This window comes from Photobacterium minamisatsumaniensis (assembly GCF_050336695.1).
GTDB classification, from domain to species: domain Bacteria; phylum Pseudomonadota; class Gammaproteobacteria; order Enterobacterales; family Vibrionaceae; genus Photobacterium; species Photobacterium minamisatsumaniensis.
Map to the genome: position 1 here is coordinate 1 of NZ_JAKJSI010000039.1, position 57,671 is coordinate 57,671.

48 protein-coding genes and 2 tRNA genes are annotated in these 57,671 nt (G+C 46.8%); 35 read left to right on the forward strand and 15 right to left on the reverse strand.

Annotated elements, in window-relative coordinates:
• Window positions 1-88: 88 nt before the first annotated feature.
• The 3 genes from L4D78_RS20135 to orn form a co-directional block, all read right to left on the reverse strand.
• Window positions 89-164: transfer RNA gene (locus tag L4D78_RS20135), tRNA-Gly, on the reverse strand.
• A 24-nt stretch (window positions 165-188) separates the two neighbouring features.
• Window positions 189-265, reverse strand: a tRNA-Met gene (locus tag L4D78_RS20140).
• 130 nt (window positions 266-395) lie between these two features.
• Window positions 396-941 (reverse strand): oligoribonuclease, encoded by a 546-nt coding sequence (gene orn, locus L4D78_RS20145; protein WP_428468595.1) that lies wholly within the window; start codon window positions 939-941, stop codon window positions 396-398.
• A 138-nt stretch (window positions 942-1,079) separates the two neighbouring features.
• On the opposite strand from orn, the gene rsgA reads away from it, so the two are divergent.
• From rsgA to L4D78_RS20170, 5 genes are all read left to right on the forward strand, one after another.
• Complete coding sequence (gene rsgA / locus L4D78_RS20150; RefSeq protein ID WP_428458480.1) at window positions 1,080-2,132, forward strand: small ribosomal subunit biogenesis GTPase RsgA; 1,053 nt, start codon at window positions 1,080-1,082, stop codon at window positions 2,130-2,132.
• 231 nt (window positions 2,133-2,363) lie between these two features.
• Window positions 2,364-3,245, forward strand: a complete 882-nt coding sequence (gene asd / locus L4D78_RS20155; RefSeq protein ID WP_428468596.1) for an archaetidylserine decarboxylase — start codon at window positions 2,364-2,366, stop codon at window positions 3,243-3,245.
• Window positions 3,246-3,380: 135 nt separating this feature from the next.
• Window positions 3,381-4,796 (forward strand): SLC13 family permease, encoded by a 1,416-nt coding sequence (locus L4D78_RS20160; RefSeq protein WP_428468597.1) that lies wholly within the window; start codon window positions 3,381-3,383, stop codon window positions 4,794-4,796.
• 232 nt (window positions 4,797-5,028) lie between these two features.
• Window positions 5,029-6,912, forward strand: coding sequence for a methyl-accepting chemotaxis protein (locus tag L4D78_RS20165; protein ID WP_428468598.1), 1,884 nt, complete (start codon window positions 5,029-5,031; stop codon window positions 6,910-6,912).
• Between the two features lie 311 nt (window positions 6,913-7,223).
• Entirely contained in the window at window positions 7,224-7,949 is a 726-nt protein-coding gene (locus L4D78_RS20170) for a carbonic anhydrase (RefSeq protein ID WP_428468599.1), read from the forward strand.
• A 246-nt stretch (window positions 7,950-8,195) separates the two neighbouring features.
• On the opposite strand, the gene epmA is transcribed toward L4D78_RS20170, so the two are convergent.
• Window positions 8,196-9,167 carry an elongation factor P--(R)-beta-lysine ligase gene (gene epmA / locus L4D78_RS20175; protein ID WP_428468600.1) on the reverse strand — a complete coding sequence of 324 codons (972 nt, stop codon included), beginning with the start codon at window positions 9,165-9,167 and terminating at the stop codon, window positions 8,196-8,198.
• Between the two features lie 540 nt (window positions 9,168-9,707).
• On the opposite strand from epmA, the gene frdA reads away from it, so the two are divergent.
• Genes frdA through frdD form a run of 4 tightly spaced genes read left to right on the forward strand, consistent with a single transcriptional unit; the run spans window position 9,708 to window position 13,021 of the window.
• Complete coding sequence (frdA, locus tag L4D78_RS20180) at window positions 9,708-11,522, forward strand: fumarate reductase (quinol) flavoprotein subunit (protein ID WP_428468601.1); 1,815 nt, start codon at window positions 9,708-9,710, stop codon at window positions 11,520-11,522.
• Complete coding sequence (locus L4D78_RS20185) at window positions 11,522-12,262, forward strand: succinate dehydrogenase/fumarate reductase iron-sulfur subunit (protein WP_428458473.1); 741 nt, start codon at window positions 11,522-11,524, stop codon at window positions 12,260-12,262. Before frdA ends, L4D78_RS20185 begins: the two co-directional genes overlap by 1 nt.
• A gap of 2 nt (window positions 12,263-12,264) precedes the next feature.
• On the forward strand, window positions 12,265-12,648 hold the full coding sequence (gene frdC / locus L4D78_RS20190) for a fumarate reductase subunit FrdC (RefSeq protein ID WP_428468602.1): 384 nt from the start codon (window positions 12,265-12,267) through the stop codon (window positions 12,646-12,648).
• A 10-nt stretch (window positions 12,649-12,658) separates the two neighbouring features.
• A complete protein-coding gene (gene frdD, locus L4D78_RS20195) occupies window positions 12,659-13,021 on the forward strand; it encodes a fumarate reductase subunit FrdD (RefSeq protein ID WP_428468603.1) in 363 nt (120 codons plus the stop codon).
• A gap of 150 nt (window positions 13,022-13,171) precedes the next feature.
• On the opposite strand, the gene efp is transcribed toward frdD, so the two are convergent.
• On the reverse strand, window positions 13,172-13,738 hold the full coding sequence (gene efp / locus L4D78_RS20200; RefSeq protein ID WP_428468604.1) for an elongation factor P: 567 nt from the start codon (window positions 13,736-13,738) through the stop codon (window positions 13,172-13,174).
• A gap of 33 nt (window positions 13,739-13,771) precedes the next feature.
• Between efp and epmB the strand changes: the two genes are divergently transcribed.
• The 3 genes from epmB to L4D78_RS20215 all read left to right on the forward strand — a co-directional run bounded on the left by epmB (window position 13,772) and on the right by L4D78_RS20215 (window position 17,017).
• Window positions 13,772-14,794, forward strand: a complete 1,023-nt coding sequence (epmB, locus tag L4D78_RS20205; protein ID WP_428468605.1) for an EF-P beta-lysylation protein EpmB — start codon at window positions 13,772-13,774, stop codon at window positions 14,792-14,794.
• A gap of 730 nt (window positions 14,795-15,524) precedes the next feature.
• On the forward strand, window positions 15,525-16,430 hold the full coding sequence (gene rimK, locus L4D78_RS20210; RefSeq protein ID WP_428468606.1) for a 30S ribosomal protein S6--L-glutamate ligase: 906 nt from the start codon (window positions 15,525-15,527) through the stop codon (window positions 16,428-16,430).
• A gap of 83 nt (window positions 16,431-16,513) precedes the next feature.
• Window positions 16,514-17,017: an MgtC/SapB family protein gene (locus tag L4D78_RS20215; protein ID WP_428468607.1), complete on the forward strand. Its 504-nt coding sequence runs from the start codon at window positions 16,514-16,516 to the stop codon at window positions 17,015-17,017.
• Between the two features lie 615 nt (window positions 17,018-17,632).
• Here L4D78_RS20215 and groL read toward each other — a convergent pair.
• Together groL and L4D78_RS20225 are read right to left on the reverse strand one after the other, a co-directional pair.
• Entirely contained in the window at window positions 17,633-19,279 is a 1,647-nt protein-coding gene (gene groL / locus L4D78_RS20220; protein ID WP_428468608.1) for a chaperonin GroEL, read from the reverse strand.
• Between the two features lie 41 nt (window positions 19,280-19,320).
• Window positions 19,321-19,611: a co-chaperone GroES gene (locus L4D78_RS20225; RefSeq protein ID WP_428468609.1), complete on the reverse strand. Its 291-nt coding sequence runs from the start codon at window positions 19,609-19,611 to the stop codon at window positions 19,321-19,323.
• A 210-nt stretch (window positions 19,612-19,821) separates the two neighbouring features.
• On the opposite strand from L4D78_RS20225, the gene L4D78_RS20230 reads away from it, so the two are divergent.
• Window positions 19,822-21,189 (forward strand): MATE family efflux transporter, encoded by a 1,368-nt coding sequence (locus L4D78_RS20230; protein WP_428468610.1) that lies wholly within the window; start codon window positions 19,822-19,824, stop codon window positions 21,187-21,189.
• 119 nt (window positions 21,190-21,308) lie between these two features.
• On the opposite strand, the gene L4D78_RS20235 is transcribed toward L4D78_RS20230, so the two are convergent.
• Complete coding sequence (locus tag L4D78_RS20235) at window positions 21,309-21,866, reverse strand: FxsA family protein (RefSeq protein WP_428468611.1); 558 nt, start codon at window positions 21,864-21,866, stop codon at window positions 21,309-21,311.
• Window positions 21,867-22,326: 460 nt separating this feature from the next.
• Between L4D78_RS20235 and aspA the strand changes: the two genes are divergently transcribed.
• The 7 genes from aspA (at window position 22,327) to L4D78_RS20270 (ending at window position 31,808) form a co-directional block, all read left to right on the forward strand.
• A complete protein-coding gene (gene aspA / locus L4D78_RS20240) occupies window positions 22,327-23,787 on the forward strand; it encodes an aspartate ammonia-lyase (protein WP_428468612.1) in 1,461 nt (486 codons plus the stop codon).
• A 111-nt stretch (window positions 23,788-23,898) separates the two neighbouring features.
• Entirely contained in the window at window positions 23,899-25,206 is a 1,308-nt protein-coding gene (locus tag L4D78_RS20245; RefSeq protein WP_428458462.1) for an anaerobic C4-dicarboxylate transporter, read from the forward strand.
• 610 nt (window positions 25,207-25,816) lie between these two features.
• Window positions 25,817-26,728: a LysR family transcriptional regulator gene (locus L4D78_RS20250; RefSeq protein WP_428468613.1), complete on the forward strand. Its 912-nt coding sequence runs from the start codon at window positions 25,817-25,819 to the stop codon at window positions 26,726-26,728.
• 80 nt (window positions 26,729-26,808) lie between these two features.
• Window positions 26,809-28,671, forward strand: coding sequence for a protein-disulfide reductase DsbD (locus tag L4D78_RS20255; protein WP_428468614.1), 1,863 nt, complete (start codon window positions 26,809-26,811; stop codon window positions 28,669-28,671).
• 305 nt (window positions 28,672-28,976) lie between these two features.
• Entirely contained in the window at window positions 28,977-29,612 is a 636-nt protein-coding gene (locus L4D78_RS20260) for a response regulator transcription factor (RefSeq protein ID WP_428468615.1), read from the forward strand.
• 215 nt (window positions 29,613-29,827) lie between these two features.
• Window positions 29,828-30,094, forward strand: coding sequence for a DUF4212 domain-containing protein (locus L4D78_RS20265; protein WP_428458458.1), 267 nt, complete (start codon window positions 29,828-29,830; stop codon window positions 30,092-30,094).
• 10 nt (window positions 30,095-30,104) lie between these two features.
• On the forward strand, window positions 30,105-31,808 hold the full coding sequence (locus tag L4D78_RS20270; protein WP_428468616.1) for a sodium:solute symporter family protein: 1,704 nt from the start codon (window positions 30,105-30,107) through the stop codon (window positions 31,806-31,808).
• A 96-nt stretch (window positions 31,809-31,904) separates the two neighbouring features.
• Here the strand turns inward: L4D78_RS20270 and L4D78_RS20275 are convergent, their stop codons facing one another.
• Window positions 31,905-35,366, reverse strand: a complete 3,462-nt coding sequence (locus tag L4D78_RS20275; RefSeq protein WP_428468617.1) for a PAS domain-containing hybrid sensor histidine kinase/response regulator — start codon at window positions 35,364-35,366, stop codon at window positions 31,905-31,907.
• Window positions 35,367-35,478: 112 nt separating this feature from the next.
• Window positions 35,479-36,645, reverse strand: a complete 1,167-nt coding sequence (locus L4D78_RS20280; RefSeq protein ID WP_428468618.1) for a 3-phenylpropionate MFS transporter — start codon at window positions 36,643-36,645, stop codon at window positions 35,479-35,481.
• 226 nt (window positions 36,646-36,871) lie between these two features.
• Here L4D78_RS20280 and L4D78_RS20285 point away from each other — a divergent pair, with 226 nt between their 5' ends.
• The 12 genes from L4D78_RS20285 to L4D78_RS20340 all read left to right on the forward strand — a co-directional run bounded on the left by L4D78_RS20285 (window position 36,872) and on the right by L4D78_RS20340 (window position 49,485).
• On the forward strand, window positions 36,872-38,677 hold the full coding sequence (locus tag L4D78_RS20285) for a DUF294 nucleotidyltransferase-like domain-containing protein (RefSeq protein WP_428468619.1): 1,806 nt from the start codon (window positions 36,872-36,874) through the stop codon (window positions 38,675-38,677).
• A gap of 47 nt (window positions 38,678-38,724) precedes the next feature.
• Window positions 38,725-39,354, forward strand: a complete 630-nt coding sequence (locus L4D78_RS20290; protein WP_428468620.1) for a 3'-5' exonuclease — start codon at window positions 38,725-38,727, stop codon at window positions 39,352-39,354.
• Window positions 39,355-39,622: 268 nt separating this feature from the next.
• Window positions 39,623-41,572: an acetate--CoA ligase gene (acs, locus tag L4D78_RS20295; protein WP_428468621.1), complete on the forward strand. Its 1,950-nt coding sequence runs from the start codon at window positions 39,623-39,625 to the stop codon at window positions 41,570-41,572.
• A 522-nt stretch (window positions 41,573-42,094) separates the two neighbouring features.
• Window positions 42,095-42,550 (forward strand): type II 3-dehydroquinate dehydratase, encoded by a 456-nt coding sequence (aroQ, locus tag L4D78_RS20300; RefSeq protein ID WP_428458452.1) that lies wholly within the window; start codon window positions 42,095-42,097, stop codon window positions 42,548-42,550.
• 20 nt (window positions 42,551-42,570) lie between these two features.
• Window positions 42,571-43,026 (forward strand): acetyl-CoA carboxylase biotin carboxyl carrier protein, encoded by a 456-nt coding sequence (gene accB / locus L4D78_RS20305; RefSeq protein WP_428468622.1) that lies wholly within the window; start codon window positions 42,571-42,573, stop codon window positions 43,024-43,026.
• A gap of 12 nt (window positions 43,027-43,038) precedes the next feature.
• A complete protein-coding gene (gene accC, locus L4D78_RS20310) occupies window positions 43,039-44,382 on the forward strand; it encodes an acetyl-CoA carboxylase biotin carboxylase subunit (protein WP_428468623.1) in 1,344 nt (447 codons plus the stop codon).
• 194 nt (window positions 44,383-44,576) lie between these two features.
• Window positions 44,577-44,858, forward strand: a complete 282-nt coding sequence (locus L4D78_RS20315) for a YhdT family protein (RefSeq protein WP_428468624.1) — start codon at window positions 44,577-44,579, stop codon at window positions 44,856-44,858.
• Window positions 44,851-46,308, forward strand: coding sequence for a sodium/pantothenate symporter (gene panF / locus L4D78_RS20320; RefSeq protein WP_428468625.1), 1,458 nt, complete (start codon window positions 44,851-44,853; stop codon window positions 46,306-46,308). The genes L4D78_RS20315 and panF overlap by 8 nt, the downstream gene beginning before the upstream one ends.
• 112 nt (window positions 46,309-46,420) lie before the next feature.
• Window positions 46,421-47,305 carry a 50S ribosomal protein L11 methyltransferase gene (prmA, locus tag L4D78_RS20325; protein ID WP_428468643.1) on the forward strand — a complete coding sequence of 295 codons (885 nt, stop codon included), beginning with the start codon at window positions 46,421-46,423 and terminating at the stop codon, window positions 47,303-47,305.
• 164 nt (window positions 47,306-47,469) lie between these two features.
• Window positions 47,470-48,435, forward strand: a complete 966-nt coding sequence (gene dusB, locus L4D78_RS20330; protein ID WP_428468644.1) for a tRNA dihydrouridine synthase DusB — start codon at window positions 47,470-47,472, stop codon at window positions 48,433-48,435.
• A 22-nt stretch (window positions 48,436-48,457) separates the two neighbouring features.
• On the forward strand, window positions 48,458-48,754 hold the full coding sequence (gene fis, locus L4D78_RS20335) for a DNA-binding transcriptional regulator Fis (RefSeq protein WP_005372656.1): 297 nt from the start codon (window positions 48,458-48,460) through the stop codon (window positions 48,752-48,754).
• A gap of 215 nt (window positions 48,755-48,969) precedes the next feature.
• Window positions 48,970-49,485 (forward strand): fasciclin domain-containing protein, encoded by a 516-nt coding sequence (locus tag L4D78_RS20340; RefSeq protein ID WP_428468626.1) that lies wholly within the window; start codon window positions 48,970-48,972, stop codon window positions 49,483-49,485.
• A 60-nt stretch (window positions 49,486-49,545) separates the two neighbouring features.
• On the opposite strand, the gene ppnP is transcribed toward L4D78_RS20340, so the two are convergent.
• Together ppnP and zntR are read right to left on the reverse strand one after the other, a co-directional pair.
• Window positions 49,546-49,827 carry a pyrimidine/purine nucleoside phosphorylase gene (ppnP, locus tag L4D78_RS20345; RefSeq protein ID WP_428468627.1) on the reverse strand — a complete coding sequence of 94 codons (282 nt, stop codon included), beginning with the start codon at window positions 49,825-49,827 and terminating at the stop codon, window positions 49,546-49,548.
• Between the two features lie 206 nt (window positions 49,828-50,033).
• Window positions 50,034-50,498: a Zn(2+)-responsive transcriptional regulator gene (gene zntR, locus L4D78_RS20350; RefSeq protein ID WP_428468628.1), complete on the reverse strand. Its 465-nt coding sequence runs from the start codon at window positions 50,496-50,498 to the stop codon at window positions 50,034-50,036.
• 198 nt (window positions 50,499-50,696) lie between these two features.
• On the opposite strand from zntR, the gene purH reads away from it, so the two are divergent.
• Together purH and purD are read left to right on the forward strand one after the other, a co-directional pair.
• Window positions 50,697-52,289, forward strand: coding sequence for a bifunctional phosphoribosylaminoimidazolecarboxamide formyltransferase/IMP cyclohydrolase (gene purH, locus L4D78_RS20355; RefSeq protein WP_428468629.1), 1,593 nt, complete (start codon window positions 50,697-50,699; stop codon window positions 52,287-52,289).
• Between the two features lie 205 nt (window positions 52,290-52,494).
• Window positions 52,495-53,784, forward strand: a complete 1,290-nt coding sequence (gene purD / locus L4D78_RS20360) for a phosphoribosylamine--glycine ligase (protein WP_428468630.1) — start codon at window positions 52,495-52,497, stop codon at window positions 53,782-53,784.
• Between the two features lie 103 nt (window positions 53,785-53,887).
• Here the strand turns inward: purD and L4D78_RS20365 are convergent, their stop codons facing one another.
• Window positions 53,888-54,586: a DUF1481 domain-containing protein gene (locus L4D78_RS20365; RefSeq protein WP_428468631.1), complete on the reverse strand. Its 699-nt coding sequence runs from the start codon at window positions 54,584-54,586 to the stop codon at window positions 53,888-53,890.
• A gap of 41 nt (window positions 54,587-54,627) precedes the next feature.
• Window positions 54,628-54,900: a nucleoid-associated protein HU-alpha gene (hupA, locus tag L4D78_RS20370; RefSeq protein WP_428458437.1), complete on the reverse strand. Its 273-nt coding sequence runs from the start codon at window positions 54,898-54,900 to the stop codon at window positions 54,628-54,630.
• Window positions 54,901-55,129: 229 nt separating this feature from the next.
• Here hupA and L4D78_RS20375 point away from each other — a divergent pair, with 229 nt between their 5' ends.
• Window positions 55,130-56,185, forward strand: a complete 1,056-nt coding sequence (locus tag L4D78_RS20375) for a CNNM domain-containing protein (RefSeq protein ID WP_428468632.1) — start codon at window positions 55,130-55,132, stop codon at window positions 56,183-56,185.
• A 62-nt stretch (window positions 56,186-56,247) separates the two neighbouring features.
• On the opposite strand, the gene brnQ is transcribed toward L4D78_RS20375, so the two are convergent.
• The gene (gene brnQ / locus L4D78_RS20380) at window positions 56,248-57,564 is read right to left on the reverse strand and encodes a branched-chain amino acid transport system II carrier protein (protein WP_428468633.1); all 1,317 of its coding nucleotides are present in this window, start codon (window positions 57,562-57,564) and stop codon (window positions 56,248-56,250) included.
• Window positions 57,565-57,671: the final 107 nt, after the last annotated feature.

The following is a 57,671-nucleotide window of genomic DNA, read 5'->3' on the forward strand; positions in this document are numbered from 1 at the left end:
CTGCTCCATCCCGCGTCCGATTTATATCTCACCGTTTAAGTACGGTAACAACTATTGTTCTCACAGTCAGTGACTGAAAAAACCAATTTGGAGCGACACATCGGGTTCGAACCGATGACCTCAACCTTGGCAAGGTTGCGCTCTACCAACTGAGCTAGTGTCGCATTCTTGTATCTCAACAAGTAAATTGGTTGCGGGAGCTGGATTTGAACCAACGACCTTCGGGTTATGAGCCCGACGAGCTACCAAGCTGCTCCATCCCGCGTCCGATTTATTGAAAAGCAAAACAAATTAAGAATTGCCGTTCGAGGCTGCGCATTATACGAGGAAAATTGACGGATGCAATAGTTCTCAAAAAAAATATGTTCACTACGTCACAACCGCCTAATATTGCATCAAATATTGAAGATCTGCTCGCGATAAAAGCGCAATTCTTGAATCGAATCACGAATATCATCGAGCGCAAGATGGCTGCCTTTCTTATGAAGCCCATCAAGTACTTCTGGCTTCCAACGACGCGTCAACTCTTTGAGCGTACTTACATCCAAATAGCGGTAGTGAAAGTACTGCTCTAGTTCTGGCATGTGCTTATATAAGAAACGACGATCTTGTCCAATACTGTTCCCGCAGATTGGTGACGCCCCTTTCGGTACCCATTGTTCTAAAAATGTAATGGTCTGGCGTACAGCTTCCGCTTCAGTAACACGGGTTTGACGAACACGCTCCACTAATCCGCTATTTGTGTGGGTAGTCGTGCACCATTCATCCATTTTTTCCAGTTCAGATTCTGGTTGATGAATTGCTAACACTGGACCTTCAGCTAAAATATTAAGCTGTGCATCTGTAACAATTGTTGCTATTTCAATGATTTGATGTGTTTCAGGATCAAGCCCTGTCATTTCCAAATCAATCCAAATAAGATTCTGATCGCTGATCGTCATCGGATATTGCCTATTCTATGAGTAAACCATGTATGATAATACCAAACGCAGCGGTTGTCTGATTGCTTTACTTAAGCATATGCTTACTCCGCTAACGCTGGTATTTTACCGTAAGCCAACTAACTGAACGATATTCTTGTGGCAAAAAAGAAAAAGCTCACCCAAGGTCAGAGTCGTCGCGTACGCTCAAACCAAAATAAACGACTAAATCGCGAAAAAGCCGACGTCCAGTGGGATGAAGCGCTTCTTGAATCAGCCCGTGAGGGTCTGGTAATTACCCGTTTTGGTCAACATGCTGATGTCGAAGACCCTCAAACTGGGGTGATTCACCGCTGTAACCTACGCCGAAGCATCCAGAGCTTAGTCTCTGGTGATCGCGTGGTATGGCGTCCAGGTGTTGAGACATTACATGGAATTTCAGGTGTCGTTGAAGCCGTTCACGAACGTAAATCAGTACTGACTCGTCCTGATTACTATGATGGTGTCAAAGCTGTTGCTGCGAATGTTAACCGAATCATCATCGTTTCTGCGATTTTACCTGAGCTGTCACTCAATATAATCGATCGCTACTTGATTGCAGCCGAGACTGTCGGCATCGAACCTCTTATCGTATTGAATAAAGTTGATTTATTAGAGCCAGATGTTCGCAAACAAGTAGAAAAAACCCTTTCTCTTTACCAGAAAGTCGGCTACGAGCTACGCTATGTAAGCTCTGAAACCGGTGAAGGTATGGAAGAATTAAAAGATGACCTTAAAGACCGAGTAAATATCTTTGCGGGTCAATCTGGTGTGGGTAAATCGAGTATGATTAATACCCTTATGCCAGAGGTGGAAGCCGAAATCGGGGATGTTTCTGCAAACTCAGGCTTAGGGCAACACACCACGACTGCTGCCCGCCTTTACCATTTTGAACATGGTGGTGATCTCATTGATTCACCAGGAGTTCGTGAATTTGGTTTATGGCATCTAGAGCCAGAGCAGGTCACTAAGGCGTTTGTTGAATTCCGAGAATATTTAGGTGGCTGTAAGTTCCGTGACTGTAAGCACGGTAACGATCCGGGTTGTTTGATCCGTGAAGCTGTTGACGCTGGAAAAATCAGCCGTGAACGCTTTAAGAGCTACCATAAAATCATCGACAGCATGTCTGAGAATGTCGCTAACCGCCAATTCTCACGTAATAAGCCTGATTAATTCAGCGCCTCAACTCCCCGATTTATCGGGGGGTTGCCTTATCATAACCCGCAATAGCAGAGCCCTGACTTTCCTCACTAATTCAGGTATTATGCCTGATTCGAGTTGCTTAAATATCAAACTAAATACCGTATAAACGGCAATGTTTGTTGTTATCTAAACAGCGCGTGTTTAGTTTAATATTGAGCAACTAATTCATTGATCGACTAACAGTTTCTGGAAAAAGACACCGTGAACGATAATTTCAAAATTGGCTTGCAGTACTGCGCGCCTAAACAAACTCTGACCCAGCTAGCTGGGAAACTTGCCTCAATGAAAGCGGGCAAACTCACCACCGCTGTTATTCGCTGGTTCATCCGTCGCTATGGCATTGATATGTCACTAGCACATAACCCAGATCCTGCAGCTTATGCAACGTTCAATGACTTTTTTGTTCGCGAGCTCAAAGACGGTGCTCGCCCAATTAACAATGAAGCACATATTATCAGCCACCCTGCAGATGCTTGTGTGAGTCAACTTGGCCCAATCACTGATGGTCAGTTGATCCAAGCAAAAGGCCACACCTATGAAGCCGCTGAGCTATTAGGTGGTGACGCAGAGTTGGCAGCCGAGTTCCAAGACGGCCATTTTGCTACCCTGTACCTATCGCCAAAAGATTATCATCGTGTGCACATGCCATGCGATGGTACGCTACGTAAAATGATCTATGTGCCTGGCGAACTGTTCTCAGTTAACCCGCTAACCGCCCAAAATGTACCGAACTTATTTGCGCGCAATGAACGTGTCGTTTGCATCTTCGATACTGAATTCGGCCCCGTCGCACAAGTGCTGGTTGGTGCAACCATTGTAGGTAGTATTGAAACAGTATGGGCTGGCACAATCACACCACCGCGTAGCCCCCGCGTCCACAGTTGGGATTACCCAGCAGAAGGCGATCAAGCTATCACGCTGAAAAAGGGTGATGAAATGGGTCGCTTCAAATTAGGCTCTACTGTCATCAACTTATTCCCTAAAGACGCAATCCGTTTCGTAGAAGAAATGGAGCCGGGTAAAACGACATTGATGGGCTCTGCCTACGCCGAATTAACGGCTGTAGCACAGCCTGAAGCGTAATGAGTTAACACTTTTTAACAAAAGGGGTGCATAGCACCCCTTTTTTTATGCAAAAAATTGACCATATCGAGGAATTTTTACACACCCCAATAGTATGCTGTTTTACAGTCAATTACCCAAGCAAACCAACATACTATGAAAAAAATACATCTATCTCAGCTAATTAAGCTGTTGATTGCCTTCGGGATCCCGCTTGGGATACTGATGCTGCCAATCGACCTCATTCCTATTGATAACCTAACCCTAATCCAACACCGCCTCTTGGCTATTTTCGCCCTCGCAGCACTACTCTGGGTGCTAGAACCCGTACCCGTATTTGCAACCTCGATCCTGATTATTACCTCACAACTGATTATGATCTCCGACAGCGGTCTGCATACCTTTCGGACACCGCCTGCCGGTCATGAGATGGGAGAAATGCTCAAATACACAGATATCCTCGGCTCCTTTTCATCGCCAATCATCATCCTGTTCATGGGGGGGTTTGCCCTCGCGATTGCCGCCTCCAAGTATGAGCTGGACAACAACTTGGCACGTGTACTGCTCAAACCGTTTGGCACCCAGCCGAAATTTATTATGCTCGGCCTGATGCTGATCACCGCCGTGTTTTCGATGTTCATGTCCAACACCGCCACCACCGTGATGATGCTGGCCCTGCTGGCGCCGATTGTTGCTTCGGTACCCAAAGGCGACATTGGCATCAAGGCATTGGTGCTATGTATCCCTATTGCCGCCAATACGGGGGGAATTGCCACCCCAATAGGCACGCCTCCCAACGCCATCGCGTTGCAATACCTGACTGGTGACAATGCTATCAGCTTCCTTGGCTGGATGATGATAGGTCTACCCTTTGTGATCTTCCAACTCGCTTTTGCGTGGTGGTTGCTGCAAAAAATGTTCCCATCAACCCAAACCCATATGCACCTGAAACTTGAAGGGCAATTCCAAAAGAGTTGGAAGGCTATTGTCGTCTATGTCACCTTCACCCTGACTATCTTGATGTGGATGACCAGCTCGCTCCATGGAATGAATGTCTATGTGGTGTCCATTATTCCGCTGGCCGTCTTCACCCTGACAGGCATCATGGGTAAAGAAGAAATCAAGCTGATTAACTGGGAGGTGTTGTGGCTGGTCGCCGGTGGTATAGCCATTGGACTGGCTCTTGATAAAACAGGGCTTGCCGCCGCGCTCGCGCACGCGATTGATTATGACGCCTTATCGCCCGTCGCTGTTGTGCTGACCCTGTCTATCATCTGTTGGCTAATGGCAAACTTCATGTCCAATACGGCCACCGCCAACCTATTGATACCTATCGCAGCAGCGGTAGCGGCCTCCATGGAAAGTTTAGTCTCGATGGGAGGGCTGCAAGGTGTACTCGTGGTCGTCGCTTTCTCGGCTTCTCTTGGTATGATTTTGCCCGTATCGACCCCGCCAAACTCTTTAGCCTACTCCACCGGACTAATTGAAAGTAAAGACATGGCAAAAACAGGACTTATTTTAGGCTTAGTCGGCCTTGCCGTCGTGTACACAGCAATGCTGATACTAACCTAGCGTTACCCTAACAATGCAATCTAGAAGGCTGCCTAAGCAGCCTTCATCACTTTTTAATCATTGCTATTTCCTGAGAGCATAATTTTGTTATCCACTTCACGGAAATATTCACTAAATACCCCGATTATTACTCACTTTTTTCTTTCTTTTTCCAGCAACACTCATAAAAACATAATAGCCGCAGGCATAACCAACTCACGATACCAACATATTGGTAGCCCAGAGAGATACTATGAAACTCACGATCAAACTAAAAATACAGATCGCCATCGCAGTGATCATTGCTTCCGTTAGTGCCGTTCAAGCATGGATATCGGTCACCCAATTAACCCAGGAAACAACAGCTTCCGTCAGCAATCAAATGCGGGATAACAGCCATGCAACCAGTCGCTATATTGCCGATTGGTTAGCCACTCGCAGTGAAATGATGCTGGCCAATGAACCGTTGATTGCAACACAAGACAATATCGACCGTGAGCTCTTGCTCACCAAACGCGCAGGGAACTTCTTATCGGTATATGCAGGCTTTTCAGATGGCTCGATAGCGTATGGTGATAAAACCGAAGACTGGCCCGCTGGTTATGACCCACGAACTCGCCCTTGGTACCAAGAGGCCACCAACCAAAGCCGCCTGATCATTACTGAACCTTATCAAGATTTTGATGGCAGCATGGTTGTCAGTATCGCAAAGGCATTTCAGGGGCAGCATCGTGGCGTGCTGGCAGCCGACTTAACCATCACGGATATCATTGATCAGGTTCTAAACCTCAAACTTGAACACGATGGCTTTGCCTTTCTCGTCGATGGCAACAACAACATCGTTGCCTATCGCGATGAATCACTCAGTCAGCAACCTCTCACCCAACTCGATCGCGAGCTGACACCCACGTTTATGAAGCAGCTTGAATCCGAACAAACCATGCAGACGATTCAGCTTGAAAGTAAAAACCGTGACATGCTGATCTTCGCGGTGCCTATCTCAGGGACAGATTGGACGCTCGCCGTGATGGAAGATAAAGCACAGGCCTTTGCTTCAATTGGCGAGCAAATAACGTTTATCGCCATCACATCTATTGTGCTGTATTTGATTATTTCGGTGATCGCGACACTGATCATCAACAGCTTACTGCGGCCTTTGGTAAAATTAAGCCAGTCGGTTGAGCAATTAGCACAAGGCAGCGGTGATCTAACTCAACGTATCGAAATAGAGCGAATGGACGAAATTGGTGAACTCGCCGATAACATGAACCGCTTTCTTGGCCAGTTACAAACCATGATAAAAGGTATCGTCGCACAATCTCATACATTGGGGGAACGTGCCGCTTTATCTGCCAAGCAAACAGAGGTTGCCTCACAAAAAGTGGCTGAACAACAAAACGACGTTAACCAGATTGCGACGGCAATCCACGAGATGTCAGCCACATCAGGAGAAGTCGCTAACCATGCAGAGATGACCGCATCGGCAGCTCAAGCATCGACCTCTGCATGTGAAAAGGGCCAAAGTGTTATTGGTCAAAATCGCGATGCGATCACCTCATTAGCAAGCCAAGTGCAAGATGCCGCCAATGTGATCCACGAGCTGGAAAGCAACGCGCAAAATATCAACCAAATTCTATCAACCATTCAGGGGATCGCGGAGCAGACAAACCTACTTGCCCTCAATGCAGCCATTGAAGCGGCTCGAGCTGGCGAGCAAGGCCGCGGCTTTGCCGTGGTTGCTGATGAAGTACGCGTGCTAAGCCAACGCACACACGATTCAACAGAAGAAATCCGTAGCATGATTGAAACGCTACAGAAAAATACTCACCAAGCAGTCGACAGCATGCAAACGAGTACCGAATTGGCCAGTCAAAGTGTTGGCTTTGCCGAAGGTGCCAGTGAAAGCCTAAATCAAATCACCTTAGCCATTACCGAAATTTCTGAAATGGCGACCCACATCGCCAGCGCCGCAGAAGAGCAGCGTGCCGTCAGTGAAGACATCAGCCGTAATACCCAAGCAATAAAAGATGTCTCGGATCACTTGGCGATACAAACCGGAGATCTGAGCCACAGTGCCCATGACATGCAAAGCTCGGCAGAAAAAATGCGCAGTGATGTTTCCCGTTTCAATGTCTAACGATTAGTCCTATCTCGTATCAAGCAGCCGTATCTGCGGCTGCTCTCCTTCCCTTGCTCTCAGCTACTGGTGGTCAGCTAGACAAGCCACTGATTATACCTCCCTCGCAAAACACAGTTCACGACCTACAGTATATTGCGTCATTAGTTGCTATCTAGGGAAAAAAGGCTAATCGCCAACAACTAACCGTGCTCTCACTTCCAATCTAGACATACACTGAAAAGACGCTTTCGTTCGCACTTTAAGCCATAGAACAATTAAGAGTATTGAAGCGAAGAAAAGATCAACAACGACAACAATGAGGTGATCCCATGAAGAAACGAACTGTTCAAACTTTAGTGCTGGCGATGTCGACCTGCTGGGCCGTCGTCAGCCACGCTACAGAATGGAGCTATACCGGAGAACGCGGTGCCGAGCACTGGGGAGACACGTTTGCAACCTGTGGCGAAGGCGTGAATCAAACACCTATTGATGTCAACAAGGCCATCAAGGCTGAGCTGGTGCCATTACACATTGACTATCAGGGGAGCGTTAAAGAAATCATCAATAATGGCCACACTATTCAGGCCAATATCACAGGCGAAAATACATTAACCGTCGATAACGAAGAATTTGCTCTTAAGCAATTCCACTTTCATACCCCATCCGAAAACTACATTAACGGTAAGCAGTACCCGCTTGAAGCCCATTTCGTTCACGCCAACCAACAAGGCCAGCTTGCGGTTATCGCTGTGATGTTTAACACCGGCCCTCGTGCCAATGACCAACTAAACATGCTGCTAGAAGCCATTCCTAAAAAAGACACTGCCACCCAGTTAACCAGTACGTTCAACCCAGCCGAGCTCTTACCCCGAGATCGAGAGTATTACCGCTTCAACGGCTCGTTAACCACCCCGCCATGCAGTGAAGGTGTACGCTGGTTCATGATGAAAGATCATCAATCAGGATCTGAAAAACAGGTAGGCTCACTTCACGGTGTAATGGGTGACAATGCTAGACCGCTCCAGCCATTGAATGCGCGGGTTATTCTTGAATAGCTGAGCTCCCCAATTACAATTGATAACTATTTGCATTTAGTGTTGGTATTGGCTATGATTTAGCCCGATTTGATAAGACGCCTTGAAATCCTAGCTTGCCGTTTATCAGATAAAACATGGAAACCGAAATACTCGCTGTTCCCCCAGCAAATTGGCCATGGCCCAACATTTTTGGGTTATCTGTTCGATGAACAGCGCGGCAAATTGCCGCGCTGTTCATTGGGCACAACGTCAACCCGATCTTTATTACGCAATTTCGATCGGAAAAGCCGTCACCTGATCAATGTGATCCAATTGCTGCGCCAGCATGATCAACCGATCAATCCCCAGAGCAACCCCTGCACAATCAGGAAAGCCCGCTTTTAACGCATCAACCAAGTGCATGTCTATCGGTTGTGGAGCTAAGCCCATGCTTTTCCGTTTACTATTATCTTCTTCAAAACGCGTTAATTGCTCATCGCCATCAGACAGTTCATGAAAGCCATTCGCCAACTCAATGCCTTTGAAATACACCTCAAAACGCTCTGCTACTCGGTTATCTGTCGGGTTAATTTGTGCTAATGCTGCTTGTGAGGCCGGAAAATCATACACAAATACTGGTACCTGCTGACCAATCTTACCTTCTACCCCTACACTGAATAAGAGTTGCAACAAGGTATCGCGATCGTCTTCTGGCTCAGCGATATCAGATAAGCCAAGCGTTGCCGCCGCAACTTTCAACTCTGCCATTGAGCCCTCTAAAGGACAAACCCCCAAGACATTGATAAATGCTTGCTGATAAGTCAGCCGCTCAGCCTGACCACACTGTAATACCAACTGGAGTAGTTCATCCATTTCATCCATCAAAGCATGATGATCAAACCCAGGCCGATACCATTCCAACATGGTAAATTCCGGGTTATGAAAACGACCTGATTCTTCATTACGGAAAGATTTGCAGATCTGATAAATGGCTCCACTACCCGCAGCAAGCAGGCGCTTCATATGGAACTCTGGACTCGTCATTAAATACAGTCGTTGGCCATTGGCAAATCCAGGCCCAACAAACTCAGTTTGAAAAGTATGCAAGTGAATATCAGTGACCGTGGCTTGGCTCATGGCTGGAGTCTCTACTTCCATGACTTCACGCTGAGAAAAAAAGTCACGGATCATTGCGAGGGTTGCCGCTCGCTGTTTCAATTGCAAAATGCTTGCCGTCGGCTGCCAATGCATAGTCATCGCTGGAATTCACCTTCATTGAGATACGATATAGGCCGTGATTTTAGCAAAAGTCACGCATGCTCACAGTCATACCGATAAAATTCTTTGGCTGCCCATGATATGACAACTTATGAAAAATAATGATCAACCCATCGCTAAAGCTAACGCATCTCAAACACGATAAAAAAACAGAAAATTAACAAGAAACCCACAAGATAGGCATTGAAGCAACAACAACAAGAAACCAGTAGCACAATACCATTTGGTTCTTTTTTTATATTAATGACTTACCACCAACCCCCGAAACACACTGTTAATGAGCCAGAAACAATTCATACATTTCATTTCGGTTAATTAACAAGCACAAAACATTACAAATTGTGATAATTGTCACAATTTTTGTAATCACCTTATACTTTTGGGCTATTTCATTAAAAAAGCTGCGTCTAAATCAAATTTTCTATCGTTATTGTTTCATAGAATGGGGGCAGGATTTCAAGGATTAGTACGCTCAGGCGTACTTTTTTAATTTTATCGTCTTACCTTCGGAGGATAACTGTGAAGACTATAACCACAGATATCGCTGTAATCGGCGCAGGTGGTGCAGGCCTACGTGCTGCTATCGCTGCTACAGAAGCAAACCCAGACTTAGAAATTGCACTTATTTCTAAAGTTTACCCAATGCGCTCTCATACCGTAGCTGCAGAGGGTGGCTCCGCTGCCGTCATCAAGGATGAGGATAGCTTAGACAACCACTTCAACGACACCGTTGGTGGTGGCGACTGGCTATGTGAACAGGACGTTGTTGAATATTTTGTAGAGAATGCGACTCGCGAAATGACCCAGCTAGAACAATGGGGTTGTCCGTGGAGCCGTAAAGACAATGGTGATGTTAACGTTCGTCGCTTCGGCGGTATGAAAGTTGAGCGTACATGGTTCGCGGCCGACAAAACTGGCTTCCACATGCTACACACACTGTTCCAAACATCTATTAAATACACACAAATCAATCGCTTCGATGAATACTTCGTTGTTGATTTACTTGTAGAGGACGGTGAAGTTCAAGGTCTTGTGGCTATCCACATGTCTGAAGGCGAACTGATCTGTATTAAAGCTAAATCTGTTGTGCTAGCAACAGGTGGTGCAGGCCGCGTGTACAACTGTAACACTAACGGCGGCATTGTTACCGGTGACGGCATGGCGATGGCCTTCCGCCACGGTGTTCCTCTACGTGACATGGAATTTGTTCAGTACCACCCAACCGGCCTACCAGGCACCGGTATCCTGATGACCGAAGGTTGTCGTGGTGAAGGTGGTATCATGCTGAACAAAAACGGTTACCGCTACCTACAAGATTATGGCATGGGCCCTGAGACTCCAATCGGCCAGCCAAAGAACAAATACATGGAACTGGGTCCTCGTGACAAGGTTTCTCAAGCATTCTGGCATGAACAGCAAAAAGGTAACACTATCCAACACCCACTGGGTGATGTTGTACACCTTGATCTTCGCCACCTAGGTAAAGAATACCTACACGAGCGCTTACCGTTCATCTGTGAGCTTGCAAAAGCCTACGTGAATGTTGATCCAGCAGAAGAGCCAGTGCCAATTCGCCCAACGGTACACTACACCATGGGTGGTATCGAAACTGACAAGCACAACGAAACACGCATCAAAGGCCTATACGCTGTTGGTGAATGTTCGTCTGTTGGTCTGCACGGTGCAAACCGTCTGGGTTCTAACTCACTGGCTGAGCTAGTGGTATTTGGTCGTCTTGCGGGTGAAGGTGCGGCAAAACGCGCTGAGGAATTCAAAGGCTGGAACGAAGAATCTATCACCCAACAGATTCAAGCAGTTCAAGGCCGCATTGATACGCTAATGACGCAAGAAGGCGATGAAAATTGGTCTGACATCCGTACTGAGATGGGTCACAGCATGGAAGCCGGTTGTGGTATCTACCGCCAAGAAGATCTAATGCAAGCGACTGTCGACAAGCTAGCAGAGCTTCGTGCGCGTTACAAAAACATTAGCATTAAAGACAAAGGCAAAGTATTCAACACCGATTTGCTATACGCAATCGAAGTTGGTTACGGCCTAGAAGTTGCTGAAGCGATGGCTCACTCAGCGATTCAACGTAAAGAATCTCGTGGTGCACACCAGCGTCTAGACGACGGTTGTACAGAACGTGATGACGTGAATTACCTGAAGCACACCCTTGCTTTCTTCAACGGTGATGATGCACCTCGCATTGAATACAGCGATGTAACTATCACTAAATCTCAGCCTAAAGCACGTCTATACGGTGCAGCGGCAGAAGAAGCAGCAGCGAAAGAAGCCGCTGAAGCAGCAGCGAAAAAAGAGGAGCAGGCATAATGTCAGGCAACCGCATCCAAAAAGTTGAAATTCTGCGTTATGACCCAGCAAAAGACGCAGAACCGTACTTCGAACTATTCGAAGTGCCGTTTAACGAAACTATGTCAGTTCTTGATGCGCTAGGTTACATCAAAGATAACCTAGACAAAGATCTGGCTTACCGTTGGTCTTGCCGTATGGCGATCTGTGGTTCTTGCGGCATGATGGTCAACAAGGTGCCAAAACTGGCCTGTAAGACTTTCCTACGTGATTACCCGAATGGCCTGAAGATCGAAGCACTGGCTAACTTTGCTATCGAGAAAGACCTTATTGTTGATATGACGCCGTTCATCGAGCGTCTAGAGGCAATTAAGCCTTACATCATCGGTAACGATCGTAAGCCAGAAGATGGTCCAAACAACCAAACACCTGAGCAAATGGCGAAATACAAGCAGTTTTCTAGCTGTATTAACTGTGGTCTATGCTACTCAGCTTGTCCTCAGTTTGGCCTGAACCCTGAGTTCATCGGTCCTGCTGCTCTAACTCTTGCACACCGCTACAACCTAGACAGCCGTGATAACGGTGCTGATGAGCGTATGAAGCTTATCAATGGTGAAAATGGTGCGTGGGGCTGTACATTTGTGGGTTACTGTTCTGAAGTTTGTCCGAAGAGCGTTGATCCAGCAGCAGCGGTTAACCAAGGTAAAGTGGAATCTTCGAAAGATTTCGTTATTGCCATGATCAAACCTCAGGAGGCATAAGGATGAGCAATCGTAAACCTTACGTTCGCGAAATGAAGCGCACATGGTGGAAGGATCATCCTTTCTACCGCTTCTACATGGTTCGTGAAGCAACAATTTTACCACTGATCTTTTTCACTATCTGTCTGACTTTCGGTCTAGGTAGCCTAGTGAAAGGCCCAGAAGCTTGGGCTGGTTGGTTAGAATTTATGTCTAACCCAATCGTTGTGGTACTGAACATTCTGGCTCTAGCAGGCAGCTTGTTCCACGCGCAAACTTTCTTCAGCATGATGCCTCAAGTTATGCCTATCCAGATCAAAGGTAAGAAACTGGATAAGAAAGTTGTTGTTCTGGCTCAGTGGGCTGCAGTTGCTGCAATTTCACTGTTCGTTCTAGTACTTGTTTAAGGAGAACCACGTGGTTAATCTAAATCCTAAACGTTCTGACGAGCCAGTATGGTGGGGTCTGTTTGGTGCTGGCGGTACTTGGTTTGCAATGCTAACACCAGTGACTGTACTTGTACTGGGTATCATGGTTCCACTGGGTATGCTTGATGCGGAAGCAATGAGCTACGAGCGTGTAACAGGTTTCGTGACTAGCATCATCGGTGCACTATTCACTATCGCAACGCTTGCGCTACCAATGTGGCATGCAATGCACCGTTTACACCACGGCATGCATGACCTTAAGTTCCACACTGGCGTAGTTGGTAAAATCGCGTGTTACGCGGCTGCCTTCTTAGTATCTGCGCTAGCTGTGATTTTCGTATTCATGATCTAATCTTGATGCGAAAATAAAAAGCACCGCAATGCGGTGCTTTTTTTATGCCTGTTAGTTCCGCAACCGAGTTATATGCTCAGTTTTACGTGGGTCACAGACAACAAAAAAGGCCGCTAAGCGACCTTTTTTATCAACGTAAGGACAGTGAAATTATTTCACACGGCCTACGTACTCTCCAGAGCGAGTGTCAACCTTGACCACTTCACCAATTTGGATGAACAGTGGAACACGTACAACTGCACCCGTTACCAGTGTTGCAGGCTTACCGCCCGTACCCTGTGTATCGCCTTTTAGGCCAGGATCGGTTTCAGTCACTTCTAACTCTACAAAGTTTGGTGGGGTAACAACAATAGGGTTACCGTTCCAAAGTGTTAGCGTACAAGTGTTGTTCTCTACCAACCATTTAGCATTATCACTAACCGCTTTTACATCGGCAGCAATCTGCTCAAATGAAACGTTGTCCATGAAGTGGTAGAATTCGCCGTCGTTGTACAGGTAATCAAGCTCAACGTCGACGACGTCTGCAGCTTCAACCGACTCACCAGATTTGAAAGTCTTCTCAAGAACCTTGCCAGAAAGTAGCTTGCGGATCTTAACGCGGTTGAATGCTTGACCTTTACCAGGTTTAACAAATTCGTTTTCGATAATGACACATGGTTCATTATCTAGCATAATTTTCATTCCGCCGCGGAATTCATTGGTGCTGAAAGACGCCATTTCTATCCTCTTAACATCTTCGAGTTGTATTTAATGCCGCATATAATAACCCGAAACGCATCATCTGTTGAGCAAAACTGGCTTAATGATCTTGCTAATGCGATTTCTGATCCCTTTCTGCTATTAAAAGCGCTAAAAATCGATCCCACACCGTGGGAACAAGGCTTATCGGCTCGGGCGCTATTTGCGCTACGTGTTCCTAAGAGCTTCGTCGAAAGAATGGAAATTGGCAACCCACATGACCCTTTATTGCGCCAAGTAATGCCTTTAGCTGAAGAGTTTGACGTGCATGATGGCTACTCTCAAGATCCGTTAGATGAGCAAGATAACGCCATTCCTGGGCTTTTACATAAGTATAAAAGCCGCGTCTTGATGATTGTGAAGGGTGGATGCGCCGTCAATTGTCGGTATTGTTTCCGTCGCCATTTCCCCTACCAAGAGAATCAAGGCGGAAAGCGTAATTGGCAGATCGCTCTTGATTATATCGCGACTCAACCGCAGGTTAACGAGGTCATTTTATCAGGTGGTGATCCATTGATGGCGAAAGACAGCGAACTGGAGTGGCTCATTACGGCCATAGCGGCGATCCCTCACGTAAAACGTTTACGAATTCACTCTCGATTACCCGTAGTACTGCCAGCTCGAATTACGAGTGCATTGTGCGAAGTATTGGCTCAGAGCCGTTTACAAACAGTGCTCGTCACCCATATTAACCATGCCAATGAGATTAACGCAGAGCTCACTGAAGCAATGAGCAAGCTGAAGCAGGCTGATGTCACTCTGCTCAACCAAGGGGTGCTTTTAAAGGGCGTCAATGACTCAGTAGAGGCACTTGTTGATTTGAGTGAGGCGCTGTTTACAGCCAGTATTTTGCCTTATTACCTACACGTATTGGATAAAGTACAAGGCGCAGCCCACTTCATGGTCGATGATATGCAAGCTCGCCAACTAATGGCTGGATTAATGCAGAATGTATCGGGCTACCTAGTGCCTAAATTGACCCGTGAAATCGGTGGTCGTCACAGCAAAACCCCACTCGACCTTCACCTCGAATAGCACCTCAGTCATGCTGGTGAGCAATGCCCCTCACCAGCGTACAGCTAACAAAAAAACAACAACTAAAAGCTGCACAAAATAAACCCGCTTTAAGTAACGTCAAAAATACCACCTAACCACATGTTTTATATATAATTATATATCGTACAGCCTTTCAAGTTTTTTACTTAAACACCTATCACACACATAAAGCTTCAACTCAAAACAAACCCACTCAGCAATTAAGTCGCAAAACAGCTAAAAGCTGCACATCAATCCCACCTTTAAAGCCAGCAGGAAACCCATCGGTAACATGATGATTTTAAACAATATAATTAGCGTACAGCTTTTTGAGTTTTTTATCGAATAGACTGCCAGAGGAAATAATCTGCTAACCATGACTTACCGTACAACTTTTAATCACTTAAGCAGCAAAAACAAGATCAAAACCACACGCAATCACATTACCAATCAAAATGAACATAAGTGACTAATTATAAAGCAAAAAATAACGTACAGCTTTCAGAGCTTTTTCCGCATATAGCTTATTGCAGGTAAAACACTTACTTCATTATCGGTATTTAACGATAAATAAAAAAATCACTCGCCACGATAAAAAAAGATCATCGCCAATATGCTCGCTTTTTAGCCCGATGAAGCGCATAGTCGCGCTCCAAACTGCTGGCGAAGAAGGCAGCCAATCTTCTCTCTAAAGCAGCCTTAACCACTATTAACGAGAACGAGTATCGCAATGAAAATTGGCATTCTCTCCCAGAACGAAACCCTATATTCCACTCGCCGCCTACGTGAAGCCATAGAACAACGTGGCCATGAAGCAGTGATCATTAATGCACTACGCTGTTATATGAATATCAACTCGGTAAAGCCATCTATTCACTTTGAAGGCAGTGATCTTACCGGATTTGATGCCATTATCCCGCGTATTGGAGCTGATATAACATTTTATGGCTGCTCGGTATTACGCCAATTCGAAATGATGGATGTATTTTCGGTCAATCAATCAATTGCGATCTCCCGCTCAAGAGACAAACTACGCTCGTTGCAGCTATTAAGCCGCAAAGGGGTCGGTATGCCGATCACTGGCTTTGCCAGTAAACCTGATGATGTGCCCGATCTAATAAAAATGGTCGGCGGTGCACCTCTGGTGATCAAGCTCTTAGAAGGAACCCAAGGCATTGGGGTTGTATTGGCAGAAACCCAAAAAGCCGCCGAAAGTGTCATTGAAGCGTTTATGGGTCTGAAAGCCAACATAATGGTGCAGGAATATATCGAAGAAGCCGGGGGGGCTGATATTCGCTGTTTCGTTATCGGTGACAAAGTAATTGCAGCGATGAAGCGCCAAGCGGCAGAAGGTGAGTTTCGCTCAAACTTACATCGTGGCGGTAGTGCGTCACTGATCAAGATCACACCAGAAGAACGTAAAACAGCCGTAGCGGCAGCAAAAGCGATGGGGTTGAGTGTCGCTGGAGTCGATTTATTACGCTCTAAGCGTGGCCCACTGGTAATGGAAGTTAACTCCTCTCCTGGTCTTGAAGGCATTGAAACTGCAACCGGAAAAGATATAGCAGGCATGATTGTGGAATATATTGAAAAGCACGCCGAAAAAAAAAGCCGACGTCATTTATCACACCAATAAATTACAGCCGATACAAGGCTAAATCAAATCGCTAAAAAGCAGCCCTTGGCTGCTTTTTTTAATCAAAGAGGAAACGTCACATTATGTGGCCAGATATAACGCCATTTACATGGCCGGCGTTGCTGCAATGCACGATCTGCGGAGCCATTATTGGCGTAGAGCGCCAGATCAGAGGCAAGCCGGTAGGCATTCGAACGTCTAGCTTAATCATTATCGGCACCTATTGTTTTATTACTCTAGGACAAACCGTATCTAACGATAACACTGATATTTCTCGTGTCATGTCGCAAATCATTACTGGGATAGGTTTTTTAGGTGCAGGCGTTATGATGAACCGTGATGGACAAATCCATGGTGTCACCTCAGCAGCAGTAATATGGATGCTTGCCGCCCTTGGAATCACCATTGGTTTTGATTATGGCAATACTGCTGTTGTTATGACAGGCGTCATTATCAGTATCTTATTGGATGTCGATAAACTGGAAAACAGCCTCCGGTTTCTCCGCAAAGGTGTTCACGCCCATTTAAGCGATCGCCGTCAACGTAAAAAAGGTAAACAATCACGAGCGATAAAACTTGATGACTAACTAGACACAAAAAACCACATAAGGCAGCGAAAAGCTGTGCGAATTATCAAGTCTGGTAGAGAACAACAATCAAACGCGTAAGTCATTGTTTTATTTGAATATATATCCGTACAGCTTTTCTGCCTTTTTCCCACAAAAGCTTATAGGTAACTTTTTACTATATAGCCTATCAAGCTGTACAGCCTACTTATGTAAATACTGCTTTTTTCTGATCATGCCACAACAAAAAACAAACCATAAGAAACTAACATGTAAGCTACTGATTATATTTAATTTTATTGGTGTACAGCTTTTAAGGTTATTTATTGCGATAGCATTAGGCTTGCCATACTCATATTAGTTAATTATCTTATGTCATAATGTTCAGCTTTTATTAAAAAAAGCAGCTAAAAGAAGAACAAAAGTAACACCACGATAAACCCCTTGCGAGCTTCGTATAACTTATTGATTTTAAATAAGTAAAATCCCGTACAGCTTTTCGAGTGATTTCTCACGTAAACCACATTGTCTTCACGATACTTATTGGGTCTTGATTGGCCCTATTTTCAGACAAAAAAAAGCCGACAGCATTAACTGTCGGCCTTTTTAAAACTGCTTAGCTGGTAAGCCGGATGATTACATCATGCCGCCCATACCACCCATACCGCCCATGCCGCCCATATCAGGCATTGCTGGTGCATCTTTCTGCGGTTGGTCTGTAATCATTGCTTCTGTTGTGATCATTAGACCTGCTACAGAGGCTGCGAACTGAAGTGCTGAACGCGTTACTTTCGTTGGGTCAAGAATACCCATTTCGATCATATCGCCGTATTCACCTGTTGCTGCGTTGTAGCCGTAGTTGCCTTCGCCAGCGCGTACGTTGTTAGCAACCACTGATTCTTCATCACCTGCGTTCTTAGTGATTTGGCGAATTGGTGCTTCCATTGCACGAAGTGCTACACGGATACCTACGTTCTGCTCTTCGTTGTCGCCTTCAAGGCCAGCAACTTTTGACGCTGCACGGATTAGTGCAACACCACCACCCGCAACCACACCTTCTTCTACCGCTGCACGTGTTGCGTGTAGGGCATCTTCAACGCGGTCTTTTTTCTCTTTCATTTCAACTTCAGTCGCTGCGCCAACTTTGATCACTGCAACACCGCCTGCTAATTTAGCAACACGCTCTTGAAGTTTTTCTTTGTCGTAGTCTGATGTTGCATCTTCGATTTGCTGACGAATTTGAGCAACACGGCCAGAAATCATCGTTTCTTCACCAGAACCATCGATGATAGTTGTGTTTTCTTTGGTGATAGAAATACGCTTCGCTTGACCAAGATCTTCTAGCTGAACTTTTTCTAGCTCTAGGCCGATTTCTTCAGAGATAACCGTACCAGCAGTTAGCACAGCGATATCTTGTAGCATTGCTTTACGACGGTCACCGAAACCAGGCGCTTTAACAGCAGCGACTTTCACGATACCACGCATGTTGTTCACAACTAGCGTTGCCAGTGCTTCACCTTCTACGTCTTCTGCAATGATAAGCAGTGGACGAGATGCTTTCGCTACACCTTCTAGAGCAGGAAGTAGTTCACGGATGTTCGATACTTTCTTGTCTACAAGCAGAATGAATGGGCTTTCTAGATCAACAGAACCGGCTTCTTGGTTGTTGATGAAGTAAGGAGATAGGTAACCACGGTCGAACTGCATACCTTCAACAACGTCTAATTCGTCTTGAAGTGCCTGACCTTCTTCAACCGTAATAACACCATCACGGCCTACTTTTTCCATCGCTTCTGCGATTAGGTTACCTACTGTTGCATCAGCATTTGCAGAAATAGTACCTACTTGAGCAATTGCTTTGGTGTCTTCACATGGAACAGACAGTTCTTTCAACGCTTCAACAGCAGCAACAACTGCTTTGTCGATACCACGCTTAAGATCCATCGGGTTCATGCCAGCAGCAACGGCTTTTAGGCCTTCTGCAATAATAGACTGCGCAAGTACTGTTGCTGTTGTTGTACCGTCACCCGCCGCATCGTTGGCTTGTGATGCAACTTCTTTAACCATTTGTGCGCCCATGTTCTGGAATTTGTCTTCCAGTTCAATTTCACGCGCAACAGATACACCATCTTTCGTGATAGTTGGAGCACCAAATGATTTGTCTAGTACCACGTTACGACCCTTAGGACCCAACGTTACTTTTACAGCGTCAGCTAGAACGTTAACACCTTCTAGCATTTTAATTCGAGCATCGTTACCAAACTTAACGTCTTTAGCAGCCATGTCTTTCTTCCTTTCTTAATTATTAATTTAAAGTGAACGGATTATTCAACGATTGCCATGATGTCATTTTCAGACATGATCAGGACTTCTTTACCGTCAATCTTTTCAGTTTTTGTGCCGTAGCCTTCTGCAAAGATCACAGTATCACCAACTTTAACGTCCAACGGTTGAACCGTGCCGTTTTCTAGAATGCGGCCGTTACCTACTGCCAGTATTTTACCGCGAGTAGATTTTTCAGCTGCAGAACCAGTTAGAACAATGCCACCAGCAGATTTAGATTCAACTTCTTGGCGTTCAACGATAACTCGGTCATGTAAAGGACGAATGTTCATCGGTCGTCTCTCCTGATTTTGGTAATATCCATAGGATTAATAAAGTAAGAGAGGATGAGTCCCTTACTTTTTCTGATACATAAACATGTTGGGTCTTTTTTTGAGAACCCAAGCCCTAAGCGATGTTTTTTTCCAAATTATCTGAGAGATTTTTTGCCCGATCACATTCTTTGCATTAGGGTAGGCAGGCATTTCTTTCCCGAGAACACTATGGCAACCAATAAAGCGCCAGATAAACATGGGTTGTTATCTGACCCAATCCCAGATGTACTCAGACGTCTAACCGTACCTATGGTGTTCGGGATGGTGGCGATCTTGATGTTTAATCTGGTTGATACCTTCTTTATCTCTTTACTCGGTACCGATGCATTAGCAGCCGTGAGCTTTACCTTTCCCATTACGTTTGCCATCAATTGCATCACCATGGGGATCAGTGTTGGTATCTCAACCAGTATTGGTCGCCAACTAGGCAAAGGAACACCGCACCTCGCCGCTCGCTTAGCCACTCATGGCTTACTATTAGCGGTGATAATGATGCTGTTGGCTTCTACCCTCGGCCTTGCTACGATCAATCCGCTTTTCTCATTAATCGGTGCTCCGCCCGAATTACTGCCAATCATTCATGACTACATGGCAATTTGGTACCTCGCCATTCCACTATTGGTTATCCCTATGGCGGGAAACAGTGCAATTCGTGCGACGGGTGATACCAAAACACCCGCCAAGATCATGATGCTGGCAGGGGCGATCAATGGGGTACTTGATCCTTTACTGATCTTTGGCATCGGGCCCTTCCCTGAACTAGGTGTAAAAGGGGCTGCAATTGCGAGTGGGATCAGCTGGGCGTTTGCACTGATTTATTCACTGTATGTTTTGATCCATCGAGAAAAAATGGTCGCCAAACCACAGTGGTCAGCCATTTTCAAAGACTGGGGACAAATATTACAAATTGGTACCCCCGCAGGCCTTTCTAATGCCCTAACCCCGCTATCTGGGGCTGTACTCATGACATTATTAGCAGCGCAAGGCACCGCTTCGGTTGCGGCCTATGGCGCAGCCATGCGCATTGAATCCATTTTAATCATCGTGATGATGGCGCTAGGTTCGGCCTTAATGCCCTTTATGGCACAAAATTTAGGCGCCAATAAACCCCTGCGTGCTTTTTCAGCTCTGTTTACTGCCATGCGGTTTGCAATCGTCTTTCAGCTTTTGATCTTTATTATGATGGTGCCATTAAGCTGGCCACTGTCATCGTTATTTAGCCAAGACCAAGCCGTACAGGCGCAGCTGTGGCACTATTTAATAGTTGTACCGATTAGTTACGGGCTACAAGCTGTATGTATGCTTTTGATCAGCGCACTTAACGCCATGCACCGTTCGCTACAAGCTCTGTTCTGGAATTTATTCCGACTATTTGGCTTACTGCTGCCAGCTGCATGGCTGGGCCGTGAACTATACGGTACAGAAGGACTATTTATCGGCATTGCCATTGCTAACATTATCAGTGGCTTCGGTGCTTATCTTTATGCACTAAAACTTCGTCGTCGCATGCAACTTGAAGCCGAGACCTCATCCTAGAGCCTAATTTCAAGGTTCAAAGTTCAAGGCGCCATTTCCCATATGAATAGCGTTAACAAAAAAGACAGCCTTGGCTGTCTTTTTTTGTTTTTATACTTGGTCGGTGCTACATCGTGTTATTAACGCAAACGTGGCGTATCATCGTCGTCTTTTTGCTTATCTTTACGTTCAAACTCACCATCAAATACATCGCCATTCTGATCCTGATCGCGTGATGACTTCTTAAAGGGGTCAGTATCATGTTGGCCAAATGGGCTCTGACCATCAAAGCCTTGCCCACCACCGAAACCGGCACTAAATCCAGACCCCGACGCCATACCCTGCACTTTCACACGGCTCATTAGTTGCTTGGCTAACATCGCACGCGGCGCAGGAAGCAACACCATCATACCCAATGCATCCGTCATAAAACCCGGCGTAAGTAATAGCACACCCGATACGGCTAACATTACCCCCTCAACAATCTGCTGAGCAGGTAACTCACCTTGCTGTAAGCGATTTTGCACCGACATTAATGTTGCAATCCCCTGACTACGCACTAAAGACGCACCCACAATAGCGGTTAACAGCACTAAGCCTATTGTCGGCCACATACCAAGAAAGCCGCCCACCTGTACAAACAAGGCTATTTCGACAATTGGTACGACAATAAAAAGAAACAATAGAATAGGAAACACGGCTTACCTCTTAATGGTTGGCTGTCTAGCAGGGGGGTTATGTGGCACATAATGCGCATCTCACAGGGTTCCCCTACGCTTATAACAAATATTGGGAGCAATCAGACATTTTTCAACTCTATAACGAGAGGATTAATTGCAACTATTTATTACAATACACTTGTTGTTGATATAAAACATAATCGTCACATCCTGTCATAATTGGTCATTTACCTTCATAAACCACAGGGTAATTGTTAACAGTATATGTGATTAAGATCTCATTATTGTGCAAATGTTTTCACTCCAATTAAAAAAGTGATCTGGGTTATGTTTTTACCCCTAAAGGGGAGTATTATCGGCTTCAGACAAAAGGTGTCAGGTACGATCATCTAGCCAAACTCTCTGCAGAATGGACTTCTGATTAACAAGATTGGCTCAACATTCGAATTTATTTAGCAGATTCCACTAAGGCTACGCCATGTCTCAGATGATTGATTTAGAACAAAATGAAGCAACCCTAAACGTTGCAACCCGTATCGAAGAAGATTTACTTGGTGAACGTCACATCCCTGCTGACGCTTACTGGGGTGTTCACACACTTCGCGCTGTTGAAAACTTCAACATTTCTAAAACGACAATTTCTGATGTACCAGAATTTGTTCGTGGTATGGTTTTCACCAAAAAAGCAGCAGCAATGGCTAACAAAGAGTTGGGTGCTATTCCTTCTGATGTTGGTGAATACATTATTAAAGCGTGTGACCTGATCCTAGAAACAGGTAAATGTATGGACCAGTTCCCTTCTGATGTTTATCAGGGTGGTGCAGGTACTTCTGTTAATATGAACACCAACGAAGTTGTTGCTAACCTTGCTCTTGAGCTTATGGGCAAAGAGAAAGGCGAGTACGACATCGTTAACCCTAACGACCACGTTAACAAATCTCAATCGACTAACTGTGCATACCCTACCGGTTTCCGTGTAGCAGTATACAACAGCATCACGACACTGCTTGACGCTCTTGGTTACCTAAAAGGTGCTTTCGATGCAAAAGATCAAGAGTTTGCTGAAGTTCTTAAAATGGGCCGTACCCAGCTTCAAGATGCAGTGCCTATGACTGTCGGTCAGGAATTCCATGCCTTTGGTATTCTGATCAAAGAAGAAATCAAGAACCTTCAGTACACCGCGCAACTTCTTCTTGAAGTTAACCTAGGTGCAACAGCGATTGGTACAGGTCTAAACGCAGCAACTGGTTACCAAGAGCTTTCCGTTCAGCGTCTAGCTGAAGTAACAGGCCTACCTTGTGTACCTGCTGAAGATCTTATCGAAGCAACATCTGACTGTGGTGCTTACGTAATGCTACACAGTGCACTTAAGCGTACTGCAGTTAAGCTTTCTAAGATTTGTAACGACCTACGTCTTCTATCTTCTGGTCCTCGTGCTGGTCTTAACGAGCTGAACCTACCTGAAATGCAAGCTGGTTCTTCAATCATGCCTGCAAAAGTTAACCCTGTTATCCCAGAAGTGGTAAACCAGGTTTGCTTCAAGGTTATCGGTAACGACACTACGGTTACATTCGCAGCAGAAGCTGGTCAGCTTCAGCTAAACGTAATGGAGCCTGTGATCGGCCAAGCAGTATTCGAGTCTATCGACCTACTGAAAAACGCATGTATCAACCTACGTGACAAGTGCATCGACGGTATCACTGTAAACAAAGAAGTATGTGAGTACTTCGTGTTTAACTCTATCGGTATCGTTACTTACCTAAACCCATTCATTGGCCACCACGAAGGTGACATTGTTGGTAAGATTTGTGCTGAAACAGGTAAGAGCGTGCGTGAAGTGGTTCTAGAACGTGGCCTTCTTACAGAAGAGCAACTAGACGACATCTTCTCTGTGCAGAACCTAATGCACCCAGAATACAAAGCTAAGCGTTACAACTAATAAAGTAACCGCGATACAGCTCGGCGGATGTTCAGGATGAAGATCCGCCAATTTTTGCTACAGATTCCCCCCCCTTTTTTTTATTTTTTAACTTTAAGACAGGACAATCATATGATTGGTGTAGAGCTATTTGTGGTTCTCGCGTTCATTTATTTGGGCGCACGTATTGGTGGTATTGGTATTGGTCTCGCGGGTGGTGCCGGCGTTATCGTACTTTCTTTGGTATTAGGCATGCCTACTAGCCAAAGCTATATCCCGATTGATGTAATTCTTATTATCATGTCTGTGATCACTGCAATCGCTGCAATGCAAGTTGCTGGTGGTATGGACTGGCTAGTTGAACTGGCTGAAAACTTCCTGCGTAAAAACCCTAAGCGTATTACTTTCTACGCACCTATCGTGACATACCTAATGACACTGATGGCAGGTACCGGCCACACTGCATTCTCAACCCTACCAGTTATCGCAGAAGTCGCGAAAGAGCAAGGCATCCGTCCTTCTCGTCCGCTGTCTATTGCGGTTGTTGCTTCTCAGATTGCGATCACAGCATCGCCAATCTCTGCCGCGGTTGTTTTCTTCTCAGGCATTCTGGAGCCACTAGGTGTCGGTTACCTAACGCTACTAGCAATCTGTATTCCAACTACATTCCTTGCTTGTATGGTTGGTGCATTTGTCGCGAACTTCCTAGGCTGTGAACTAAAAGACGATCCTGTGTATCAAGAACGTCTAGAGAAAGGCCTTATCAAGCTTAAAGGTTCTGGCAAGCGCGAAATTCTACCGACTGCAAAACCTGCTACTTTCATCTTCCTTGGTGCTATCGGCTTTGTTGTTTTATATGCAGCAGCAATCTCTGGCTCAGTAGGCCTGATTGAAAACCCTGCGCTTGGTCGTAACGAAGCAATCATGACAGTAATGCTAGCAGCAGCAGCGGCTATTGTTACTTTCACAAAAATCGATGCATCTAAAATTGCAGCGGCGCCAACCTTCCGTTCAGGTATGACAGCATGTATCTGTGTACTGGGTGTAGCATGGCTTGGTTCTACGTTCGTTAACGCACACGTTGATGGCATCAAAGAAGTGGCAGGCTCACTACTAAGTGACTACCCATGGATGCTAGCACTGGTACTGTTCTTTGCTTCTATGCTGCTGTACTCACAAGGCGCGACTACAACTGCACTAATGCCAGCGGCATTGGCTATCGGTGTTGCTCCACTAACTGCAATTGCTTCTTTCGCAGCAGTAAGTGCGCTATTCGTACTACCAACTTACCCAACGCTACTTGCGGCAGTAGAAATGGATGACACGGGTTCAACCCGTATCGGTAACCTTGTCTTCAACCACCCATTCTTTATCCCGGGTGTGGTGACTATCAGTACTTCTGTAGCACTAGGCTTCGTATTCGGTGGCATCATCCTGTAATTTCGATTTAGGATTAACTATCATAGAGGCTGCCTTCGGGCAGCCTTTTTTACACACTACAAACAATATCTTACCTCTAATTACCCCCTTAACTCCCTCTTAGCTGTTCACTAAGGTGTCACCACAACCATAAGCTGCAGAGATAAAATCCATATGCGGAGATGTCGATAAGTGGCTAAAAATAGAGTGTAAGGCAGGCGTCAGTTCTATGCGGCGATGAGCCAGACAATACGTCAATTTAACTGTACTGGTATCATTGTTGATATGGTAAATAATGCTTTGATAGGGTGACAAGAATATACAGGAGAGTAATGATCAAGATTGTGCGCCATGAAACGTCTTGCTTGGTGACTCAGTTAGTCACTAACGGTTCAGGAAATAGAGCAATAAGAAGCGTAAAATGAAGTGTTAATTTAATGTCTCCGCCCCATCCTAGGGCGAAGACTATGAACAACTACGGATTCCAACGTACTTGTTCTAACCGATTTCAGCGTCAATCCCGACGATGAATCCGGTATCATGTCTCTTTTGCTACAGAGCAGGCAAGACAGGAAAGCCTGCCCGTTAATAATAGTAATTGAGCCCGCTTGGCGATAGAGGTAAAAGCGTTATGCAGCGATGCAAAAATGGTATGAAGTTAGACGACCTACGCACCCTGATTGCAATAGCCCAACAAGGAAGTTTCAGAGCAGCAGCCAGTGTACTAGAGATTCCACCCGCGACGCTCAGCCGCCGTCTTCAACGACTCGAAGATACGCTTGGTAGCCAGCTGGTGATAAGAGACAGCCGTAATGTCTCACTCACCCCATTAGGGGTCAGCTATTTCGAACGATGCCAGCCATTACTTGAAGAGCTTGAAACTGCCACTGATGAACTTCTAGATAGCAGCCACACCAGTCCCCGCGGTGCACTGCGTGTCTCGGCACCTGTCGGTTTGTTGACCCATCAGCTCATGCCACTGTTTAACCAATTCTTGGCGATGCATCCAGATGTCACCTTGTCGCTAACTCATCTGTCGAACCAACATCACGACTACAGCCCTGAGCAATATGACGTGGTCTTTCGTGTCGGCCAGCAACCAGATTCCAGCTTCGCTGCCGCCAAGATAGGCGAGTCACAACGTATTCTCGTTGCCAGCCCATACTACCTAGCAAATAATGGTACACCACAGCACCCAGACGACATCAACCAGCATGCCCGACTTGCCAGTGTGCCAGAATTTGAGTGGGCACTTACTAACAATAGTGAAACGGTGTGGTTGAACTCACCGGTAAAAATGGCAATCGCGGATCTAAACAGTATCAAGCAAGCTGCCATTAACAGCCTTGGCATTGCCTGCCTACCCAACTATGTGGTTGCTGATGCAATTCAAACAGGCCAGCTCTGTACAATGATGGACAGCTGGTATTCCCCACCACGCCCTATTTATATGCTGTATCAGCGTCTCGGGTATATTCCTGCCCACATTCGCCAATTTACTGACTTCATGCGCGATGCTCTGGGTGGTGAAACAAAAACCTAAGCAAATGAAACCAAACGCTGATTAACACGGTCTGAGAGAGTATAGTTAAAATAAGTTAATCAAAGACTCAGCCAAATCAGATGACATTATTACAACGATATCGCGGTATACCGCGTCGCTTTTTTGCCGTATTTGCGCTTCTCGGGCTGCTGCTCACCAGCCTGCCAACATTGGCTTTTAACATTCCGGGGTTGTCGAGCAACCAGAACCAGTTTGTGCCTGTTGATCAAGCATTCATGTTCAACTTCAGCCAGCAAGGCGATCGGGTCTATCTCGATTGGCAAATCAAACCAGACTACTACCTCTATCAACATCAGTTGTCTGTCACCTCAGAGAATGCCGAGTTAGGCAATATCAATATCCCTGCAGGTCAGCCCTATCAAGATGAATTTTTTGGTGAGGTCAATATCTATACCGAGCCACTCACGCTGAGCGTGCCTGTGCTCAATGCTGCCAGCAGTGACACCCTTACAGTGCGTTATCAAGGCTGTGCCAAGGCAGGATTCTGCTACCCTCCGGAAATCAGAACGATCCCCTTAAATGCGGTTACCGCAGGCACCAATGCGACACAGACAGGTACATCTGGCTCTGATACAACTAAAGAAGCAGCGGTAGTAAGTACTAACAATAACCCAGCAAACATTGTTGCTTCAACGACGCCAACATCGCAACAAGATAAACTGGCGGGTGACTTAGCCGATCAGTGGTGGACCCCGCTTGTTTTCCTCGCATTAGGGATCGGCTTGGCGTTTACCCCCTGTGTACTACCGATGTATCCGATTTTAAGTGGCATCGTGCTAGGTAACGGTCAGCAAAGCCATGGTCGAACTTTTCGCCTTGCTTTTACCTATGTGCAAGGCATGGCACTGACTTATACATTATTGGGGTTAGTTGTTGCTTCAGCAGGCATGCAATTCCAAGCTGCATTACAACATCCCTATATTCTAATTGGCTTAAGTGTACTGTTTGTGGTGCTAGCCCTGTCGATGTTCGGAGCCTACACCATACAACTGCCTAGCAGCATGCAAACCTGGCTCAATGGACTGAGTAATAAACAACAAGGCGGCCATACTGGTGGTGTCTTTGCCATGGGAGCGATATCAGGGTTGGTTTGCTCACCTTGTACTACCGCTCCCCTTTCTGGTGCGCTAATTTATGTGGCGCAAAGTGGTGACTTGCTGACAGGTGCCATTGCGCTCTACGCGTTGGCCATTGGTATGGGGATCCCGCTGATTTTAGCTGCTATGTTTGGTAATAAGTTACTTCCGAAAGCAGGTGGTTGGATGAATCACGTTAAGGTGTTCTTTGGTTTTGTGCTACTCGCTGTGCCGCTGTTCTTACTAGAGCGTATTTTACCCGCGCATCTGATGCCATACCTTTGGTCGGTATTGGGCATCGCGGCGTTTGGTTGGCTATATCATGTTAAGAACACATTAGCAGTTTCATGGCGCAGTAGCACGCTTGCGGTTATTGCCATTGTCGGTCTATTCATCTCCGTTCAGCCTCTTTATCCATTAGTTACGGGGGTTAATAGCTCAAGTTCAACATCCGCTGACTCAACGCCAGCAATGACGGTTGAATTTGAACGTGTGAGCAGCATTGATGATCTTGAGCTTGCATTGGCTGAGGCGAAGGCGAAAGGCATGCCCGTCATGCTCGACTTTTATGCTGACTGGTGCGTCGCCTGTAAAGAGTTTGAGAAGTACACTTTTCATGATCCTGAGGTAGCTAAGCAGCTACAGCCCTTTGTATTACTGCAAGCAGATGTCACCAAAAGTACCCCTACAGATATTGCGTTATTACAGCAGATGAATGTACTCGGCCTACCCACAATTGATTTCTGGGACAAACAAGGCAACCGCCTTGAAGGTGCAAGGCTGACGGGCTTTATGAAAGCAAAACCGTTCCTTTCTCACCTTGAAGGGTACCAGCTCGCCAAGTGAGTGAATAAACTCAGCAATAAAACCTAAAAAAGCGCCATTTGGGCGCTTTTTTTGTGTTTTTAATGCCCTCATTGAGTAGCGGTAATACTGCAGTCCACCCCTTTCATACCCTAGCGGCATAGCTGAATGTTTGACGGTTATCGAGTGCTCGCTTTAAGATAAAACAACCGCTTAATCACACTTATTGAACTAATCGCAAAATTTGTCTCACTCAGAACCGATCCAGCTCAGATCTTAGGTGTTAACAAATTGATCTGGGCAATATCCAGTGATAGCGTAGTTAAAAACCACCAAAAGTGACTGCCATGGACGCTCAGTACACTATCGTTATTGCCGATGATCATCCGCTATTTCGCAATGCCTTATTTCAATCGGTGCATATGGCGATAAGCGGCGCGAATTTGCTGGAAGCCGATTCGCTCGACAGCCTGCTCAGCCTACTCGATAAAGAACCTGATGTTGACTTGTTACTCCTCGACCTCAAAATGCCAGGAGCCAATGGCATGTCGGGATTGATCCAGCTCCGTAATCAACACCCCGATCTTCCTGTGGTGGTGATTTCAGCCAGTGAAGAGCCCAATGTCGTCCGACAAGTTAGGCGCCATGGGGCATTTGGCTTTATTCCAAAATCCAGCGATATGCGGGCACTGATTGGCTCACTCAATCAAGTGCTTGATGGTGAGCCTGTTTTCCCCGAGGGGCTTGGCGAAGATAACGAAGAATATAACGATCTCAATGAACGTATTGCAGCGCTAACGCCTCAGCAATATAAAGTCTTGAGCATGCTCTCTGATGGCTTGCTCAATAAACAAATCGCCTACGAACTCAATGTATCAGAAGCGACAATCAAAGCGCATATGACGGCTATTTTCCGCAAGCTCAATGTAAAAAATCGTACCCAGGCCGTTATTCTTCTGCAACAAATGGATCTGACATCGTAAAGTAAAATTATTTATACTCCGCCTTAGACCTTCGGCTAACGCAACAACTCCATAACATCAAAAGAAACCAGCAAACTTCACAGAATCGCCGTCATTACGGCGATTTTTGCGTTTTCCGCTCGACTAAAGTTGCACTGTTTCCTTTACCAATCATTGCTATTGTCATTGTGTAACATTTCATTAACACGCTTATGACGACGTGAAAGGAGATAACAATGGCGTTCGAATCCACAGAACATGCTCAAGCCTACTGGAAGGAAAACTTGGGAATCATGGGAACACTACTCACGGTCTGGTTTGTAGTGTCTTACGGCGCAGGCATCTTATTTGTTGATGCCCTCAATACCATTCAATTTGGCGGTTTTAAGCTAGGGTTTTGGTTCGCTCAGCAAGGCTCGATTTATACCTTCGTGGCGCTGATATTTATTTACGTAGTGCGCATGAATGCGCTCGACAAAAAATACAACGTACAGGAAGACTAGAGGTTAGAACATGGATATTCAAACTTGGACGTTTATTCTCGTCGGTATTACTTTTGCAGTATATATTGGCATCGCTATCTGGGCCCGTGCTGGCTCAACCAGTGAATTTTATGTAGCGGGCGGCGGTGTACACCCTGTTGCCAATGGTATGGCAACGGCTGCTGACTGGATGTCGGCTGCATCATTCATCTCAATGGCAGGTATCATCTCGTTCGTTGGTTACGACGGTACGGTTTACCTTATGGGCTGGACTGGCGGTTATGTCCTACTGGCACTCTGCCTTGCACCTTACTTACGTAAGTTTGGCCAATTTACAGTGCCAGATTTCATCGGTGAACGTTACTACTCTAAAACTGCACGTATGGTTGCTGTCTTCTGTGCCATCTTCGTTTCTTTTACCTACGTTGCAGGCCAAATGCGTGGAGTGGGTGTTGTATTCTCCCGCTTCCTAGAAGTCGACATTAACCTCGGTATCATTATTGGTATGGGTATAGTGTTCTTCTACGCTGTACTTGGCGGCATGAAAGGCATCACTTATACGCAGGTTGCTCAATTCTGTGTCCTTATTTTCGCTTTCCTTGTACCAGCAATCTTCACCTCTATCATGATGACGGGTAATCCACTTCCACAAATTGGTATGGGGTCGACTATCTCAGGTACAGATGTTTATCTACTGGATAAATTGGACGGCTTAACCGAAGAGCTCGGCTTTACCGCCTATACAGAAGGCAACAAGAGCACCGTCGATGTCTTCTTTATTTGTGCAGCACTGATGGTTGGTACAGCAGGGTTACCACACGTAATCATTCGTTTCTTCACGGTACCAAAAGTGCGTGATGCACGTATCTCCGCTGGTTGGGCACTACTTTTCATCTCTTTGCTATACACAACAGCACCAGGTGTTGCCGCATTTGCCCGTGTAAATATGATTGAGACCCTTAACGGCCCTGACATGCAAGGTGTTCCAGCCGCAGAAGCCCCAAGCTGGTACCAGAACTGGGAAAGCACAGGCTTAGTCAGCTGGGAAGATAAGAACGGTGACGGCAAAATGTTCTACTCGGGCGATGAGCGCAACGAGATGACGATCAACCGCGACATTATTGTACTGGCATCACCTGAACTGGCGAAACTGCCAAACTGGGTTGTAGCGTTACTCGCAGCCGGTGGGTTAGCAGCAGCACTTTCAACGGCAGCTGGCCTGCTATTGGTTATCTCAACGTCTATCTCTCATGATTTACTGAAGAAAGGCTTCAGGCCAAACATGACAGACAAGCAAGAGCTATTAGCCGCACGTTTGGCTGCAATGGTCGCGATTGTCGGTGCCGGTTACTTGGGTATAAATCCGCCAGGGTTCGTCGCACAGGTTGTTGCTTTTGCCTTCGGCTTAGCCGCTGCATCCTTCTTCCCTGCCATCATCTTGGGTATCTTCTACAAGAAGATGAACAAGGAAGGTGCAATAGCAGGTATGTTAACGGGTATTGCCTTCACTGCTAGCTACATCATTTACTTCAAGTTCATTAACCCAGCAGCAAGCACCCCAGAAAACTGGTGGTTCGGTATCAGCCCTGAAGGCATCGGTACGCTAGGTATGTGTTTAAACTTTGTTGTTTCAATTGTGGTGAACAAGTTCACAGCAGAAGTACCAAAAGAAGTACAAGACATGGTTGAGTCAATTCGTTATCCGAAAGGCGCGGGTGAAGCTCACGACCACTAATCGGTCAACCTCTGGCTAACGGGTTACTCCGTTATTCAGAGAGGTACCCATAAAAAACGGAGCATTCGCTCCGTTTTTTTATCGCTAAAATACCCCTTACACTTTACTTAAATCATGCTGATTAAGCAGCGTTCTAAGCTTTAACGGTTTAACGGGTTTACTAATAAAAACAAAGCCGTGGCCAGTGATCATTTTCCGAGTTTCAGTGGTACGATCGGCACTGATCACCGCCCCTCTAAATGTATTACCAAGCCGCAAGCTACATTGCTGAAGTACCTGTAAGCCCGTTTGCTCGTTTGCAAGGTGATAATCACTGAGCACAAAGTCAGGACACCAGCCATCATCCAATTGCTTTATTGCACCAACAACCGATTCTGCCAGCCGGATCTCGCACCCCCAGCGCGACAGTAAGGTTTCCATGCCTAATAAAATGTCAGGCTCATTATCAACACACAGTACCTTCAGCCCGGCGAGCGGCGCCACCTTGCACTCAACCTCAGGACCCGTTAATACTGAAGGCCGAAGTACGCCACGCTTTACGGCTAACTCAAAAACGGTACCTTGCCCAGGCCAGGAGCGCAGAGATAAATGATGGTCGAGTACTCGGCTGATCCCACGGGCAATCGCTAATCCAAGGCCTAAACCATGATCCAACCCGCTGCGTTCAATGCGTGTGAATTCATCAAAGATATGCGCTTGTTTGGATTCCGGTATGCCTGGGCCATTATCCCAAACTTCGATTTGAAGCTGCCCACTTTTACGCCTCACCCCTAATACAACCTTGCCATTGGGGTTATAACGAAAAGCATTGGTCAGAAAATTTTGTAATGCTCGGCGTAGTAGCTTGGGATCTGACACTATCACCGCATCACTGTGTACAACTTCAAAGTTTATTCCTTGTTTACGGGCTAATGCACCAAACTCTGCCCCCAGCGTATTAAGCACTTCACTTACTTTGAAAGGGTGCACATTCACTTGTAACTTGCCCGCCTCCAACCGCGAGACATCCAACAAGTCACCGATCAAATCTTCAGCAGCACCTAACGCACTTTCAATGTGCCGGGCTAATTTGGCACTTTCTTCGTCTTGAGTCACTTCTGATAAAGAAGATGAAAATAGCCGGGCGGCGTTTAATGGCTGCATCAAGTCATGGCTGACCGCTGCTAAAAAACGTCCTTTCGAGTGTGCTTGCTGCTCAGCATGTTGGGTGGCACTCACCAACTGTCGGTTAAGTTGCTCAAGCTCTCGAGTACGCTTTCTAACCCTAACTTCCAACGTCTCATTGGCCTCTTTTAATGCCTGCTCAGCATTGCGAAACTCGGTAATATCGGTGAAGCTCATGACAAAGCCTCCACCTGGCATCGGATTACCCTGCACTTCGATAACCCGGCCATCTTGACGAATTCGCGACGAAGTATGTGCCGTGCCACGCAACAAGTGCTCAACCCGTTTAGCAACATGTGCCTCGGGATCGCCAGGACCACATAGTCCCAACTCAGCATTATGCCGTATTACATCAGCAATCGGTCGGCCGACTTGGATCAACCCAGCCGGAAAGGTAAAGAGTTCAAGATAACGCTGGTTCCACGCCACCAGCCTTAACTGCTTATCAACCACCGCAATACCTTGGCTAATATGCTCTATCGCCCCTTGCAGTAACCCTCGGCTGAAATCAAACAGCTCAGAGGCTTCATCAACAATCGTTGCAACCTCTTCAAGCTGCATATTGCGCCCTTGCAGTGCGGACGTTAATACCAACCTTGCTGACGATGCGCCAAAAACGCCAGCCAGCACCCGCTCGGTATGACGAATTAAACTGGCGGGAGCTTGTTGGTGCGGCTCGGTTACTTGATGGTGTTGTTCGGCATATTGACTAAACGCATATCGCACCCGTTTTCGGCCGACAAAACGGGCCGCTAACATTTCCAATTCGGCCACTGTCACACGGGTTTGATATAGACTTGCGTCTTCAGTTTCAGGTAGCGGAGCCCCAACAAACGAAGCGGCTTGCAAACGTTCTGTCAGGGATGAACGCGTAAGTAAAGACACACTAACATAAAGCGAAATATTGACCGTCATGCTGAGTAGCATCCCCCAGTCAACCACCGTCAGATCGTGCAAGATAGGCCACGCAGGAGGGGTGAGCAACCAAAGCAATAGGTTAGTCTCAGCCGTGCCAGCCAACATATTGGTTTGCCCCATCATGGTCACAATCCAAATGCTGGCACCACCAAGTAATCCCGCATAAACGCCATTGCGATTCCCCTCACGCCAATAAATCCCCCCCAGTAATGCAGGGGAAAATTGGGCGATTGCCGCAAAAGAAAGCAAGCCAATCGCAGACAGCGATGGAATATTACCGAGAACCTGATAAAAGCCCCAAGCTGCCAGCAATAACAATAAAATAAGACCACGGCGTATATTTAAAAGAATGCCAGAAAAGGCATTGAAGTTACGCCCAGACACACGCAACCGGCGGAGCAATAATGGCAATACCAAGTCATTCGACACCATGATCGCCAATGCGATAGTCGAAACTATCACCATACCACTGGCAGCGGATGTTCCCCCGACAAAGGCCAGCAGCGCAATGCTATCGGCCCCTTGCAACAAAGGCAGGTTGATCACATAGGTATCGGCAGCTATGTGGGGCAATAATGCTTGCCCCGCCATGGCCAATGGCACCACAAAGATCCCCATCAACACCAAATATAACGGGAATACCCAACGGGCTTTATGCAGATCTTGCGGCCTGTTATTTTCAACCACAATGGTGTGGAATTGGCGCGGTAAGCAAATAATGGCGGCCATGGTTAGCAAGGTATGGATCAACAAACTGCCGGTATTGGGAAGTGTTGGCTGCAATAGCTCTTGGCTCACCACATTAAGGTTTGGCACATCCATCAACAAACTAACAGCAAAGACCCCGACAACCAAAAAGGCAGCGAGTTTGACCAAAGACTCAAACGCTACTGCCATCATCATACCTCGATGATGCTCGGTCGTATCGATATGGCGCGTACCAAATAACACGGTAAAAGCCGCTAACGACAAGGTCACGAGCCAGGCAATATCAGTTTTATCGCCCATACTTGAGCCGTCAGCGCCTTGACCTAAACTGGGTGCAATCAGCTCCAACCCCATGGTGATACCACGTAATTGCAGCGCGATATAGGGTAATATCCCCACGACAGCTATCAGGGTGACCAGTACTGCTAGCCCTTGAGACTTACCATAGCGCGCAGCAATAAAGTCGGCGATCGAGGTTATATGCTCACGTTTTGCAATTAAGATCAGCCTAGCCAGGATACGCCACCCAAACGTAAAGACGATAATAGGTGCGATATAGATAGGTAGAAATGACCAAATATCTCGACTGGCCTGACCGACAGTGCCGTAAAAGGTCCAAGAGGTGCAATATACTGCAATTGAAAGGCTGTAAATCCACGGTCGCCACCTTGCCATCCACTGTGTTTTTTTATCACCGTACCACGCGATAAAAAATAACAGTCCAAGATAGGCCAGTGAGACCGGCACGACGATCCATCCCTGCGCCATTGTTAATCCCTAGTAAATATTTTGTGGGCACCAGTGTAACGAAACCACTGGCACTCACCAATACGAGGGATCACACTTCTTAGCGGCTGCCCATGACGCAGCCGCTATAGTATTAGCTTTCTTTTACGATACGACGGCGGGGGATCGCTTCGATTTTCATCAATAACGCAGGTACACCCATCAATGCCATCAACCAGAAGATATTGGCACCCCACATACCGTATAACCAACCACTTAATGCCGTCATTAACGCCATGAATGCGCCCATAGGCAAGGCGTTGTACAGCGCTTGCAGGGCAACCATTTGGTTACTAGGCACTTTCTGGATATAACGAATAGTCGCCAAGTGTGCCGCTGCAAATGTAACACCATGCAGAGCTTGAGAGGCAAACAGCATAGGTAGCTCAACCATGCTCGCGGTGATCCCCCAGCGAACCAATACGCCGACGGCCGCTAGGCGAAACATGCCACCGATACTCCAACCGGCAAACAGTCGTGCGCTCAAGGCGAATACAGCCACCTCAGCGACAACACTGAAGCTCCATAGATAACCAATAATGTCTTCGCCATAACCCACTTCCTTCCAGTAAATAGCACTAAAACTGTAATAAGCGGCATGACTGCCTTGTAACAATGCAACTATCGACAAGAAGCGGATCACTTTCGGATCGCGTAAGATCGCCCTTAATGCTGGACGAGGTTGATCATGGCTGTCAGGTTCAGAAACTGGCAATATTGTTGGTGTGCGCATAGCAAAGACCAATGCAACCACCAAACCTACCGCGGCAACCCACGGGATCACATCTGGACTATATTTTGCCGCCAATAGACCAACGACCGTCGAACCGGCAATAAATGCAATTGACCCCCATAGTCGCGTACGACCATAGTCTAGATGGCCTTCTTTAGCATAATGATTGGCTAGTGCATCTGACAGGGGAACAATCGGCCCAACCATCATGTTGTACAGCACCGTCATAAATGCCAATGCCCACAGACTGCCTCCGCAATAAATATAAGCAATACAACTCATAAGTGCCGCGACACCAAGCCAACGTAACGCTGGAATTAAATACTCCACTTTATGAATGCGGGGTGTAATCACAAGATTCGCTAAACAGCGAACGCCTAGCCCTAAACCCAGTAGCAAACCGATATTAGAAGCATTGACCCCTAAATGCGCAAACCAAAGCGCCCAAAATGGCAGATAAACACCGTAATTAAAGAAAAAACCAAACAGATATTGCGACGTCCATCCATAGGGGCTACTACGAAACATGCCTTGTCCTATTAAGCGAAGAGAATAATTGCGCCTATTATGCCTATAACTCACAACAGCCCCAATGAATTAATCTATCAATATCACCTCTCCTACTCTTAACCATCAGCACGACACCCTTTCACCTTGCTATACGGCATAGACTAAAGTCGTCTGGAGCTTTGATGATAACCAGCGGACACTGTCATAACTCAATCCCCCCTTTCACCTTACTCAGGAGAGCATCATGTCAGAGACCTTCGACACCTCGCTGCCCCCATTTGATCGCCTGAGCCCGACTCAACTTCAAACCTTAGTAGGGGCGTTGGATGTCGCTTATTATCGTCAGGGGGATTCCTTGATTGAAGCCGATACGTCATGCCATCAATTATTTATCATCATTAAAGGCAGCGTCGAAGAAAGTAGCGCTGTAGGGGATGGCGAAGTTTATGCCCATTATACCGCTGATGACATATTTGATGTGCGGGCGATGCTTGAGCCACAATGTCGCCACCGCTATACCGCACTTGAAGACACGTTGTGCTATCTGCTCCCCAAAGACGTCTTCAATACGCTATACCAAGCCAACGGACAATTTGCCGCCTACTTTGAAAGTAACCTTGCTCGCCGACAGCAATTGCTAGAAGAGGCGCATCGCCAACAAAATTTAGCTGAATTTATCCTGACAAAAGTTGACGACGACAGCATTCAACCCTGCCTTGTATTACCTCGTGAGACCTCACTGCGAGCGGTTACTGAACAACTACAAGCCATGGGCATGGATGCCGCACTCGTCAAAGCCGACGACAACCACCCTTATGGCATTGTAACCCGAACCAATTTACTCCATGCCACGATGCTCGATGACCTTTCGCCATCCACCGCTGTCGGACAAGTCGCAACCGCCCCTGTGATCAGCGTCAAAAAAGGGGATTACCTGTTCAATGCCATGCTTGCCATGACTCGCCACAAAGTAAAACGGGTGTCGGTGCTCGACGAGGGTAACATTGTCGGTATGCTCGATTTAACCCAAGTATTGAGCTTATTCTCGACGCATTCCCATGTATTAACATTGCGTATCGCTCGCGCTAATTCTGTCGAAGAACTGGCGCTGGCAGCAAGCAGCCAATCTCGACTGGTCGAAACACTCTTTAACAACGGCATTCATACCCGGTTTGTCATGGAACTTATCGCGACCGTCAATGAACAGATTATCGAAAAAGCCTTTCAACTTATCGTGCCGCAAGTCATGCATGATCATTGCTGTTTTGTGGTCATGGGATCTGAAGGGCGTGGGGAGCAAATCTTAAAAACCGATCAAGACAATGCCTTGATCCTCGACGACGGTGTCGAGTGGCCCACACTCTCACAAACCATGCACGCCTTAACCGAAACCCTAAATAAGCTCGGCTACCCGCTTTGCCCCGGTAATGTCATGGTCAACAACCCCAAATGGGTCAAACATAAAAGTGAGTGGTTACATACTATAAAGGCCTTAATATCTCGGGGAAATGATACCGACATGATGGAGCTGGCCATTTTAGCCGACAGCCACGCTGTCGCAGGTAACCGCGAATTATTGGTTCCTATCAAGCAACAACTCCACCAACAAATGATTGCACAAGAGCGCCTACTCACCATATTCACTCGGCCAGTATTACGTTTCAGCGTACCGCTTTCGCTCTTTGGCAAACTAAAAGCGAACAAACACGGGTTAGATATCAAGCAAGGGGGTATTTTCCCAATTGTGCATGGCTGCCGCGCGTTAGCTCTCGAACACAACGTCGAACACAACAACACGTTCGAGCGTATTGAACAGCTCGTCGAGCGTAAAGTACTTGAGCCCAGTACTGGCTCCAACCTTAGTGAAGCACTCAAACTCTTCATCAAATTACGCCTACGCCAACAACTTGATCACCCATCAGGCGGCCTTCAGCAGCATATTTACGTCGAACGCCTCAGCCGTCCTGATCGCGACCTCCTTCGCCATAGCCTACACGTTGTTAAAAAATTTAAAGAGTGGCTGGGCTACCACTATCAAATTCGAGACTAAGCAACTCCCTTGGCCATTCTTACTCATCATTTAAGGCAGAAGCCGTTATGAATATTCTACAGCGTTGGTGGTATCAGCATAAATTAAGGTACAGCCCTTACCGTCCCCTCTTTGATCGCTACAAAGGCGAAGAGCTTGTCTCACTCGACTGCGAAACCACCAGCCTTGATCCGCACAGCGCTGAATTAGTCACGATTGCAGCAACCCGTATACAGGAGAATCGGATCCTTACCAGCCAATCCATTCACCTAACGCTTCGCGCACCGGCGAGTTTAGATGCTGGCTCCGTCACCATCCACCGCCTCCGCCATCAAGATCTCAATCAAGGCCTTAACGAAGAGCAGGCGTTAGAAAAACTACTCGATTTCATCGGTAATCGGCCTCTGGTCGGTTACCACATCCGCTATGATAAAACGATCCTCGACCGCTATTTCCGTCGGCATTACGGTTTTTCGCTACCGAATAAAATGGTCGAAGTCAGCCACCTTTATCACGAACAATTAGAGCGCCAGTTACCCAATGCTTATTTCGACTTAAGCCTTGAGGCGATAAGTCGCCACCTCGACTTACCCGTCCCTCCGCGTCATGACGCACTGCAAGATACGATTACCGCAGCGATGATTTACGTTCGGCTCAAGCACGGTGACATGCCAAGCCCATCGGTTCGAACTTGCTAAAAGCAACCAAACTTGCTGTCGTTCATTTTTACGGACAACAGCGTTTCATTGTGTTGTTCAAGAATCAAACCCTTGGCTAAGTGCAAGTTTTTGATTGAAACTTCACTGCAACAACAATCACTTGGCTATTTTTATCGCCCTCTCATCCTAAAGTCTAATTGAGACTGGCTTCGATCTATTGGAAGTTAGTACTACGCAAGCAAAATAAACCTGCATACAGAATAATCCGGTCCAGTAAGGACAAAAACGGAACATCAAGGAGAATAGGATGAGTGAAGTTCACGTGTATCCAGTAAATCAGGACATTGCCGCTAACGCACACATTACTGATGAGCAATACCGCGAGATGTATCAGCAATCAGTGATTAATCCAGAGGGTTTCTGGCGTGAGCATGGGCAAATTGTCGATTGGATCACCCCATTTTCCAAAGTAAAGAGCACGTCTTTCGATACTGGGCATGTCAACATTAACTGGTTTGAAGACGGCGAACTTAATGTCTCAGCAAACTGCCTTGACCGCCATCTTGCCACGCGAGGCGATCAGCCCGCGATTATTTGGGAAGGCGACGACCCAACCGACGATGCCACACTGACCTATAGCGAGCTTCATGAAGAAGTATGTAAATTTGCCAATGCACTAAAGAGCCAAGGCGTGCGTAAGGGTGATGTTGTTTGCCTTTACATGCCTATGGTTGCGGAAGCGGCAGTCGCGATGCTGGCTTGCACCCGAATTGGTGCCGTTCACACTATAGTCTTTGGTGGTTTCTCACCAGAAGCACTCGCAGGCCGTATTATTGATTCTAACGCCAAAGTAGTGGTAACCGCAGACGAAGGCGTACGTGCTGGTCGCGCGGTGCCTCTGAAAAAGAATGTCGATGATGCCCTTGCAAACCCTAACGTCACCTGCGTTGAAAAAGTACTGGTACTAAAACGCACAGGCGGCAACGTTGAATGGAACAGCGAGCGTGATGTTTGGTGGCACGATGCTACCGCCGTTGCTTCAAGCCATTGCGAACCAGAAGCAATGAATGCCGAAGATCCTCTGTTTATTCTTTATACCTCGGGTTCAACCGGTAAACCTAAGGGTGTGTTGCATACCACAGGTGGCTATTTGGTCTACGCGACCATGACCTTCAAACATGTTTTTGATTACCAAGAAGGTGAGGTGTACTGGTGTACTGCTGATGTTGGTTGGATCACAGGCCACAGTTACTTGGTTTATGGACCACTGGCAAACGGTGCCACCACCCTACTGTTTGAAGGTGTACCAAATTACCCGTCAACCAGCCGCATGAGCGAAGTAGTTGATAAGCACCAAGTTAATATCCTATACACGGCTCCAACCGCCATTCGTGCTCTGATGGCTAAAGGTGATGAAGCCGTTGCTGGTACAAGTCGCTCGTCATTACGTGTTATGGGCTCAGTCGGCGAGCCGATTAACCCTGAAGCATGGGAATGGTATCACCGCACCATTGGTGACAGCCGCTGTCCAATCGTTGATACCTGGTGGCAAACAGAAACGGGCGGTATCTTAATCACACCGCTTCCTGGCGCAACGGCCTTGAAACCCGGCTCTGCCACTCGCCCATTCTTTGGCGTACAACCTGCCATTGTTGATAATATGGGGAATATTCTCGACGGCGCAACAGAAGGTAACCTAGTGATGATCGACTCTTGGCCAGGCCAGATGCGTACACTATGGGGCGATCATGAGCGCTTTGAGCAAACATACTTTTCAACCTTCCAAGGCATGTATTTCACGGGTGACGGTGCTCGCCGTGATGAAGATGGCTACTACTGGATCACTGGTCGTGTCGATGATGTACTGAATATCTCGGGTCACCGTATGGGGACCGCTGAAATTGAATCAGCCCTTGTCGCATTCGATAAAATAGCGGAAGCCGCGATTGTCGGTGTACCTCACGATATTAAAGGTCAGGCTATCTACGCCTATATCACCCTCAATGATGGCGAGATCCCAAGTGCCGAATTGCATAAAGAAGTGAAAAACTGGGTGCGTAAAGAAATTGGCCCGATTGCAACACCTGACTTCTTGCATTGGACAGAGGCTCTACCAAAGACTCGTTCAGGGAAAATTATGCGCCGAATCTTACGTAAGATCGCTACAGGCGACACTGCAACCCTTGGTGATACATCAACCCTTGCCGATCCAAGCGTGGTCGACAAACTGATTGCCGAAAAACAAAAAGTACTTTAATTAAGTATTAGAGTGTTCAAAAGCCGTCGTGAGACGGCTTTTTTGATCAACCGCTAAAAGTTACACTCCGAATTTACGTTGCTATTGTCTAACCGACATCGCTCAAGCATGATGACTTTGCACCCGAATAAATAAAATCAGCTCCAACCTCGAGCACTCAAAATTCGGTACTGACTGTTCGAAATAGCCTAAAAAAGGTCATGGTGACTGCAAACCATGCCTTTAAGAATAAGAAAATATGACCGCTTTTATCCTGTAATGGTAGCTAACCACCATGCTCAAAGGCTGATTCTTGTAGGGTAATTGCCAACTCGTCACTTTTTCTGTCATCCATCACCTTCTACAGGTGTTCATATTAAAATTGGTGATTAGACCAGTATTTTGCTGCGATTTGCGGTGAATTCTCTATAATTGCTCATCAAGCATGTTTTGGCAGATAAAAACGGACCACACGGAAGCAACGCTGCAGTTTTCTGCATGTTGTTAGAGTAAAACCTCAAAAACAAGTGATATAACGTCAAGATGTCGACCGTTCAACGCATATTACTCATTAATGGCCCGAATCTAAACCTACTCGGTTTACGAGAGCCGGGACATTACGGCCAGCAGTCTCTGGCCCAAATCGTGACGCATTTAACTGCCAAAGCAACTGAACTAGGTGTGGAACTAGAACACATCCAATCAAACGCAGAACATACACTGATCGATGCAATCCACAATGCCTATGGCAACGTTGATTTCATCATTATCAACCCGGCCGCGTTTACGCATACAAGCGTTGCGATCCGAGATGCCCTACTGGGGGTCAGTATTCCGTTTATTGAAGTGCATCTATCTAACGTCCACGCTCGAGAGCCGTTCCGTCATCACTCTTATCTTTCAGATAAGGCTGTTGGTGTGATCTGTGGTTTAGGCCCTGATGGCTATGAATTCGCCCTGCAGTCTGCGGTTCGCCGCCTACAAGCAGACGCTAAATAAACATTATAAGAGAAAGATAAATGGATATTCGTAAAATCAAAAAACTGATTGAGCTAGTTGAAGAGTCTGGTATTGCTGAACTTGAAATCTCTGAAGGTGAAGAATCTGTACGCATCAGCCGTGCCGTGCCACCAGCTGCAGTACCAGTACAATATGCACCAGCACCTGTTGCCGCGCCTGTGGCTGCACCAGTCGAAGCACCTGCGGCAATGGCGGCACCTGCCGCTCCAGCAGCACCTGCTGGCCATCAGGTTCTTTCTCCAATGGTGGGTAGCTTCTACCGTGCACCAAGCCCTGAGGCAAAAGCATTTGTTGAAGTTGGTCAATCAGTTAATGTTGGCGATACATTATGTATCGTTGAAGCGATGAAAATGATGAACCAAATTGAATCAGACAAGGCCGGTACTGTTGTGGCTATCCTTGCTGAAGACGGTGACGCAGTCGAGTTCGACCAGCCGCTAGTTATCATCGAGTAACCGGGGCTTTTTATGTTAGATAAATTAGTTATTGCCAACCGAGGCGAAATTGCACTGCGTATTTTACGTGCGTGTAAAGAGCTAGGTATCAAGACCGTTGCGGTTCACTCTACGGCTGACCGCGATCTAAAACATGTACTGCTTGCTGATGAGTCAATCTGTATTGGCCCAGCAAAAGGTACTGAAAGCTACCTAAACATCCCACGTATTATCAGCGCAGCTGAAATTACAGGGGCTGTTGCCATTCACCCTGGCTACGGCTTCTTATCAGAAAATGCTGACTTTGCTGAGCAAGTTGAGCGTTCTGGCTTTGTTTTCGTTGGCCCAAAAGCTGAAACCATCCGTATTATGGGTGATAAAGTAGCAGCTATCTCGTCGATGAAAAAAGCGGGTGTACCTTGTGTACCAGGCTCTGATGGCCCTCTTGACGACGACGAAGGTAAGAACAAAGCCTTTGCTAAGCGCATTGGTTACCCAGTGATCATCAAAGCCTCTGGTGGTGGCGGTGGTCGTGGTATGCGTGTTGTTCGTAGCGAAGCCGATCTGATCGAAGCTATCGCAATGACCCGTGCTGAATCAAAAGCCGCCTTCAACAATGATATGGTTTACATGGAGAAATTCCTTGAAAACCCTCGTCATATCGAAGTTCAAGTTTTGGCTGACGGCCAAGGTGGGGCAATCCACTTAGGTGAGCGTGACTGTTCAATGCAACGTCGCCACCAGAAAGTGGTCGAAGAAGCACCAGCACCTGGTATTACTGAAGAAATGCGTAAGTACATCGGTGAACGTTGTACACGTGCATGTCTTGAAATTGGTTACCGCGGCGCAGGTACGTTTGAGTTCCTATACGAAAACGGCGAGTTCTATTTCATTGAAATGAACACCCGTATTCAAGTTGAGCACCCAGTGACTGAAATGGTTACAGGCGTTGACTTGATCAAAGAGCAGCTCCGTATTGCCGCAGGCCAACCGTTGTCTTTCACCCAAGACGATATCAAGATCAGCGGCCACGCTGTAGAGTGTCGTATCAACGCTGAAGATCCTGAGCGATTCTTACCTTGTCCAGGTAAGATCGAACGCTTCCATTCACCTGGTGGTATGGGTGTTCGTTGGGAATCACACATCTACACCGGCTATACGGTTCCGCCGTACTACGATTCCATGATCGGTAAACTGATCACCTTTGGTGAAAACCGTGATGTGGCAATTGTTCGTATGAAGAATGCGCTGGGTGAGATGATCATTGATGGCATCAAAACCAACGTACCGCTTCAGCAAGAAATCATGGCTGATGAGAACTTCCAGCATGGTGGTGCGAACATCCACTACCTAGAAAAGAAACTCGGCTTACAATAAGCAAAGTCCTTTTCAGATAAATAGGCTGCCTCGGCAGCCTATTTTTATATCAAACCCGACAAAAACCCTCTGCATCTGGCACTCCCTGCTAACTTTTGCCACAATATCCTCCCTTATTTGTATGAAGAATCAGCGTTGCATGCAAAATCAATAGCTTGCACGCACAATTGCTTAAATTCACTGGACACGACACCATGAAAACGCTTTCTGCGCGCTACCGTCAGGCTCATAAAGAGGCCAAATGGGCAATCGGCCTTGCTCTGGCCTATTTCGCTTGGTGGTATTTTTCTGCCTATATGTTTGCACCATCTGCCGCCGAAGAAATATTACCTACCCTCTATTGGGGCTTTCCACTGTGGTTCTTCCTTGCCTGTATTATTGGCCCAATTCTATTCACCATACTCTGCGCTTTAATGGTGAAATACGTCTATCAAGATATGTCACTTGAAATAGAGCCGGAGGCTACCGATGAATAGTCAGCTGCTGATCCCGTTGGTGATCTATCTTATGGCCGTCTTTGCCTTAGCCATTTACACCCGCCGCCACCGTAACAGCGAAAGCGGCTTCCTCAACGAATATCTGGTGGGTAACCGCAGTATGGGCGGGTTCGTACTGGCAATGACACTGGCGGCAACCTATGCCAGTGCCAGCTCATTCATCGGGGGGCCTGGCGCCGCGTATAAAATGGGGCTTGGCTGGGTTTTATTGGCCATGATCCAACTCCCTGCAGCATGGCTAACTCTCGGCGTACTCGGCAAAAAATTCGCCATCGAGGCAAGGCGTCATAATGCCTTAACCCTCAATGATATTCTGTATGCTCGATACAAAAATAGAGCGGTCGTTATCCTTGCTTCAGTCGCGTTACTGCTGGCCTTTTTCGGCACCATGGTGGTGCAGTTTGTTGGCGGTGCTCGCCTATTACAAACCGTTACGGGCCTCTCTTATTCTCACGGCTTAATGCTATTTGCCATTACTGTCGGCTTATACACCACGATCGGTGGCTTCCGTGCCGTGGTCATGACCGATACCGTTCAGGGGGTCATGATGATCATCGGCACCATTGCCCTGTTGGTCGGCATTGTTCATGCTGGTGGAGGTGTCGGCACGTTGATCAGCGATCTTCATCAAATTGATCCAGCATTGATCACGCCCTATGGCCCTGATAATTTCCTGAGCCAACCCTTCATGCTCAGTTTTTGGGTCTTGGTATGTTTTGGCGTCATTGGATTACCACATGCCGCGGTACGCTGCATGTCGTACAAATCAACCCAATCGCTCCATCGCGGCATGGTGATTAGCACCGCGATGGTTGCCTTCCTAATGCTCGGAATGCACCTTGCAGGGGCGTTTGGACGGGCTATCGTGCCTGATATTGCCAGCCCTGATCAAATCATGCCAACTTTGATGATGACGGTACTGCCGCCAGCCTTTGCTGGTGTTTTTCTGGCGGGTCCAATGGCTGCCATTATGTCGACCATCGACTCACAGCTCATTCAAGCCTCTGCAACGCTGTTGAAAGATCTGTATCTCAACTACATCAACCCCAAAGCCGCTGAAGGACCAAACGCCGACAGTAAATTATCCAAGCTTTCATTATGGGTAACTGGGATTTTCTCAGCCTTGGTGTTTGTCGCTGCAACCAACCCGCCAGAAATGATTATTTGGCTCAATTTATTGGCCTTTGGTGGTATGCAGGCCGTATTCTTATGGCCGCTCGTACTTGGACTATATTGGAAAAAAGCCTCAGCAACAGGTGCGCTTGCTTCCATGGTCAGTGGTTTGCTGTGCTATATCGGCCTGTCTGTTATCAAACCCGACCTCGGTGGTATTCACGCCATTGTGCCAACACTGGCTATCGGACTTATTACGTTCATCATCGGTAGCCTAGCGAAACCCGTGCGGCTCCCTTCCCCGCAACACGTTTAAATTTGTTCAGCCGAAAGATAGCACCCCAGAGTGCTATCTTTTTTTATACTGGCTAAAAATCATGCTAGACTCCGCCCCCTTGAACCGTAGTCAACCAAAAAGCGAACTAACCATGCCTTGGATTCAAATTAAACTGAACGCAACTGCTGAAAATGCTGAAGCTATCGGCGACATGCTTATGGAAGAAACTGGTGCCTTATCAGTCACTTTCTTGGATGCCCAAGATACACCAGTATTCGAGCCGCTGCCGGGTGAAACCCGCCTCTGGGGTGATACCGATGTTATCGGTCTGTATGATGCTGAAACCGATATGAATTTCGTCTTGGACATGTTGAATAACAGCCCGCTGATTGCTGACGGCTTTGCCCATAAAGTGGAGCAATTAGAAGACAAGGACTGGGAACGAGAATGGATGGAAAACTTCCACCCTATGCGCTTCGGTCGTCGTCTATGGATCTGCCCAAGCTGGCGTGAAGTGCCTGAGCCTGACGCAGTGAATGTCATGTTAGACCCTGGGTTGGCTTTCGGTACAGGTACACACCCAACGACATCATTGTGTCTTGAGTGGCTAGACGGACAAGATTTAAACGGTAAAACCGTGATCGACTTCGGCTGTGGTTCTGGCATTTTAGCCATTGCCGCTATCAAACTTGGTGCTGCGAAAGTGATCGGTATTGATATTGACCCGCAAGCCATTTTAGCCTCGCGCGACAACGCAGAGCGTAATGGCGTGGCTGATCAACTAGAGCTATTCCTACCACAGAACCAACCTGAAAACATTCAGGCCGACGTGGTGGTTGCCAACATCCTAGCAGGGCCATTACGTGAGCTTTCGCCTGTGATTAAAAGCCTAGTGAAAGACGGTGGCCAATTAGCGATTTCTGGCGTACTAGAAACGCAAGCTGAAGACGTCGCGACATACTACAGTGATGAGCTAACGCTTGACCCACTAGCAGTACGTGAAGACTGGTGCCGTATCGCGGGTAATAAAGCGTAAAACTAGCACCTAGAAACAGAAATTTTCTGTTTATGAATTAGCCAATTGATTGAAAAACGTACATTTTTGCAATTCAAAAATGAAATGCTCAATTATTGGTCTTTTCACGAAGGGAAAAAATGCGTAAAATGCGCGCCCTTACTGGCATAGTCAGGAATAGACGTTTGAAGATCGGTCCATATCAACTTAAGAACCAACTGATAGTCGCACCCATGGCAGGTGTGACCGATCGGCCATTTCGTGAATTATGCTTGCGCTACGGTGCTGGCATGGCTGTTAGCGAGATGATGTCGTCGAATCCAGACCTGTGGAAAACCGCCAAATCTCAGAACCGTATGGTTCACGAAGGCGAGTCAGGGATCCGTTCTGTGCAAATTGCAGGCGCAGATCCCAAGCTGATGGCTGAAGCGGCACAATTTAGTGTTGAAAACGGTGCACAAATCATCGATATCAATATGGGTTGTCCCGCTAAAAAGGTCAATAAACGCCTAGCAGGCTCCGCCCTGCTACAGCACCCAGCACTGATCGAAGATATTCTTCGCACAGTAGTAGATGCTGTTGATGTACCCGTTACGCTGAAAACGCGGACAGGTTGGGATCTGGATAACCGAAACTGTGTTGATATTGCCAAACTAGCCGAACAATGTGGCATTCAAGCACTGGCACTGCATGGCAGAACCAAAGCTTGTATGTACAAAGGCGAGGCAGAATACGATTACATCAAAGCGGCGAAAGAAGCGATTTCGATTCCGGTTATAGCGAACGGTGATATCGACTCACCGGAAAAGGCACGCTTTGTACTGGATTACACCGGTGCCGATGCTTTGATGATTGGACGTCCTGCGCAAGGTCGCCCGTGGATTTTTAACGAAATCCACCACTACTTAACAACTGGCGAACACCTACCAGCACCATCTATGGATGAGGTTGGTAGCATTATGCTGGGTCATGTTCATGAATTACACCGTTTCTACGGTGAGTATCTTGGGTTACGCATTGCTCGTAAGCATGTGTCTTGGTACTTGAAAGAACACGCACCAGCAGGTGGCTTCCGCCAGACCTTCAACGCTATCGAGGATGCCCAACAGCAACTCGATGCGCTGCAAGGCTACTTCGAAAACGTTGCATAAATACTAGAAGAGCTTACAGAATATGTTCGAACAAAATCTGACTTCCGAAGCATTAACAGTGACAACTGTAACTTCACAAGACCAAATCACACAGAAGCCACTACGTGACTCTGTAAAAGCGTCGCTAAAAAACTACCTGGCTCAGTTAAACGGTCAGGAAGTCGATGATCTGTACGAGCTAGTGCTTGCTGAAGTTGAGCAGCCACTACTGGATACTATCATGCAGTACACACGCGGTAATCAAACTCGTGCAGCTACTATGATGGGTATCAACCGCGGTACTCTTCGCAAGAAACTAAAAAAATATGGCATGAACTAAGTATTTAGTTTACGCACAAATACTTAGGCCTGATGACTATCAGGCCTTTTTTATAGCCTCAATTCACTGTATCGCTAGACCCATACGCTGAAAAAGCCCTCACACATACCTCTGTTTCCGTTCTCATTATTGAAGTCGCCAACTTCTCTTCCTCAGCCATACTGTCTTTCTGAATACGCGATTGCTTTGTTACTCTCAAACAGAAGGTCATTTCAATGAACAACATTATCCGTTATCTCTTCATCTCTATAACAACCTTACTGATCTCAGCCACCAGTTTGGCTGCCCACCATGAAGAAAAAGCCGAAAAAGCGGAAAAAAACTTAGTGCAAGTTGCTGCCAACAATAGCGATTTCCAAACACTTGTTATGACACTGAAAGCTGCTGACTTAGTGGGTACCCTAGAAGGAAAAGGGCCATTTACCTTACTCGCCCCACTTGATGAAGCTTTTGAGAAGCTACCTGAAGGAGCGTTAGCACAACTGCTTGACCCAGAGAATAAGGAACAGCTCCAAGCCGTTCTGACCTACCACCTTCTTCCCGGTGCATTAACCGCAGAAGAAATTGCGAAGTTAAAGCTACCTGAAACCATCCAAGGCAGCACGGTGACAGTTGAGAATAACGATGGCGATATCACCATTAATGGCGCCAAAATACTGATCCCTGATATTCCAGCCAGCAACGGCGTGATCCACATTGTAGATACGGTACTCATCCCAGCCGAGGAATAGTCGCCAGTATCAAAAAAGCTTCGCATCAGCGAAGCTTTTTATCTGGTAGATCTAAAAAGACTAAAGATAATCGCACAGGTAAGCGGTTGGGTTTTCAACTTTAACCTCGAATGACGAATCACCCGGTACTTCAAAATCATCACCAGCACCATAGGTTTCCCAATCAATATGACCCGGTAGTTTCACCGTCAACTCGCCTTTTACCACCGTCATACGCTCAGGGGCAGCTGTACCGAAGGTATATTCCCCCGGTGCCATCACACCCACGCTGGTACGCTCGCCAGAGGTTTCAAAGCCGATCGATTTTACTTGGCTATCAAAATATTCATTCACTTTAAGCATGATTATCCTTATCAATAACAACGTGATACTTCGAAACTACCATAACTATTTAGCTTTCCCTAGTGAAAAGCATCCCGCTTTGTCTCATTTCTAAAGACCAGAATGTCGACACCCAATAGCCACTCACGAAGCAGGGTTCAAAGCACTAAGTAGCACCTATCTCATCGATGCTATATACCTAAAGGGGATGCGGGAGGCTCATCGGTTTATGCTTTGCAGCGTCCAGAACAGCATTGGGCTCCAGAGGCCTCATGCTCTGAATGGCTATCTTGCTCTCCTAACGCCTCAAGAATCGAGCAGTGGCTGGCGTTATCATCGGCATGGCCACAGCAGGCATCATTGATTTTTTTCAACGCATCACGAATGCGTTGCAACTCCGCCATTTTCATATCGACTTCCGCCAATTTAGCTTGGGTTATGGCCTTAACCTCTGCGCAACTATGCTGGCTCGCTTCTAATCGTATATCTAATAGCTCACGAATCTCATCAAGGCTTAAACCAACCGCCTTTGCACGGATAATAAATTTAATCCGCGATAGATCATCCTCACTGTACAGTCGATAACCACTATCACTGCGCCCCGCAGGCACGAGTAAGCCATTTTTTTCGTAAAAACGTAGGGTATCGCTGCTTACTTCACACCGTTTTGCCAGTTGCCCTATTAAATACATATCGACCTTTCTTTTTCGATGGCACAAACAAAAGCAAACGTTTGCGCAATGCTGAAATTAATGTAAAATACGTCGCGTAGATCACGATAACGATACACTTTATCCCTCGATTCTAGCCGAGAGTATTTACCAAAATCTAGCCTATTTACGATTGGGTTTTGGCAAATATTCCCCTGTGTATATAAAGAGATGGTTGCAATGGAAAACACTCGTCCTATCCGCCGCGCGCTAATTAGCGTGTCAGACAAAACTGGTATTGTTGAATTCGCACAAGCTCTTGCCGATCGTGGTGTAGATATTCTATCTACCGGTGGCACAGCTCGCCTGCTTGCTGAAAAAGGCATCTCTGTTACAGAAGTATCTGACTACACTGGCTTCCCTGAAATGATGGATGGCCGAGTTAAAACGTTGCACCCTAAAGTTCATGGTGGTGTTCTAGGCCGTCGTGGCCAAGATGATGGCATCATGGAGCAGCACGGTATCAACCCAATTGATATCGTTGTCGTAAACCTATACCCATTCGCTGAAACCGTAGCAAAAGAAGGCTGCACGCTTGCTGACGCTGTTGAGAACATCGATATCGGTGGTCCAACAATGGTTCGCTCTGCAGCGAAAAACCACAAAGACGTCACTATCGTGGTAAACGCACACGACTACGACCGCGTTGTTGCTGAAATGGATGCTAACGACAAGTCTGTAACGCTAGAGACACGTTTCGACCTAGCGATTGCTGCATTTGAGCATACCGCAGCATACGACGGCATGATCGCAAACTACTTCGGCACAATGGTTCCAAGCTACGGCGAGAACAAAGAAGGTGATGAGGAAAGCAAATTCCCTCGCACATTCAACCAGCAGTTCGAGAAAAAGCAAGACATGCGCTACGGCGAAAACAGCCACCAAGCAGCCGCATTCTATGTGGAAGCAAACCCAGAAGAAGCATCTGTTTCAACAGCTCGTCAAATCCAAGGTAAAGCGCTGTCTTACAACAACATCGCTGATACTGACGCAGCACTTGAGTGTGTGAAAGAGTTTAACGAACCAGCCTGTGTGATCGTTAAGCACGCAAACCCATGTGGCGTTGCGCTAGGTGAAGACATCCTAGAAGCTTACGACCGTGCTTTCAAAACAGACCCAACGTCAGCATTTGGCGGCATCATCGCATTCAACCGCGAATTAGATGCAGCAACAGCAACAGCAATTACGGAACGTCAATTTGTTGAGGTTATCATTGCACCTTCTGTTTCCGCTGAGGCCGTTGAAATCGTTGCCGCTAAGAAAAACCTTCGTCTACTTGAGTGTGGCGAATGGTCAGCGAAGACAACAGGCTTTGACGTCAAGCGCGTTAACGGCGGCCTACTGGTTCAAGATCGTGACCAAGGCATGGTTTCTGCTGACGACTTGAAAGTAGTATCTAAGCGTCAACCAACAGAAGAAGAGCTGAAAGATGCACTATTCTGCTGGAAAGTAGCAAAATACGTTAAATCAAACGCAATTGTTTACTCTAAGGGTGACATGACTATTGGTGTGGGCGCGGGCCAAATGAGCCGTGTTTACTCAGCAAAAATTGCAGGTATTAAAGCGGCTGACGAAGGTCTTCAAGTTGAAGGTTGTGTGATGGCGTCGGATGCATTCTTCCCATTCCGTGATGGTATTGATGCTGCAGCAGAAGCTGGTATTAAGTGTGTTATCCAGCCAGGCGGCTCGATGCGCGACCAAGAAGTGATTGATGCAGCCGACGAACACGGCATGGCGATGATCTTCACTGGCATGCGCCACTTCCGCCACTAATTTCCTCATCGTATTTGGCACTGTGGCGTCGTTAACTGCTTTGAGCAAAACTTATAATTTTGTTTTTTAAATATTCCGATATTTGAAATACGTTAGAGCAAGTCAGTGGCTTTAGTTCAAGGAAAACACGCGGAGCTTATGACCATAAGTGAGCATGTTTGACACAGAAATAAAGACACTGACGCAGCTATAAGGATTTTAAAACATGAATGTATTGATTATTGGTGCCGGTGGTCGTGAGCACGCACTTGGTTGGAAAGCAGCACAAAACCCAAACGTTGAAACCGTATTCATCGCTCCGGGTAACGCAGGTACTGCACTTGAGCCTAAACTTAAGAACATAAACATCGGCGTTGAAGACATCGCGGGGTTAGTCGCGTTTGCTCAAGAGAAAAAAATCGAACTAACCATCGTTGGTCCTGAAGCGCCATTGGTTATTGGCGTGGTTGACGCATTCCGCGAAGTAGGCCTGCCAATCTTTGGTCCAACTCAAGCAGCAGCACAGCTAGAAGGGTCTAAAGCATTCACCAAAGACTTCCTAGCTCGTCATGATATCCCGACAGGTTACTACTCAAACTTCACTGAGATTGAGCCAGCTATCGCTTATGTACGCGAACAAGGCGCGCCAATCGTCGTGAAAGCTGACGGTCTTGCCGCAGGTAAAGGCGTTATCGTTGCAATGACGCTTGAAGAAGCCGAAGACGCAATCAAAGACATGCTAGCGGGCAACGCATTTGGCGAAGCGGGCAGCCGCGTAGTGATCGAAGAGTTCCTTGAAGGCGAAGAAGCAAGCTTCATCGTGATGGTTGACGGCTCTAGCGTACTTCCTATGGCCACCAGCCAAGACCACAAACGTGTTGGCGACAAAGACACAGGCCCTAACACGGGCGGCATGGGTGCTTACTCTCCAGCTCCAGTTGTGACTCCAGAAATCCACAACCGTATCCTTGAGGAAGTTATCTACCCAACAGTACGTGGTATGGATGCAGAAGGCGCTCCTTACACTGGCTTCCTATACGCGGGTTTGATGATCGATGCTGACGGTACACCGAAAGTCATCGAATATAACTGCCGATTTGGCGATCCTGAAACGCAGCCTATCATGATGCGTATGGAGTCGGATCTTGTTGAGCTTTGTTTGATGGCTATCGACGAGAAGCTTGATGAAGCCGAATCTAAATGGGATCCACGCGCTTCTATTGGCGTTGTTCTTGCTGCTGGCGGTTACCCTGCTGACTACGCAAAAGGCGATGTTATTTCGCTACCAACTAGCGAAGTTGAAGGCCAGAAAGTCTTCCACGCGGGTACCACAAATAACGAAGCTGGCGACGTTGTGACAAACGGCGGCCGTGTACTTTGTGCAACGGCATTGGGTAACACGGTTTCTGAGGCTCAGGAACGTGCTTACGCGCTAACGAAGCAAGTTAGCTGGAATGGTATGTTCCACCGCAATGACATCGGTTACCGTGCCATTGAGCGCGAACAAGAGGCATAAACGTTTCAACTTCTGCCCTACTAATAAAAAAACGCGCCCGTGGCGCGTTTTTTTATTGAAAGCCTGACTGAAAGCACAGTTAACTTTTTCGGTGCCCCTGATCTTAATCCAGCAAAGATGGCGCCCCAAGACAGGCTGGCTGGGTATTATTGAGCATGAGCAAGCGACTTGCTGTTAGCGAATTGCGGCGAACCTTACCAGTCACCATCATGTACCCTTTTTGTTCAAGCTCATTCAATTGCTCTACTGAAAAGTCAGGAAGTGCTGGGCTAAACGTCACATCAAGCTTTCGATCATCACCACAGCGGTAAAACTCCCCCTGTCGCCAATAACCTTGAATCAAAGACTGATCGTCTCTACGTTGCTGCCTCACGGCATTCGTGCCTTGCCGAGCTTCATCAAGCAGCTGGTCGAGTTCAGCATTGGTTAGCGGGATCACTTCATTCCCTACGCTATAGCGCTGAAATACCGCGCTGCCCCGAGTGTCATAGCGTACATGCAAAGCAAAAGGCTTAAGCTCTTGCTCATCGAGCATTTCCCCTTCGCGTTTAATTTCTCTTAATTTACCATCGCGCCAACGGTAATCAGATTGATAGTGGCCATAATCTCCGGCCATGACACGCTCAGCAAGCTTCACAGGACGATTCTGCTGCGAGGTAAACCAATAAAGTGAAGTGGTATCGCCGAGACTCTGACCGCCAGTATGGGTCAAGATTGGCGTAAGGGTATTTTCAGGAACAGTCGGATTAGAAGCACACCCAGCTAAAAGCGAGATGGTAAGAATAGTCAATAAGCGTTTCATGAAAAACTCCGCCAGATAAGAGATGCCTGGCGGAGTATAGATTATTTCACTGCGTCTTTCAGTGCTTTACCTGATACGAATGCAGGAACATTTGCAGCAGCGATCTGGATTTCTTGACCCGTTTGTGGGTTACGGCCAGTACGTGCAGCGCGGTGGTTCACTTTAAAAGTACCAAAGCCAATTAGTTGAACCTGCTCACCTTCTTTCAGCGCATCAGTAATACCGTCTAGAGTCGACTCTAGTGCAACTTTTGCTTGAGCTTTAGAAAGATCTGCTTTTTCAGCGATCAGGTCAATCAGTTGGGTCTTGTTCATTCGTTTTCCCTTCTAAGGTTTTTCTTTATAGACGCATCAACTCTAATTCAAAAGAAGCCCGTGTGGCAAAGGTTTGTCGGCAATCATGTGCTTAGGTGAGGACTCTTTAACCATAAACTGAGCGCAAGTTCACAAAATGTTACTAATATCACAGATGAAATAGTTGTATTTATTCGCTCGTTCCCCGATTAATATAGCTGTAATCCCGTTAACAGCTAACAAGGTAAGCATGATACTCCTTACGATTTACATCGCCGTGGCGATTGGTGTTTCGTTTATTTGTTCGGTTCTTGAAGCCGTACTACTTAGTATTTCCCCAAGCTACATTGGCACTTTGCGCCAACAAAACCACCCTGCGGCACCGCGCCTCGCAGCCCTAAAAGATAATATCGACCGCCCATTGGCGTCGATCCTAACGCTAAATACCATTGCGCATACTATCGGTGCCGCAACCGCGGGTGCTCAAGCCGCTGTTGTATTCGGTAGTCAATGGCTCGGGGTTTTCTCCGGCGTGCTAACGATCGCGATTTTGCTGTTCTCTGAAATTATTCCCAAAACCATTGGCGCGACCTACTGGCGACAGCTTGCACCGGCTTCAGCTTCATTGCTTCGTTGGATGGTGTGGGCACTGACACCGTTTGTTTGGGTGTCAGAGCAAATTACCCGCCGGCTATCACGCGGTCATCAGGCACCTAAATTACGCGATGAGCTCTCTGCGATGGCGATGCTGGCAATAGAGTCTGGCGAGCTGGCTGAAGGTGAATCAAAAATTATGACCAACCTGCTCCAGTTCCGTGATGTAAACGTGAACAAAATCATGACACCTCGCCCAGTGTTGTTCCGTATCGAGGCCGAGCAGCCGATCAACGAGTTTCTGTCGAAACACAAAGACAGTCCGTTTTCGCGCCCGCTGGTATATAGCGAGCAAAAAGACAATATACTTGGCTTTGTTCACCGCCTTGAACTGTTTGCCGAAAGCCAAGCTGGTCGTGGTCAGCAGGAATTAGGGACATTGATGCGCCCATTACCTGTGATCATGAACACATCGAGCGTACCAAAAGCTTTCGAGCAACTCATGAAAGAGCGCTCACAGCTGATTTTGGTGGTTGATGAATACGGCACAGTACAAGGCTTGGTAACGATGGAAGACATCTTTGAAAGCCTCGTTGGCGAAGAGATTGTCGATGAAGCCGATAAAAATACCGATATGCAGCAGCTGGCGTTCCAACGCTGGGAGGCTTGGAAAAAAACGCATGGCGTCATCGAGAGCAAAGACGACGAATAATTTTTATCGTTAAATCAATTCATACCATAAAGGGGCGTTTCGCCCCTTTTTTATTAAATCACTCAATCACTGATGGTGGCATTGCCAGAAGAAGCATTACGCCCAACTAGCATCGAGAGCATTAATCCTAACCCTATCGCAATAACCGTTGGGGTAACCCATCCCGCAAATTCGTTATACAGCGGTAAATAGGAGGCATAAAAATCATTCATTTCTGTCGGCATGTACCCTAGGATATGCACCGCATCCATCGCGCCAAATACCGTTGCAACCAGCATTACCCCAAGCACCGCACGGGATGAAATGTATTTTTGTAATGGGGCTATCAATAAAAGCGCTATCGCAATTGGATGAAGGGCGACGACCACTGGCAATGTGATGGCTAGCAACTGCTCCAGCCCCATGTTTGCGATAACCCCCGCAAGTAGCATCGTCAACCAAACACTTTTCCGGTAAGACACCGCTGAAAATGTACGGCTATAGAATTCGCTGCCGGCAGTTGCCACCCCAATTGACGTGGTCAAACAGGCCAATAGCATAACGCTACCCAACAACAGCGTACCAAGCACACCAAAATGAAAGGTGGTAAATGCTGTTAGTATTTCTCCACCATTAGAAAAGTCAGTGCCTAAATTGGCACTCGTCACACCAATGTAAGCTAAAACGATATAGACCAATGCCATGCCGACTGCATATATCATCGCCGCGATTAAGGTGTATTTAGCGGTCGCTTTCGGGCATTTAACCCCCATGCTTTCTATTGCTCGAAAGATCACCCAACCAAAGCCTATGGAACCCAAAGCATCCATTGTCATGTAGCCTTGGGTTAGCCCTTCCGCCATCGCACCATTGATATAAGCACCTTTGACTTCTAACACCTCCCCGCCAGGAAACACGCAAGCAAAAATCGCCATGATGGTTAATATCACCAACAGTGCAGGTGTCAGCCATTTCCCCAAGCTGTTAATCAATTTACCGGGGTACAGCGAAAACCCTACCGTCACTAAGCAAAAAGCCAGCGTAAATGGCAACAAGGCGCTATCACCTAAAAATGGGGCAAAGCTAAACTGATAAGCAACCGTGATCGCACGGGGGATCACAAAGGCAGGGCCAATAACAATGAAAACTAATACCCAAAAGCTGGTCGCTAATGATTGAGGTAACATTGACGTCAGGTTATCGGAGCCTTTTACCAGCGCCACCATAACCAAAGCAAAAGCAGGTAACCCGACCCCTGTAAGCAAGAAACCAACCATCCCGCTAAAGACATTACCTCCGGATTGATAGCCAAGAAAAGGTGGAAAAATAAGGTTTCCAGCCCCTAAATACATGGCGAACGTCATGAAGCCCAAAGCGGCGATATTGCGTATGCTTAACATAATATTCCTCGAACAGCATTCAGCTTGGAGGAAACAGAGAGGGGAAAATACAAGGAGATTTAGACCTGTCAGCTTCATCACAAGCTGACAGAAAAAAGTATGGCCTG

What these genes read in the sequence shown, in the direction of transcription:
- groL (WP_428468608.1), bottom strand. Translation starts at nt 19,279, where the DNA reads ATGGCTGCTAAAGACGTTAAGTTTGGTAACGATGCTCGAATTAAAATG.
- L4D78_RS20285 (WP_428468619.1), top strand. Translation starts at nt 36,872, where the DNA reads ATGTCAGAGACCTTCGACACCTCGCTGCCCCCATTTGATCGCCTGAGC.
- accC (WP_428468623.1), top strand. Translation starts at nt 43,039, where the DNA reads ATGTTAGATAAATTAGTTATTGCCAACCGAGGCGAAATTGCACTGCGT.
- L4D78_RS20365 (WP_428468631.1), bottom strand. Translation starts at nt 54,586, where the DNA reads ATGAAACGCTTATTGACTATTCTTACCATCTCGCTTTTAGCTGGGTGT.
- L4D78_RS20185 (WP_428458473.1), top strand. Translation starts at nt 11,522, where the DNA reads ATGTCAGGCAACCGCATCCAAAAAGTTGAAATTCTGCGTTATGACCCA.
- L4D78_RS20290 (WP_428468620.1), top strand. Translation starts at nt 38,725, where the DNA reads ATGAATATTCTACAGCGTTGGTGGTATCAGCATAAATTAAGGTACAGC.
- orn (WP_428468595.1), bottom strand. Translation starts at nt 941, where the DNA reads ATGACGATCAGCGATCAGAATCTTATTTGGATTGATTTGGAAATGACA.
- brnQ (WP_428468633.1), bottom strand. Translation starts at nt 57,564, where the DNA reads ATGTTAAGCATACGCAATATCGCCGCTTTGGGCTTCATGACGTTCGCC.
- fis (WP_005372656.1), top strand. Translation starts at nt 48,458, where the DNA reads ATGTTCGAACAAAATCTGACTTCCGAAGCATTAACAGTGACAACTGTA.
- L4D78_RS20375 (WP_428468632.1), top strand. Translation starts at nt 55,130, where the DNA reads ATGATACTCCTTACGATTTACATCGCCGTGGCGATTGGTGTTTCGTTT.
- aspA (WP_428468612.1), top strand. Translation starts at nt 22,327, where the DNA reads ATGTCTCAGATGATTGATTTAGAACAAAATGAAGCAACCCTAAACGTT.
- L4D78_RS20260 (WP_428468615.1), top strand. Translation starts at nt 28,977, where the DNA reads ATGGACGCTCAGTACACTATCGTTATTGCCGATGATCATCCGCTATTT.
- rimK (WP_428468606.1), top strand. Translation starts at nt 15,525, where the DNA reads ATGAAAATTGGCATTCTCTCCCAGAACGAAACCCTATATTCCACTCGC.
- L4D78_RS20280 (WP_428468618.1), bottom strand. Translation starts at nt 36,645, where the DNA reads ATGTTTCGTAGTAGCCCCTATGGATGGACGTCGCAATATCTGTTTGGT.
- aroQ (WP_428458452.1), top strand. Translation starts at nt 42,095, where the DNA reads ATGTCGACCGTTCAACGCATATTACTCATTAATGGCCCGAATCTAAAC.
- hupA (WP_428458437.1), bottom strand. Translation starts at nt 54,900, where the DNA reads ATGAACAAGACCCAACTGATTGACCTGATCGCTGAAAAAGCAGATCTT.
- zntR (WP_428468628.1), bottom strand. Translation starts at nt 50,498, where the DNA reads ATGTATTTAATAGGGCAACTGGCAAAACGGTGTGAAGTAAGCAGCGAT.
- L4D78_RS20215 (WP_428468607.1), top strand. Translation starts at nt 16,514, where the DNA reads ATGTGGCCAGATATAACGCCATTTACATGGCCGGCGTTGCTGCAATGC.
- purH (WP_428468629.1), top strand. Translation starts at nt 50,697, where the DNA reads ATGGAAAACACTCGTCCTATCCGCCGCGCGCTAATTAGCGTGTCAGAC.
- efp (WP_428468604.1), bottom strand. Translation starts at nt 13,738, where the DNA reads ATGGCGTCTTTCAGCACCAATGAATTCCGCGGCGGAATGAAAATTATG.
- L4D78_RS20340 (WP_428468626.1), top strand. Translation starts at nt 48,970, where the DNA reads ATGAACAACATTATCCGTTATCTCTTCATCTCTATAACAACCTTACTG.
- epmB (WP_428468605.1), top strand. Translation starts at nt 13,772, where the DNA reads ATGCCGCATATAATAACCCGAAACGCATCATCTGTTGAGCAAAACTGG.
- L4D78_RS20270 (WP_428468616.1), top strand. Translation starts at nt 30,105, where the DNA reads ATGGATATTCAAACTTGGACGTTTATTCTCGTCGGTATTACTTTTGCA.
- prmA (WP_428468643.1), top strand. Translation starts at nt 46,421, where the DNA reads ATGCCTTGGATTCAAATTAAACTGAACGCAACTGCTGAAAATGCTGAA.
- L4D78_RS20160 (WP_428468597.1), top strand. Translation starts at nt 3,381, where the DNA reads ATGAAAAAAATACATCTATCTCAGCTAATTAAGCTGTTGATTGCCTTC.
- L4D78_RS20170 (WP_428468599.1), top strand. Translation starts at nt 7,224, where the DNA reads ATGAAGAAACGAACTGTTCAAACTTTAGTGCTGGCGATGTCGACCTGC.
- frdC (WP_428468602.1), top strand. Translation starts at nt 12,265, where the DNA reads ATGAGCAATCGTAAACCTTACGTTCGCGAAATGAAGCGCACATGGTGG.
- L4D78_RS20245 (WP_428458462.1), top strand. Translation starts at nt 23,899, where the DNA reads ATGATTGGTGTAGAGCTATTTGTGGTTCTCGCGTTCATTTATTTGGGC.
- panF (WP_428468625.1), top strand. Translation starts at nt 44,851, where the DNA reads ATGAATAGTCAGCTGCTGATCCCGTTGGTGATCTATCTTATGGCCGTC.
- L4D78_RS20265 (WP_428458458.1), top strand. Translation starts at nt 29,828, where the DNA reads ATGGCGTTCGAATCCACAGAACATGCTCAAGCCTACTGGAAGGAAAAC.
- purD (WP_428468630.1), top strand. Translation starts at nt 52,495, where the DNA reads ATGAATGTATTGATTATTGGTGCCGGTGGTCGTGAGCACGCACTTGGT.
- L4D78_RS20230 (WP_428468610.1), top strand. Translation starts at nt 19,822, where the DNA reads ATGGCAACCAATAAAGCGCCAGATAAACATGGGTTGTTATCTGACCCA.
- L4D78_RS20250 (WP_428468613.1), top strand. Translation starts at nt 25,817, where the DNA reads ATGCAGCGATGCAAAAATGGTATGAAGTTAGACGACCTACGCACCCTG.
- L4D78_RS20275 (WP_428468617.1), bottom strand. Translation starts at nt 35,366, where the DNA reads ATGGCGCAGGGATGGATCGTCGTGCCGGTCTCACTGGCCTATCTTGGA.
- L4D78_RS20315 (WP_428468624.1), top strand. Translation starts at nt 44,577, where the DNA reads ATGAAAACGCTTTCTGCGCGCTACCGTCAGGCTCATAAAGAGGCCAAA.
- epmA (WP_428468600.1), bottom strand. Translation starts at nt 9,167, where the DNA reads ATGACTATGCATTGGCAGCCGACGGCAAGCATTTTGCAATTGAAACAG.
- accB (WP_428468622.1), top strand. Translation starts at nt 42,571, where the DNA reads ATGGATATTCGTAAAATCAAAAAACTGATTGAGCTAGTTGAAGAGTCT.
- ppnP (WP_428468627.1), bottom strand. Translation starts at nt 49,827, where the DNA reads ATGCTTAAAGTGAATGAATATTTTGATAGCCAAGTAAAATCGATCGGC.
- acs (WP_428468621.1), top strand. Translation starts at nt 39,623, where the DNA reads ATGAGTGAAGTTCACGTGTATCCAGTAAATCAGGACATTGCCGCTAAC.
- L4D78_RS20225 (WP_428468609.1), bottom strand. Translation starts at nt 19,611, where the DNA reads ATGAACATTCGTCCTTTACATGACCGAGTTATCGTTGAACGCCAAGAA.
- L4D78_RS20255 (WP_428468614.1), top strand. Translation starts at nt 26,809, where the DNA reads ATGACATTATTACAACGATATCGCGGTATACCGCGTCGCTTTTTTGCC.
- L4D78_RS20165 (WP_428468598.1), top strand. Translation starts at nt 5,029, where the DNA reads ATGAAACTCACGATCAAACTAAAAATACAGATCGCCATCGCAGTGATC.